This is a genomic window from Pseudomonas paracarnis, from assembly GCF_904063055.1.
Taxonomy (GTDB): domain Bacteria; phylum Pseudomonadota; class Gammaproteobacteria; order Pseudomonadales; family Pseudomonadaceae; genus Aquipseudomonas; species Aquipseudomonas paracarnis.
Genome location: NZ_CAJFCN010000003.1, coordinates 1 through 56,028 on the forward strand (window position 1 = coordinate 1; position 56,028 = coordinate 56,028).

Here is a 56,028-nt window from a genome sequence, read left to right on the forward strand (position 1 = left end):
CCAGCTCGGCGAGGCCTTCGGCGACGTCGAGTTTGTCCAGGGCGGCCTTGGCGCGCACGATGGCGGCGGAGTCGTTGGCGGTGACGGCGCGGGCTTCCACGGCGGCAGCGGCGCCGGCACCGTCGAGGCGGTCCATGTTGGCTTCGGTGGCGTGGCCGGCGTTGGCGCCTTTGATCACCGCTGCACCGGTGTCTTCGTTGTCGACTTCATCCCAACTCAGCATGGAAATACTCCTTCCTGGTACTCGAAAAATAAATGTTTTTGCAGGCTACAAGGCATTGAAATACTGCGCGTAGTGTGATCGGTAAAATACCGGCGCTGCACACTATGTAGTGGTCTGATCTGTTTGTAGGCACACTATATGGGGTGTAACAAAGTTGGTCAACGCACAAGATGTGCGGTCATAGGTCGCTGCTGGGCACGACACATAATTTTTCGATATATCCTTATCGAATAAATAAATAGGTATTTATTCCTTTTAATATTTTATCCGGCAGCGCATTTTGAGGGCCTGCGCATTCGTGCGGATTGACCCAACAGCCAAAAGGAAAGCCGACATGACCATCAAAGCGATCAACGTGCGCAACCAGTTCAAAGGCGTGATCAAGGAAATTCTGCTGGGGGAAGTGGTGTCGGAAATCGACGTGCAGACCGCGTCGGGCATTGTGACGTCGGTGATCACCACGCGCTCGGTGCGTGACCTGGAATTGAAGGTGGGCAGCGAAGTGATTGCCTTTGTGAAATCGACGGAAGTGTCCATCGCCAAGTTGTGAGTGGACAAAACAGCCCGGGAAGAGGCGCGTTCTCTTCCCGTGCAACTGCGACCGAAGTCAGCGGTTTTGCAAGCAGATCTCCATGCGTTCGACGCCTTCCTCCAGCATCAATCGTGGGCAACCGAAGTTCAGGCGCACGAACTGTTGGCTGTCATCACCAAATTCGATCCCCGCGCTCAGGCCGACCTTGGCCTGCTCAAGGAAAAACTGCTGTGGGTCATCCAGGCCAAGAGCGCTGCAATCGAGCCACGCCAGGAAGGTGCCCTGTGGTGCATGCATCTACACGCCGGGCAGGCGGGTTTTTACCGCGTCAAGCAGGTAGTCGCGGTTGGCTTGCAGGTACTGCACCAGCGCGCTGAGCCAGTCGGTGCATTCGCTGTAGGCGGCGCGGGTGGCTTCCAGGCCCAGAGGGCTGACGCTGTCGACCATGCCGCAGCGCGCCTGATTGAAACGCTCGCGCACCTCGGCGTTCTGGATCACGGCGAAGCAGGTCTTCAGGCCGGCCACGTTATACGCCTTGCTCGCCGACATCAGCGTGATGGTGCGCTGGGCAATCTCTGGGCTGAGGCTGGCGGTGGGGATGTGGCGGCGGCCGTCAAAGCACAGCTCGGCGTGGATTTCGTCGCTGATGATCAATGCGCCGGTTTCCAGGCAGGCATTGGCCACTGCCATCAGCTCTCCACGGGGAAACACTTTGCCGATGGGGTTGTGCGGGTTGCTCAGCAACAGGGCTCCGGCCCCGTTTAGGGCTTGGCGCATCGCGGGCAGGGGCGTGAAGAACTCGCCGTTGACTTGCTCGAACGGCACCTCGATGCGTGGCAGGTTCCAGTTGCCGGGCGCCAGGCGAATCGGCCGATAGTTGGGGGTTTGCAGCACCACCGCCTGGCCAGGCTGGACGAAGGCGTGCAGGGCCATATTGAAGCCAGGCTCGACGCCAGGCAGGAACAGCAGTTCTTCGGGCTGTACGCGCCAGGCGTACTTGGCCCACAGGTCAGCGACGATGGCGTCGCGCACGTCCGGGCCGGCCACGCTGTAGCCGAGAATCTGCTGGTCGAGCCGCGCGTGCAGGGCTTGCAAGATGGCGGGCGGCGCGGCGATGTCCATATCGGCGATCCACATCGGCAGAACATCTTTCGGGTAACGGCTCCACTTGGTACTGCCGGTATCGAAGCGTGAGTGGATGGTTTCGAAATCAAAGTTCATGGACAGGCTCGTATCAGGGCGGCGGTAAAAGAATGGCGCCGATTCTAGCGTCATTTGCTTTAATGCACGATGTTGCTCACGCCTTCAGAGATAGGTGCCTACCGGCAAATTAAGGCCGATCACATCCTCACTGCTGATTGGCCGGGTGCTTTTGATCAAGAAGTCGGTCTTGCGATCCCCGGTCAGATCAATACCCAGAAAGTACCTGTTAGTGGCAGGGTTTCGCACGAGGATAGTGTCGCCAGCCCGGCCGCTGTACTGGCTGACATAGTTAAGGGTGACACCTTCTTTTGCGCTCATTTCGCTCAGGTCGATTGTGTCTTTGCCTGTAGTGAAATCCACTAGCAGGTCGGCGCTATCACGGAGCGAGTCGGCGGCGGCGCGGTACTTGAACGTGTTGAAACCGCCGTTGCCCATCAATTTGTCGGCCCCGGCGGCACCCACCAGTACGTTGTCAGCGCTATTGCCGGTAATACGGTCAGCGCCATTACCGCCAATTGCATTCTCGATGACGGTGTCAGTTGCGATACTGATATTGCCCTTCAGGCCCCCGATATCCGAGCTTGCGCCGGGCGTGAGATCAATTCGCTGGTTTTGGCAGAAGGCAGAGAAGTCAAACGTGTCGTTGCCTGCTTTGTCTGCGACAGTAAAGTGCGGCTTATCGCAAGGTGACGTAAGAGACGTACCTGCTTTGCCGCTGTTGGAGTTGAATCCATAGACGGTATCGGTAGGGCTGCTTTCAGGCTGAGGCGCAGGCTTGGGACATGGTTGGGGCTTTGGCTCAGGTGTCGGGCGCGGGGTTGGCTGCGGCTCGGGTGCTGGGGTAGGGTCAGGCTTGGGCTGTGGCGTTGGCGCTGTATCGGCAGACGTAATAAGGTCTTCGGACTTTATGGGATGTTTACTCAAAATCTTAAACGCAGACGTGGTACCTCCGCTCACGTCCAGCGTTAACGTGTACATCTTGATAGTGTCATCGTACGCCAATACCAGTTCACCTTTACGGCCGGTCAATTTGCTGACTATGTCTGGCTGGCGAATGCCGGCCTCTTTAAGGACGTTAACTAGGTCAATTTTATCGACGCCGCTGGTGAAGTCAGTGATGGTGTCCGGTTTGCTGGCAGAGGTGTCGCTGGCTTTGTTGTATACAAATGTATCTTCACCACCACCTCCTGTGAGGTTGTCGGCCCCGGCTCCCCCGGTTATATGATTGTTGGCCTGATTGCCGATCAGTACGTCATTTCCTGAGCCGCCAATGGCATTTTCCATAACGACGCCTTTGGCAATGGACACATTACCGCGCCGGCCGCCCACGTCCGAGAGTGCCTGGGCATTAAGGTTAATTCTCTGGTTCTGTTTATATCCGGAGAAATCCAGTGTGTCATTGCCACTGCCATCCCAGATACAAAAAGCTACCATGTCATCGGAAGACTTTAAACTGTAGTAGTCGCGTTCTGAGTTTGAGTTGAATCCATAAGTTGTATCGCCTTTACGAGTTTCATAGTTGGGTTCGTAGAGACGCTGAATCGCTTCGATATCATGCATCATTGGCGTTGAGGTGGCGTCAGAGACGCTGACGCCATTGGTCGCCGGACGGTACCAAGGTGTGTTATAGCTCATGGCAGTATGGGTTTTGCTATTCTCCGGATAGTTACCTTCCGGATGTTGAAGCCCCAAACCATGGCCCAGTTCGTGAATCATTGAAGCGTTCAAGGGGAATCTGCTATCTCCTGTACCAATGCCTATGTTCTGAAGACTCCCTTGATCATTTGGGTAGACCGCATAGCCCCCTACACCGCTGTTGGCGTGAAGCACAAAGGAAGCATCCGTATTCTTGGCATGCTCGGTAAACTTGACTTTTACCACATCCTCCCAGGCCTGCATTGAACTTCTGAAGGCTTTTTTTCTGGCCTCGCTGAGCTCGAGGGCCCCCCCATTCTTGAGCCAATTCGTGTCGGGGTCATTCGAGTTGAAGAATTTGTAGGAAACGTCAATTTTGCCGTCGTTATTTTTGTCTTTGATTTTGTAATTATTTCGCGTCAGGTTTTTTGCGACTTTATCTGAAAGTGAAGAGGCAACTGAGTTGTTTGCAGTCGACTGAAGTTGCGCGGGTGGCGCTGAATATTCAGAGTGGTCGCGAAGAAAGTTAGGCCGAACGCGCGGGATCGCTGACATGATTGTTTCTCAATGTAATGTTAATAGTGGGAGTGTTTACATAGGGGTGGCAGACGCAAAGTACCTAATTCAATGGCTAGCTGAAAACTGACTCTGTATTGCAGTATGTTGGCGTGTTCAAGCTGCATGCCTGTGAAATAGCGGCCAATAGGGCGAGTGTGTCCCATGACCGACAAGTTCTGTGTCAAAAGCGCCATCGCGCTGGGGATTTAGTCAGGCGAGGGCTATTTTGGTGCATCTCAATAATCAGAGTAGCCATGGATGAAATACCAACCCTTGAGTCACACCTTGATTACTACCGCGCTGGTAGTAACGATTAACGGGGTGCATGCAGCTTCCCAGGCCCCGGTTGCGGGTGAAAATGGCATGGTGGTCACGGCCCAGCACCTGGCAACCCATGTGGGTGTCGATGTGCTCAAGGCCGGCGGCAACGCGGTCGATGCGGCGGTGGCGGTAGGTTATGCGCTGGCGGTGGTGTACCCGGCGGCGGGCAATCTGGGCGGCGGTGGCTTCATGACCGTGCAACTGGCGGACGGGCGCAAGACCTTCCTCGACTTCCGCGAAAAAGCCCCGTTGGCGGCGACGGCTGACATGTACCTCGACAAGGCCGGCAATGTGGTCGAAGGCCTCAGCGCCAAAGGCCATTTGGCGGTCGGCGTACCGGGCACGGTGTCCGGCATGGAACTGGCCCTGAGCAAATACGGCACACTCAAGCGCGCCCAAGTGATTGCCCCGGCGATCAAGCTGGCGGAAAACGGCTTTGACCTGGAGCAGGGCGATATCGACCTGTTGCACACCGCCACCGGTGAGTTCGAAAAAGACCAGGATATGCGTGGCATCTTCCTGCATAACGGCGAGCCGATGCAGGTAGGCCAGAAGCTGGTGCAGAAGGACCTGGCCAAGACCCTCAAGGAAATCTCGGCCAAGGGCACCGACGGTTTCTATAAAGGCTGGGTCGCCAAGGCGGTGGTGGATTCCAGCCAGGCCGGCAAAGGCATCATCACCCAGGCTGACCTCGACGCCTACAAAACCCGCGAACTGGCCCCCATCGAGTGCGACTACCGTGGCTACCATGTGGTCTCGGCGCCGCCACCCAGCTCGGGCGGTGTGGTGATCTGCCAGATCATGAATATCCTCGAAGGCTACCCGATGGCCGATCTGGGCTATCACTCGGCCCAGGGCCTGCACTACCAGATCGAAGCGATGCGCCACGCCTACGTGGACCGCAACAGCTATCTCGGCGACCCGGACTTCGTGAAGAACCCCATTGAGCACCTGCTGGACAAAAACTATGCGGCTAAGCTGCGCGCGGCGATCGAACCGCAGAAGGCCGGTGACTCCCAGGCGATCAAGCCAGGTGTATCGCCCCATGAAGGCAATAACACCACCCACTATTCCATCGTCGACCAATGGGGCAACGCGGTCTCGGTGACCTATACCCTCAACGACTGGTTTGGCGCCGGGGTGATGGCGAGCAAGACCGGGGTGATCCTCAACGATGAAATGGACGACTTCACCGTCAAGGTCGGCGTACCGAATATGTATGGGCTGGTGCAGGGCGAAGCCAACGCCATCGCACCGGGCAAGGCGCCGCTGTCATCGATGAGCCCGACCATCGTCACCAAGGACGGCAAGGCGGTGATGGTGGTCGGTACACCGGGGGGCAGTCGCATCATCACTGCGACTTTGCTGACCATCCTGAATGTCATCGACTACAAGATGAATATCCAGGAAGCCGTGGACGCGCCGCGTTTCCACCAGCAGTGGATGCCTGAGACCACCAACCTTGAGACGTTTGCCGTGAGCCCGGATACCCAGAAGATTCTCGAGAGCTGGGGCCATAAGTTTGCAGGTCCCCAAGATGCCAACCATTTGGCCGCGATCCTGGTCGGTGCGCCTTCTCTGGATGGCAAGCCGGTGGGTAACAACCGCTTCTATGGGGCCAATGACCCGCGACGCAATACGGGGTTGTCGTTGGGCTACTGAAGCCTGGTACGGTAAAAAATGTGGGAGCGGGCTTGCCCGCGAAAGCGGTGGGTCAGTCTATGCATGTGCTAGCTGATACAGAGCATTCGCGAGCAAGCCCGCTCCCACAGGGGGCAGTGTGTCAGGGCTTGAGCAGCTGGGTTACTGCGGCAAATGCCGCCTGGCGCCGTTGTTCCCAGTCTCCACCAATCACCACCCGTGGCTGTCGATGCTCCTGCATCCACTCCAGGCTGGCCTGAAAAAACGCCCGGCGATCCGCCAGTTCCGGCTGGCAGCGCTGGCCGTCGGCACTCCATTCCACGTCTTCGGGGGAGAGCAGCAGGTGCAGGTCGTAATGCCGCGCCAGGAGTTCGTCATCAAGCCAGCCGGGGTAATCGCCGAACAGGGTCTGGCTCCAGAGTTTGTTGGTCAGCAGGTGGGTGTCGAGGATCAGCAACGCGGGGCATTTGGCGCGGGCGGCATCCTCCCAAGCCAACTGGCCTTCGGCGATGGCCGGGATATCCGCCAGGGTGGTGTCGCGCTGATGCTGATCGATGAAGTACCGCACATATTCCCCCACCATCAACCCGCCGAAGTGCGCGTGCAACTGCGCCGCCAGCCAGCTCTTGCCGCTGGATTCGGGGCCCGCCAATACCACCACTTTCATGTGCGCAACGCCGGGTCGGCGCGCCACTCGCGCCAACCTTGCACGGCAATCACGGTAAACAGCGCGTAGAGCGCGGCGGTGAGGTAGAGGCCTTTGTAAAGGAACAGGCCGACGAAGATCACATCGACCACGATCCATAATGCCCAGCACTGCACGCGTTTTTGCGCCATCCACATCTGCGCCACCAGGCTGAAACCGGTGAGCGCGGCGTCCAGCCAGGGCTGGGCGGCGTCGGTCCAGTGGGCCATGGCGGCACCCAGCAACAGGCTGCCGACGGCGCCAACAGCCAGGCTGGCCATGATCGCCGGCACGCCCAGGCTAGTGACCTGGCGGCCCTGCTTGACCTCGCCGGCGCGGGTCCACTGCCACCAGCCGTAGACCTGCAAGGCCGCATAGACCAATTGCAGGAGCATGTCGGAGTAGAGCTTGACCTCAAAGAAAACCCAGGTGTAGAGCAACACCATCACCAGGCCGATGGGCCAGCACCAGGGGTTTTGTTTGACCGTTAGCCAAACGGCGATCACCCCCAGGGCGGCGGCAAACAGTTCAAGCCCGGACATGGCGGATCCTTGGGGGAGTGGGAGAGGGGCGGTGATTGTACCTAGAGCCCAGCGATCTTCAAACGTGCACCACCGACACTAAGGCAAGCCCCCGCCCATCGGGGTATACCGGCTTCAGTTATCCATTGCACTCAAGATCGCATAAGCCACTTTCACCCGTTCGGCATTCGGGTAGTTCTTGTTGGCGAGGATTACCACACCCATGTCCTTGCTGGGTACATACGCCACATAGGCGCCAAAGCCGCCGGTGGAGCCGGTTTTGTTGTAGAGCACGTTGGCGGGCTGCGGCTGGGCGGGTTTGAGCCAGTTAACCTTGTGCGGCTCCATCGCCATCGGTGTGGAGTTGCCGTCAAGCAACGCTTGCAGGGCGATGGGGTAGGGGTAGCGTTCCCAGCCCAGGCCCTGGGTCATGCCGTTGACGGTGTAGTAGCCGGCGTGAGTGGTGGCAAGGGCCTGCTGCACCGGTTGCTCCAGGGTTTGCGGGTGCATGTTCGCGATCACGTAGCGGGCCAGGTCCTGGCTGCTGCTCTTGAGGCCATAGGCTTCGAAGTCCAGGGCGCCGGGGTTGACACGTACCGGCTTCTGCTGGCTGTCATAGCCCTGGGCGTACTGGCCGGCCTTGTCGGCGGGGACGCGAGTGTAGGTATTGGTCAAGCCCAGCTTGGGCAGCAGGGTTTTTTCCATGGCGACGGTGAACGGCTGGCCCAGGCTTTTTGCGGTCACGTAACCGAACAGGCCAATGCTGGGGTTGGAATACAGGCGTTGTTCCCCCGGTGCGTAAGTGGGTTTCCACTGCCGGAAATAATCCATCATGGTGGTTGCACTGTCGGCGGCATCCGGAAACTGCAGCGTCAGGCCGCCGGCGGTATAGGTGGCCAGTTGCAGCAGGCTGATGCGATCGAACGCGCTGCCAGCCAAAACGGGCAGATGTTGGCTGGTCATGTCCGACAGCTTGAGCTTGCCGATGGCCTGGGCATACCCGCCGAGGGTGGCGTTGAAGGTTTTGCTCACTGAGCCGATTTCGAACAGGGTGTTTTCAGTGACGGGTGCCTGGGTGTCTTTGGCGGCGACGCCGTAGTTAAAGTATTGCACTTTGCCGTGCTGGACGACCGCGACCGTCAGGCCCGGGATGCCTTGCTGTTTCATCAGAGGGGTGACGTGGCTGTCCACGACCTGGCGCATGTCGGTGGCGGCCATGCAGCTGCCGGCGCCCAGCAACAGGGCTGAAACCGCATATTTTTTCAGGGTGTGTTTCATGGTTCGCTTCCATGTAAATAAGGCAGTGGCGATGGTGGCCTGCGCAGGCGTGGCAAATGTAGGTGGATTTCCCGACGTGGGCAAACGATGATATCTCGCACCAGCCATTAGAAAAATTTGGGTCATGTCATGCTGCGTTCCCACCTGCCGCTCAATGCCTTGCGCGCCTTCGAAGCGTCGGCGCGCCATTTGAGCTTTACCCGTGCGGCCATTGAGCTGTGCGTGACCCAAGCGGCAGTCAGTCATCAGGTCAAAAGTCTCGAAGCGCAACTCAACGTCACGCTGTTCAAGCGCCTGCCTCGGGGCTTGATGCTCACCAGCGAAGGCGAATCCCTGCTGCCCGTGCTGCGTGACGCCTTCGACCGTATCGCCCTGACCTTGGATCAGTTTGAAGGCGGCCATTACCGTGAAGTCCTGACGGTGGGGGCGGTCGGTACCTTTGCGGTGGGCTGGTTGCTGCCACGCCTGGCGGATTTTCATAGCCGCTACCCGTTGATCGACTTGCGCTTGTCCACCCACAACAACCGCGTGGATGTCGCCGCCGAGGGCCTGGATTATGCCATCCGCTTTGGCGCCGGCGCGTGGCACGGCACCGATGCGTGCCCTTTGCTTGAGGCACCGTTGACGGTGTTGTGCGTGCCGCAGATTGCCGAACAACTGCGCAGCCCGGCTGACGTGTTGAAGCATACCTTGCTGCGTTCCTACCGTGCCGATGAGTGGAACCTGTGGTTCCAGGCCGCCGGTTTGCCCAGCGATACCCGGGTGCCGCGCAGCGTGGTGTTCGACTCCTCGCTGGCAATGATGGAGGCCGCGCTGCAAGGTGCCGGCGTGGCACTGGCGCCAGCTCGTATGTTTTCGCGGCAATTGGAGAACGATGTGATCCGCCAGCCGTTCGAGATGGGGATCACCACCGGCAGCTATTGGTTGACGCGCTTGCAGTCGCGGGCTGAGACACCCGCGATGGTGGCGTTCAAAGGGTGGTTACAGGCGAGTGTTGCCTGAGCTGACGCCGATCAGTCTAGCGAACGCAATGCCCAAAGCAATGAAGATCAAAGGTGGCAGCTGGCTTGCCTGCGAAAGCGGTTGTGCAGTCACAGGTGCAGCGACTGACACACTGCCTTCGCGGGCAAGCCCGCTCCCACCGTCAGCGCTTGGCTAGGCGAGGTATTGGCGGAACCATCCCAGGGTGCGTTCCCAGGCAAGGTTTGCCGCTGCTTCGTCATAGCGCGGTGTCGAATCATTATGGAAACCGTGATTGGCGCCCTTGTAGATAAACGCCTCATACCTCGTCCCCGCGGCCTTCAATGCCTGTTCATACGCCGGCCAGCCTTCATTGATGCGCGTATCCAGTTCACCGAAATGCAACATGATCGGCGCCTTGATGCGCGGTACGTCCTTGGCGTCGGGTTGGCGCCCGTAGAAAGACACTGCCGCGCCCAGTTCCGGGTAGGCCACCGCCGCTGCATTGGTCACGCCACCGCCATAACAGAACCCGGTGATGCCGACTTTGCCCGTGCTGCTGTCGTGGTGCATCAGCCATTCGATGGCGGCGAAGAAGTCGTTCATCAGTTTGGTCGGGTCGACGGTCTGTTGCAGTGCCACGCCTTTTTCATCATTGCCAGGGTAGCCGCCCACCGAGGTCAGGCCGTCCGGGGCCAAGGCGATAAAGCCGGCCTTGGCCAGGCGTCGGGCGACGTCTTCGATATAAGGGTTCAGGCCCCGGTTTTCATGCACCACCACCACGGCTGGCAGTTTGCCTGCGGCCTTGGCTGGGCGTACCAAGTAGCCGCGCACGGTGCCGTTGCCTTTGGGCGAGGGGTAGGTGATGTAGTCGGCGACGATATCCGGGTCGGTGAATTTCACCTGTTCGGCCAGGGCGTAATTGGGGCTCAGGGCCGCGAGCAATGCCGAAGCGGTGAGGCCTCCGAGGGTGAACAGCGCGGCGCGGTCGAGAAATTCGCGGCGGTTGATCTTGCCGTGGGCATAGCCGTCGTAGAGTTCCAGCAGTTCGGGAGCAAAGTCTTTCGCGGTCAGACGAGTCATCGGTGCAGTCCTCGATTAGCGGTTGCCGTCACTGTAGACCAGGATCAAACCTCGCGGCCATGGGCAGCGGCGGCCAGTTGCCCGGTGTCGACGCGCACGAACACCGAGTCGCCGACGGCGGTGAGCACGCTGCCTGCATACACTTCGCAGACCACACGGCTTTTGCGGCCGATTTCGCCTTCGACCCGAGCCCGCAGGACTAGGGGCACCCCCATGGGCGTGGGTTTGATGAATTTGATCCCCAGATTACCGGTGACGCAGTCGATGCGCGGCAGGCTGCCGGGTTCACGCTGTTCGACGCGGTAGTGGTAGGCCATGGCGGTCCAGTTGGAATGGCAGTCCACCAGCATGGCGATCAGCCCACCGTAAACCAGATCCGGCCAGCCGCTGTATTTGGCCTCGGGTTGGTGCTCGGCAATGACGTGCACGCCATCGTCATCCCAGCGGCTCTTGATGTGCAGGCCATGTGGGTTGCTGCTGCCGCAGCCGTAACAGATGCCGTCCGGCGCCGTGGTGTCCTGGAGAGAAGCGCTGTGCATGCAGAGTCCTTGTTGTTGTTTGGCGACGCTTCTATTTAGCAGGCCAGGGGTCAGCGAGCAAACTTCTTCGCCCCGGCCACGCAGCCGATCACCGCCACCGTCACCAGCACCATGCCCAGGCTGACCTGTTCATGCAGCAAACCCGCCGCCAGCGCCAGGCCGAAGAACGGTTGCAGCAACTGCAACTGGCCAACCGCGGCAATCCCGCCTTGGGCCAGGCCGCGGTACCAGAATACAAAGCCGATCAACATGCTGAACAACGCCACATAGCCCAGGCTCAGCCATGCCGGCAAGCTGATACCGCTGAGGGTGGACGGCGCCAACAACAGGCTCAAGGGCGCCACCACCGGCAGCGACACCACCAGCGCCCAGCAGATCACCTGCCAGCCGCCCAGGTTGCGCGACAGCTTGGCGCCTTCGGCATACCCCAGGCCGCATGCCAGCACGGCCAACAGCATCAACACATCGCCCGCGGGTGCGGCGCTCAAGCCTTGAGCAATGGCATATCCCATCACCAACAGGCTGCCCAGGACCGAAAACAACCAGAACACCGGCCTCGGCCGTTCACCGCCGCGCAGCACACCGAACACCGCCGTAGCCAGTGGCAGCAGGCCGATAAAGACGATGGAGTGGGCCGAGGTCACGTACTGCAGGGCCAGGGCCGTCAGCAGTGGAAAGCCGATCACCACGCCAAGCGCGACGATAACCAGTGGTGCCCATTGCTGGCGTGTGGGGCGTTTTTCCTTGAATACCCCCAATAGGCACAACCCCAATAGTGCCGCGAGGGTGGCGCGGATCATGGTCAGGAACACCGGATCGAATTCCATCACCGCCAGGCGCGTGGCTGGCAGCGAGCCGCTGAAAATCACCACGCCGATAAAACCGTTGATCCAACCCTGGGTGCTGCTGTCCAGAGTGCCGAGAGGAGAAGTGCGTTCCATGGGGGACCTGTCCGAAAATGGCAGTTGCGTGCTGGGCATCCTAGGATTGAAGATTAAGACAATCAAAAAATTGTCATGGATACAACCCTATGCCCCGTGCTCGCTACAAGACGCTGGTCGATACCTTCGCCGAGGCCATCCGCAGCGGCCAATTGCAGCCCGGCACGCGGTTGCCTACCCATCGGCAATTGGCCGCCGAGCATGGCCTGGCACTGGTCACCGCCAGCCGGGTGTACAGCGAGTTGGAAGCCATGGGCCTGGTCAGCGGCGAAACCGGGCGCGGCACCTTCGTGCGTGAAATCGCGTTGCCGCCAGGGCAGGGCAGCGGGCAGATGACGGTTACGGCGGGTGTGCTCGATCTGAATTTCAACTACCCGTCCTTGCCGGGCCAGGCCGAGCTGTTGCGCACGGCGTTGCGCCAGCTCGCCCTGTCTGGTGATCTGGAGGCGTTGCTGCGCTACCAGCCCCATGCCGGGCGTGTGCACGAGCGCGCCGCCGTGGCCCGGCACTTGTTGAACCGCGGGCTGACGGTGCCAGCCGAGCAAGTGCTGGTGGTCAGCGGCGCCCAGCATGGCCTCGCCGTAAGCATGATGACCTTGCTCAAGCCTGGGGATGTGGTCGCGGTGGATGCATTGACCTATTCGGGGTTCAAGGTACTGGCCGAAACCCTGCATCTGGAACTGGTCGCCATCCCAGTCACCGCCAGCGGCCCGGACCTGGACCACCTGCACAGCCTGTGTCGCCAGCGCCCGGTGCGAGCGGTGTACAGCATGCCGACCCTGCATAACCCGCTGGGCTGGGTGATGAGCCTGGCGCAGCGCGAGCGTTTGGTGGCAATCGCCCGGCAGCACGACCTGATGATCATTGAGGATGGCGCCTATGCGTTTCTCGCCGAAGAAGCACCGCCACCTTTGGCAACTCTTGCACCGGAGCGCACGGTGTACATCGGCGGGTTGTCCAAGAGTGTCGCCACCGGTTTGCGTGTGGGCTTTATCGCTGCGCCTATGGCGTGGGTAAGCGGGTTGGAACGCACGATCATGGCCACTACCTGGAACGTGCCGGGGGTGATGAGCGCGATTGCGGTGGGCTGGCTCGAGGACGGCACGGTGGCGCAACTGGAGGCGCAAAAGCGTGCGGATGCCCAGGCTCGTCAAGCGTTGGCAGCACAGGTGCTGAGGGGCGTGAAGACCATCAGCCACCCGTCATCCTACTTTCTGTGGCTACCGTTGGCGGAAGACGCCCGCGCCGATCAGGTCGCCATGACCTTGCAGCGGGCGGGCATCTCGGTTTCAACCGCCGAACCGTTCGCGGTCTCGGCCCAGGTGCCCCACGCACTGCGCCTGGCCCTGGGTTCGGTGTCGATGGCGGCGTTGCGTGAGGCGCTGGTGAAGGTGCGCAAGGTGGTGGCGTGGTGAGCGATCTTCAGTACTTGTAAGCCTGGCGACCAATCAGCAGCCATTTGCCATGCTGTTTTTGCCAGACCTGGAAGTTATCGATATCGGTTGGTGTGTCCACACCGCTGTTCACTGCCAGGGCGTGGAAGTGGTTGCGCACCAGGGCGGTATCGCCATTGAGGGTGATGGTCTGGTTTTGCATCTCCAGGGTTTTGAACGCGCTGGTATGGGTTTCCAGGTCGGCAATGAATTGCGCCTTGTTCTGCACCTTGCCGCTGGAGTGGCCGTAGGTGAGCTTGTCGGACGTCAGTGCATGAAGCTGCTTGAGGTCCAGGTGCAGCATGGCTTGGGTCAATTGATCGACTGCCTGGGCTACATCCTTCTCGGCTGCGCCGGGCGCGGCGGCGACGTAGCCGCAGAACAGGCACAGAAATCCGATCAGCACTTTGAAGTTGGGCATGGGGGTTTTCCTTATTGTTGTTGGGAAATACGACGAGGTATGTCGTCGTACAACCATGCAATATTCTCAAGGGGGAAGGAAAGTGAAATTTGCAGGAGCTTGAGGTGAGGAGGCGCTAGAGTGTTCATCACCATCCGCGCAGCCGAGGTACATCATGGATTTTGACTGGCACAGCGACGTCATCACCCGTGCTACACCCGTCACCCCTAGCTACAAAAACACCCAGAACGTGCGCCGCTTTATGCTTGAGCAGTGCGGCCCGGCGTTCAAGTTCAACCGTCCATTCATGGCGTGGATTCGTAATGGCGCACCCAAGACCTTGGGGGAAGTGGTGGAGGAGTGGCAGCGTCGCAACGAGGTTCTTCGATCGTCGCACCACGGTGTTTGAACTGAAATATGAATAAAAAGTGTGGGAGCGGGCTTGCTCGCGAATGCGCCGTGTCAGTCACCTGATTTGTTGACTGACACACTTCATTCGCGAGCAAGCCCGCTCCCACACTTTGAGTGAGGAGCCCAGCTAGATAGCCGCCAGCGGTGGCGTACGCGGCGGGATCATCCGTTTGCTGCCGGTGGCTTCGAACGCCGAGGCAAAGCGCAACAGCGCCGAATCGTCATAGGCACGCCCGGCGAAGGTGAGCCCCACCGGCATGCCAATGTCCGCCATCACGCCCATCGGCACGGTGACGGTGGGTACGCCCAGGTGGCGGATGGCGAGGTTGCCGTTGGCGACCCATACGCCGTTGCTCCAGGCGATATCGGCAGACGCTTCGTTCACATCGGCATCGGCCGGTCCTACGTCGGCCACGGTGGGGAACAGCACGGCGTCAAGCCCCAGGGTGTCCATCCAGTCTTCCAGGTCCAGGCGCCGGGTTTGCTCCAGGCCGCGCAGGCCGTCGGGCACGGTGCTGATCTGATCCCATGGCGTGATGCCGCGTTGGGCCATGCGCACGTATTCGTCCATGCCGGCGGCCAGGTCGTCTTCACGGTTGGGCAGGGTGCCGGGGTCGTGGGGGAAGATGCTCGGCCCGTCCACATCGGCCAGGCGGTTCAGGTGCGGGTCGCCGTTGGCACGCAGGAAATCATCGAAGGCCCATGCAGACAGCTCCCACAGCTCGTCGTGGAGGAACTCTTTAGAGACCAGGCCACGGGTAAACACCGTCGGCGCGCCGGGGCGGTCGCCTTCGCAGTTGGACACCAGCGGGAAATCCACTTCGATCACTTCGGCCCCCGCCGCTTCCAATGCCTGGCGCGCGGCTTGCCACAGTTCAATCACCGTGGCGCGGGTGTGGATCTTTTGCCCGGTCGGGCCGCCGATACCAGGTTTTTCGCTGGTGCCAGCCTCCGGGTCGGCGTTGATGTACATGCGCGGCACGCCAAAGCGCTTGCCGGCCAGGCTTTCGCTGTTGACTGCCAGCGCCGCGTAGGACTCCGGGCGCACCGAGGTGACGCTGGGGATTGGCACCCAGGGTTGCAGGCGCCACAGGTCGCCTCGTGTGTCCGGGTCTTCGGCCACCACGACGTCGAGCACTTCCAGCAGGTCGGCCATGGTGCGAGCGTAGGGCACTACCACGTCCATGGTCGGGGTCAGCGGCCAGTTGCCGCGCACGGAAATCACCCCGCGTGAAGGCGTGTAGGCACACAGGCCATTGTTGGAGGCCGGGCCGCGACCGCTGGACCAGGTTTCTTCAGCCAGCCCGAACGCGGCAAAGCTGGCGGCGGTGGCGGTGCCGGCACCGTTGGAGGAACCCGACGCAAACGGCGCGGTGAGGTAGTCGGCGTTGTAGGGGCTTTCGGCGCGACCGTACACGCCACGCTGCATACCGCCATTGGCCATCGGCGGCATGTTGGTCTTGCCCAGGCAGATAGCGCCACCGGCACGCAGACGCTCAATGGTGAAGGCATCGCGCTGGGCCACCAGCTTGGCAAACGCCGGGCTGCCGGATGCAGCCGTCAACCCCTTGACCAGGTAACTGTCCTTGGCCGTGTAGGGGATACCATCCAGTGGCCCCAGGGTTTGCCCCTTGGCGCGGCGTGCATCAGACGCCTGGGCTTCTTTGAGCGCATCGGGGTTGCGTACCACCACGGCGTTCAGTGCAGTGGCCGTCTGCGGGCCATCGTAGGCATCGATCCGCGCCAGGTACGCCTGCACCAGTTCAACTGCCGTGGTCTGGCCGGCTTCAAGCGCAGCGCGCAATTGGGCAATGGAGACTTCAGTAACTTGCATCACGTTTTTTTCGCCGCCTTCAAGTGGGGGTATGGCGGCAGTCTACGTACAGATATTTCACAAAACCAGCGCGGCCTACTTCGCGTAGGCGGCGCGCAGGACATCTCGAGAAAGACGTCAGCAGGATTGCGAGCGGCAGTCTCTTGTCGCTAAGGTGGCCGCGTTGATTAACGTTGCACTTCAAGGAAGAGACCATGCAAAAACCTTATATCGCCCTGGCGGCCTTGCTGGGATTCACCGTCTATACCGTGGCGACCATGCTCACGGCCGAGCAGTCACTGTTGGCATTTGGATGGGAACTGATGTCCAGACCCGATACGGCACAGGTGGTGATTGACCTGTATCTGATGGCGGTGCTGGCGTGTGTGTGGATGTACCGGGATGCGCGTGGGCGAGGGCGGTCGATGGCCTCAGTGCTGCCGTATTTTTTACTGACGGCAGTGTTTGTGTCGGTAGGGCCGCTGCTCTATATCGTGGTTAATGGGTTTTCTCGCCGGGCCATGAAGTGAGGCTTGTTGCTCCCGTGACGACCTGCCAGCGACGCTGATCTGACTGACACACGACGATCCAAAGTGTGAGCTGGCTTGCCTGCGATGGCGGCCTGACAGTTGACGCTTCTATACCTGAAGCACCGCGATCCCACTGTGGGAGCGGGCTTGCTCGCGAAGGCGGCCTGGCAGTCAACACAGTTGGATTGTGGACATATCCATAGCAGATCAAGAGCGGCTCGCTTCGCATCGTGGTTACCGTTGAGCGCTAAGGAGTTGTGTCGATACCTATGGTCATCGCAGGCAAGCCACCCACATCTGGATCGTGGGGGTGTCAGGTAGATAGGCTTCGGCTAGCAGGCCGCCATCGCAGGCAAGCCAGCTCCCACATTTGGATCTAGTGGTGTCAGATAAATATGCGTCGGCTGGCAGGCCGTCACGGGAGCAAGCTCCCTCGCCACAGGTCCCGCGTCGCCCCAAAGTTGTAGATAACTACGGCTATGGGGCGACGTGATCGATCAAACGCCTTTGGTCGACGGCAACAGTACCGTGAGGATGCCCACCAGCGGCAGGAACGAGCACAGCTTGTACACGTATTCGATGCCGTGATGATCAGCGAGCATCCCGAGCAGCGCCGCGCCGATCCCGCTGAAGCCGAACATCAGGCCGAAGAATATCCCGGCGATCATGCCCACATTGCCCGGCACCAGTTCCTGGGCAAACACCACGATGGCCGAGAACGCCGAGGCGATGATAAAGCCGATGACCACGCTGAGTACGGCGGTCCAGAACAGGTCGACGTAGGGCAGGGCCAGGGTGAACGGTGCGGCGCCGAGGATCGAGAACCAGATGACTTTCTTGCGGCCGATCTTGTCGCCGATCGGGCCACCGGCAAAGGTGCCCACGGCCACTGCGCCGAGGAACAGGAACAGGTACATCTGCGAGCTGGCTACCGACAGCTGGAATTTCTCGATCAGGTAGAACGTGAAGTAACTGGTCAGGCTGGTCATGTACCAGTATTTGGAAAACACCAGCACAGCCAATACCACCAGGGCGAAGGTCACGCGGCCTTTGGACAAACCGTGGGTTGCCTGGCTGCCTTGCTTGAGCTTGAACAGGTTGAGGTGGTGGCGGTACCAGCGGCTCAAGCCGTACAGCACCAGGATGGCGAACACCGCAAACAGGCCGAACCAGGCAATGTGGCTTTGGCCGTAGGGAATGATGATCGCCGCCGCCAGCAGCGGGCCGAAAGCGCTGCCGGTGTTGCCGCCGACCTGGAAGGTCGATTGCGCCAGGCCGTAGCGCCCACCGGAAGCCAGGCGTGCGACGCGGGAGGTTTCCGGGTGGAAGGTCGATGAGCCCACACCCACCAGCGCCGCCGCGAGCAATATCGCCGGGAAGTTGCCGACAAAGGCCAGCATCAGGATGCCGATCAAGGTGCACACCATGCCCGCTGGTAATAACCAGGGTTTGGGGTGGCGGTCGGTGTGGTAGCCGATCCACGGTTGCAGCAGGGAGGCGGTCAACTGGAAGGTCAGGGTGATCAGGCCGACCTGGGTGAAGCTCAGGCCGTAGTTGGCCTTGAGCATCGGGTAGATCGATGGCAGCACAGCCTGGATCAAGTCATTGATCAGGTGCGCCAGGGCACAGGCGCCCAGGACGCGCATGACTAAGGGGCTTACTTGCGGGCTGGTCGAAGGTGCGGCGGGTGACGCTGTGACTGTGGACATGCGGGCATTCCGTACAAGGCAACTGACAGGCGTGGAGGCGGGCGGCGGTGATGTGAACCGCCACTCCATCTGGACTCGGCGTTTATGCTAGATTCGGCGCCAATGCCTGTCTCGCGCAATTCGGGCAGAAACCATCGCAAAAAGGGCGAAATGATCAAATCACTGGATAAATTTCTGCGAGAAATCGATGAGGGCGATTGGGCCGTCATCAGCTCGGCCACTGATTACCCCGAAAACTGGGTGATCCCCGAACACAGCCACAACAAGCACCAACTGCTGTACGCCATTGGCGGTGTGATGGTGGTGTACTCGGCCCTGAGGCAATGGACGGTGCCGCCCAATCGTGGCTTCTGGATGCCTTGCGGTCAAGTTCACTCACTGCGCTGCGTAGGTACGCTGAAGATGCGCAGCGTGTTCGTGCGCCCGGACAGCTTCCCCAACTTGCCGGCCGAGCCCAAGACGGTGACGGTCTCGCCGCTGCTGAGTGAACTGATCAAGGCCTCGGTGAGCTTGAAACCGCCGTATGCCGAGGATTCACGCGACGCGCGGATCATGCACCTGATTCTTGACGAACTGGCCATTCTCCCGGCCTTGCCGCTGTCGCTGCCCCAGCCTGCCGACCCGCGCCTGAGCCCGATCTGCCTGGCGTTGCAGGATGAACCGAGTGATGCCTCCACCGTCGCCGACTGGAGTGCGCGGTTGGGATTGGACCAGACCACCATCCAGCGCCTGTTTCGTAAGGAAACCGGCATGACCTTCGGCCAATGGCGCCAGCAGGCGCGGTTGCTGCTGGCGCTGGAGCGCATTGCGGTGGGGGAGAAGATCATTGATGTGGCGTTTGAATTGGGCTACGAAAGCCCCAGCGCTTTTACCAGCATGTTCAAGAAACAGTTTGGCAAAACGCCGAGTCATTTTTTCAAATAGCGTCGCTCGCCATGCGCGCGTGAGCAGGGCGCCGGGATGCCAGGTAAGCCAGCAGTGTGGCGACTACCAGCAAGGCGGCGCTCAACTCGAAGGTGGCCTGATAACCGCTCAAGTCGAATGCCACACCACCGACGGTGGCACCGGCGGCAATCGCCAACTGGATGATGGCGACCATCAACCCCCCGCCGGCCTCAGCGTCGTCGGGCAAGGTGCGCGCCAGCCATGTCCACCAGCCAACCGGTGCAGCTGTCGCTACCAGGCCCCAGCAGCCCAACAGCAGAGTGGTGACAATCGCTGAACCGCCGAACCCCACCAGCGCAAGGGCAATGCCGGCCATGATCAACGGAATGGCAATCAGCGTCGGGTACAGGTGACGCTTGAGCAAATGCTCAATCAACACCGTACCCGCCAGGCCGGCCAGGCCGAGCACCAGCAGCATCAGCGACAGGGTGGACACCTCGACCCGGGTCACGCCTTCCAGGAATGGCCGCAAGTAAGTGAACAGCATGAATTGGCCCATGAAGAACAGGCTGACGGCGCACATGCCCACGGCCACCTTGGAGTTTCTCAGCAGGCGCAGCGCATTGCCGGTGTTCGCTGCGCCGCTGTGCTTGAGCGCAGGCAAGCTCAGCCACAGCCAGGCCAGCGCAATCACGGCCACCGGCACCACGCAAAAAAATGCGCCGCGCCAGCCAATCAGGCCGCCAAGAAAGCTGCCCAGCGGCGCCGCGATCACCGTCGCCAGGGCGTTGCCACCGTTGACGATGGCCAAGGCCCTTGGCACTTGGGCGGGCTCGACCAGGCGCATTGCCGTGGCCGCCGACAGCGACCAGAAACCGCCAATCGCCACCCCAATCAATGCGCGCCCGAACATGAACACCGCGTAATTCGGTGCGAACGCCACCACGCTGCCAGAGACGATCATCAGCAGGGTCAGGGCCATCAGCAGGCGCTTGCGATCCATCCTCGCGGCAACCGCCGCGATCACCAGGCTGGTGAGCAAGGCAAACACCCCGGACACGGAAATGCCCTGGCCGGCCTGGCCTTCAGTGATGTGCAAGTCAGCGGCCAGCGGTGTGAGCAGGCTGACCGGCATGAACTCGGAGGCGACCAAGGCAAACGCCGCGAGCGACATCGCCAGCACCGCGCCCCAGCGTTGCGGTTGAGGGATAACGGAACTCACTGCAAGTGGCTCTGGAAGAAGGTGGTGAGCGTGTCAAACGGGATCAGTTCGACGCGGTCGTACAGGTCTACATGGCCGGCGTTGGGGATGACCAGCAATTGCTTGGGCTCGGCGGCGCGTTGGTAGGCGTCTTCACTGAACTCACGGGAGTGCGCGTCGGCCCCGGTAATCAGCAGCAGTGGGCGCGGCGAGATCGTCTCGATATCGTTGAAGGGGTAGAAGTTCATGAACTTGACGTTGCTGGTCAGCGTCGGGCGGGTGGTGGTCTGCGATGAGGCGCCTGCCGGGGTGACTTCGCCGCGCGGGGTGCGGTAGAAGTCGTAGAACTCGTCGCCGACCGGGTCGCCGGTAAGGCTGTGCGGCGTGCCACCGGTGTAGAGGGTCTCGCCGCCCTGGAACTCTACATAGCGCTGGTTGGCGGCCTGGCGCAGGATCTGCTGGCGCTGTTGCAAGGTCATGCCGTGCTTGAGGCCATTGCGGTTGGCCGCGCCCATGTCGTACATGCTGACGGTGGCGATTGCCTTGAGACGCGGATCGATCTTCGCAGCACTGATCACAAAACTGCCGCTGCCACAAATGCCGATGGCACCGATGCGTTCCCGGTCGACCTGTGGGCGAGTGCCGAGAAAGTCCACGGCGGCGCTGAAGTCTTCCACGTAGAGGTCGGGCAACACCGCGTTGCGCGGCGTACCGGCGCTTTGGCCCCAGAACGACAGGTCCAGGGACAGGGTCACGAAACCCTGTTCAGCCATTTTGGTGGCGTAGAGGTTGGCGCTTTGCTCTTTGACGGCGCCCATCGGGTGGCCGACGACCAGGGCTGCGTGCTTTGAGCCTGGGGCCAGGTGTTTGGGCACGAACAGCGTGCCTGCCACCTGCATGCCGTATTGATTGTTGAAGGTGACAGGTTCGGCCGTCACTGTGTCGCTGCTGTAAAAGTTATCCGCACCGTTAGACATATCGGCTCCAAATGAAGAAAGAGAAGTCACCAGCAAACCCAGGGCGAGCAAGAGGCGTTTCATAGGGATGTTCCTTGTGAAGTGTCCGCACATTTTCCGGGTGACGGCAGGGCTTCTGTAGTGCATTTGAGTGGATTACTTGCCTGATCCTCTGAGTTTCAGCGCCAGATGACGACGCCCGTGACTTGCGCGGGTAAAGTGCAATGAAGCATTGAAAGGGTCTGTTATGACGTCCACTCCCACCCCCCTGAACGCGCTGATCCAGTCGATTGGTTCGCGCACCCCGTCGCCCGGCGACTACGCGATGCCGATCCCCGGCCTGGGCTTTTATCGGCGTGAGCAACCCGCTGCGCCGGTGGTGTGCATGGTTGAGCCGTGCATCGTGCTGGTGGCTCAGGGCGAGAAGCAGTTGTGGGTCGGCGGCGAGGGCTACCCCTACGACACGTCCCGGTTCCTGGTGACGTCGCTGGACATTCCGGCCAATTCCGAGGTGCTGGCCGCCAGCCCCGAGCAGCCGTGCCTGGGGCTGACGTTCAAGCTGGACCTGCGCATGCTCGCCGAGCTGATCGCCCAGGGTGGCTTGCCGCCGGTGCGTGAGCGCGCAGTCATGAAGGGCGTGGGGATCGGCACGGTCACCGACGGCATGCTGGCCGCATTCGCGCGCCTGGTGGCGTTGCTGGACGAACCCGAGGCTATCCCGGTACTCGCGCCATTGATCCAGCGCGAGATTCATTACCGGCTATTGAAAAGCGACCAGGCCGGCCGACTGCGCCAGATCTGTTCGGTGGACGGGCAGGGCTATCGGATTGCCAAGGCCATCGACTGGCTGAAGTTGAATTTCGACGCGGCCCTGCGTGTGGAAGAGTTGGCAGCGCGGGTGCAAATGAGCGCGGCGACCTTTCACCATCACTTCCGGCAACTGACCGCGATGAGCCCGCTGCAATACCAGAAATGGCTGCGTCTGAATGAAGCACGACGATTGATGTTGAACGAGCACCAGGATGTGTCCAGTGCCGCGTTCAAAGTCGGGTATGAGAGCCCGTCGCAATTCAGCCGTGAGTACAGCCGGCTGTTCGGGGTGCCGCCCAAGCGTGATATGGCAGCACTGCGAGGCCGGGCGGGTGTCAGTGATCCGCCGGGGTCAGATTAGCGTAGAAGATGCAGCCGATAAGCCGTGCGAACAGGCTCAGGGTTTCCGGCAGGTTCGGGTCGTCGAACAGCATGGCCCGTGAGTCCAGCGCGCACAGCGCCCCGAACAGGCGGCCATCGGGCAGAAAGATCGGCGCACCGGCGTAGCTTTCGATGGCGTATTGCTTGACCACCGGGCGTGACGCGAAACGGCCGTTCTGGCTGATCTGGGGGACGAACAGGGTGTGTGGGTTGATGCAGAACTCACTGCACAGGGTGGTTTCCAGGTCGAGTACGTCGTCGACGTTGATGCCCATTTGTAGCGGGTCGTAGGCCGAACACACCACCCATTCCTGGTCGGTGAACTTGGCGATGCCGGCGAATCTCATCCCGGTCAGACGGGTGACCAGCTTGAGGATATTGGTGGTTGCTTCAATTTCGGCAATGGCGGCGCGCTCGTCTGCGCTGAGTAACCTGTGTGCGGCGGTGACGCTTGAAACCATGCTGAACGCTCCAATGGCGTGGTCGCAGGCCGCGACCACGCACAGTCAGGTTATTAGTTGATGCGCGGGTGTTGCTGTACCAGGTTTTCCCGCCTGGTTTGCAGCGCGGCAATCTCGGCATCGATGTCTTCGATTTTCTGCTCGATATTGTCGTGATGCTCCTGCAGCAGCTCCTTGGCTTCTTCCATGTCGGAAGCCGCCGGGGCCGCGCCACGCAGGGGCTTGTTGGCGGTTTCCTTCATGGTCAGGCCCGTGATCAGGCCAACCACCGCAAACACCATCAGGTAATAGGCGGGCATGTACAGGTCGTTGGTGCTCTCCACCAGCCAGGCCACGGCGGTCGGCGTAACACCGGCGATCAGTACCGAGACGTTGAAGGCGCTAGCCAGGGCGCTGTAGCGCAGGTGGGTGGGGAACATTGCCGGCAAGGTCGACGCCATCACACCGATAAAGAAGTTCAGCACCACCGCCAGAATCAACAGACCGCCGAAAATCAGGCCGGTCTTGCCACTGGTGATCAGCATGAAGGCCGGGATCGACAGGAACAGCAGGCCAATGCTGCCGGCGATGATGAACGGCTTGCGGCCGATCTTGTCGCTGACAAAACCAATGAACGGCTGCACGAACAACATGCCGACCATGATCGCAATGATGATCAGCACGCCGCTGTTTTCGGCATAGTGCAGGTTGTGGGACAGGTAGCTCGGCATGTAGGTGAGCAGCATGTAGTAGGTCACGTTGGTGGCCGCGACGATACCAATGCAGGTCAGCAGGCTGCGCCAGTGCTTGGTGGCGATTTCCTTGAACGAGACTTTAGGGCCGTGGCTCAGGCCTTCGCGGTCACCCTGTTCGAGTTTGTCGACATGCTGTTGAAACGCTGGGGTCTCTTCCAGTGCGTGGCGCAGGTACAGGCCGATGATGCCCAGGGGCAGGGCGAGGAAGAACGGCAAGCGCCAGCCCCAGGCCTCGAATTCTGCTTCACCGAGCACGGTGGAGATCAACACCACCACACCCGCGCCGAGCACGAAACCGGCGATGGAGCCGAAGTCCAGCCAACTGCCAAGGAAACCGCGCTTGCGGTCCGGAGCATATTCAGCCACGAAAATCGACGCGCCGGTGTACTCGCCGCCCACCGAGAAACCCTGGGCCATTTTGCACAGCAGCAACAGGATCGGGGCCCAGATGCCAATGGAGGCATAGCCGGGGATCAAGCCGATGGCGAACGTGCTCAGAGACATGATCACGATGGTGGCGGCCAGGACTTTTTGCCGCCCGTACTTATCGCCCAGTGCGCCGAAGAACAGGCCGCCCAACGGGCGAATCAGGAAAGGTACTGAGAAGGTGGCCAGCGCTGCGATCATCTGCACGCTGGGGGAAGCGTCAGGGAAGAACACCTTGCCCAGCACATAGGCGACAAAGCCATAGACGCCAAAGTCGAACCATTCCATGGCATTGCCAAGTGCGGCGGCGGTGATCGCCTTGCGCATCTTGTTGTCGTCGACAATGGTGATGTCTTTCAATCCGATGGGTTTGACGCGTTTTTTACGTAGTTTCATGCGGGCCACTCAAAAGCTGAACAGGGGAGGTGCCATCGCTACGATGGCACCGCTCTGTCAGTTCAGATACAAGTGGACACGAAATAATTCACCGCTTTCTGTATTTTTTCTCACGGGGGTAAAAATGCCGGGTTCTGGAGGCCGAAGCATGGCTATTGGCAAAACAGATCAAATGTGGGAGCTGGCTTGCCTGCGAAAACGGTGGTTCAGTCATAGATTCAGTGACTGACACACCGCCTTCGCGAGCAAGCCCGCTCCCACAGGGGATTTGTGTCAGGCGCTGATTCTGTGGGCAATACAGGGCCAATGTGGGAGCTGGCTTGCCTGCGAAAGCGGTGGTTCAGTCAAAGATTCAGTGACTGACACACCGCCTTCGCAGGCAAGCCCGCTCCCACAGGGGATCTGTGCCAGGCGCAGGTTTTGTGGGTAGTACATGACCCATGTGGGAGCTGGCTTGCCTGCGAAAGCGGTGGTTCAGTCAAAGATTCAGTGACTGGCACTCCGCTTTCGCGGGCAAGCCCGCACAGGGGATCTGGGCCAGGCGCAGATTTTGTGGGTAGTACATGACCCATGTGGGAGCTGGCTTGCCTGCGAAAGCGGTGGTTCAGTCGAAGATTCAGTGACTGGCACTCCGCTTTCGCGGGCAAGCCCGCTCCCACAGGGGATTTGTGCCAGGCGCATAACCGATGTGGGAGTTGTCGAGCCCCGGCGAGGCTACGAAGGCGGCGGTACTGTTGGCAGTTGTGTTGCCTGAACTGTCGCCATCGCGGCCTCGCTAAAGCTCGAGCGCTCCCACAGGGGAATTGTCATTGTTAGTCAGGCAAAGCAGGGAAGTCATTTAAATGCCAAGCAGTCATTCACGCCTTACCTACCGCCAACCACGGGCCGCAGACGTTCAGCGATTGTTCGCGATCTTCGGTGATCCACAGACCAACTTGTTCAATCCTGCCGGCCCGCTGCCCAACCTAAATGCGGCACAACGGCTATTGGATCACTGGCTGGAGCAATGGACCTCCCAGGGCTACGGCTGGTGGGCGATTGCCTGCAAAGAGAGCCCCGAGCACATCATCGGGTTTGGCGGCATTGCGCCACTTAACTACCTGACGCAGCAGCGCATCAACCTTGGCTATCGCCTGGCCGTCGAGGCCTGGGGGCAGGGGTATGCCACTGAACTGGGGCGGGATGCCCTGGCGCTGGCGTTTGACACGCTATCTCTACCGGAAGTCTTCGGGTTAGTGCGACCCGATCATGCTGCGTCGATCCGCGTATTGGAGAAGCTCGGCATGCAACGTTTTGGCCTGCTGGATGATGTACCCGGCCAAGCGCCCAGCCTGGTGCTCAGGGTTTGTCATCCTACAACTGCACAAGCCTGACATTTTCCTATTCCGCGTAAATCCTCGATAAGCGGCAATCTTTGCGATTGACACTGCGTGGGCGTCTCGCTATAAAACTCGCAGTTGTACGACGACATATGACGTTACATATGTCCTACCTAACAAAAATAAAAAGTGATGCCATGAATCTGAACGAGCCCATCAGTGCCCTTCGTGTCGGCCAGGCGGTCGGCAGCTATCGCTGGACGATCTGCGCGATGTTGTTTTTCGCGACCACGGTCAATTACCTCGACCGCCAGGTGCTGAGCCTGTTGGCACCGCAACTGTCGACGCAGTTTGGCTGGAGCAACACCGACTACGCCAACATCGCGGCGGTGTTCCAGTTCGTCTACGCCATTTCCATGCTGTTTGCCGGGCGCTTCGTCGACAGGATCGGCACCAAGGCCGCCTATGTGGTAGCCATTGGTATCTGGTCCACCGGCGCGATCATGCATGCGTTTGCGGTGCCGATGGGCGAGGGTATCGCAGCCGTCAGTGGTGCCATTGGCCTGGCGGTGATCCCGGTGTCCATTGCCGGTTTCATGCTCTCAAGGGCTGTGTTGGCGATTGGCGAAGCGGGTAACTTCCCGATCGCGATCAAGGCCACTGCCGAATATTTCCCCAAGAAAGAACGCTCCCTGGCCACCGGTATCTTCAATTCCGGCGCCAACGTCGGCGCGATCCTGGCGCCGATCTGTGTCCCTCTGATTGCCGGCCTGTGGGGTTGGGAGGCGGCGTTTATGGTCATCGGCATGCTGGGTTTTGTCTGGGTAGCCGTGTGGGCCGCCGTTTACGAAAAACCGGAACAGCAAAAACGCCTGTCACCTGAGGAACTGGCCTACATCCGCAGCGACCAGACCGTACAACCGTTTACCCCGGCACCGACGGGCACCGCAGGAAAGAAAGTCTCCTGGTTCAAACTGTTGACCTACCGCCAGACCTGGGCGTTTGCCTTCGGCAAGTTCATGACTGACGGCGTGTGGTGGTTTTTCCTGTTCTGGCTGCCCACCTACCTGTCTGCCCAATACGGCATGAAAGGCGCCGATATCGTGATGCCGCTGGCGGTGCTGTACAGCATGACCATGGTCGGCAGTATTGGCGGCGGCTGGTTCCCCAGCTACTTCATGGCGCGCGGCGATGCCCCCTATGACGGGCGCATGAAAGCCATGCTGGTGATTGCGCTGTTCCCGCTCGTGGTGTTGCTGGCGCAGCCGTTGGGTTACCTCAGCTTCTGGGTGCCGGTGTTGCTGATCGGTGTGGGCGCTTCGGCACACCAGGCGTGGTCATGCAACATTTTCACCACCGTGTCCGACATGTTCCCGCAGAAAATCGTGGCCTCGGTGGTCGGCATTGGCGGCATGGCCGGTGGCCTGGGCGGCGTGCTCATGACCAAGATCGGCGGCTGGGTGTTCGACTATTACAAGTCCATCAACGACATCCATACCGGCTACATGATCATGTTTGCCATCTGCGCCCTGGCTTATCTGGTGGCCTGGAGCGTGATGAAGACGCTGGTGCCGCGCCACAAGGAAATCACTGATCTGTGACGCTAGCTAGAAAGGTCATCAAGGCAGCGACGATGACCTCGGGCGCGTCCTCTTGCACCAGATGCCCCGCACGCGGGACGCGCAGGTAGCGTGCACCTAATCTACCTGCGAGCGCGTCGCCCTGTGCCACGTTGATCCATTGGTCTTCTTCGCCCCAGAGCAGTTGCACCGGGCAACGCAGCTCGGCGAGCCGCTCTTCAATCTGGTCGGTATAGCGCTGGTCCATCTGTGCAATCTGGCGATAGAAGGCGGGCTGGCCTACCTCGCCTGTCCAGGGCGTGACATAGGCGTGCAGCACCTCGGCAGGCAGCGGCGTGAAGGCGGCGCCCTGTAGATAGGCACGCACAATCGCCTCATGGATATAGGCCGGCGCGTCGCTGAAGGCCTGTTCATGGCGGCGCACATGCTGCACCAGCGGCGAACCCCAGGGCGCCATGGCGACGGGGTCGATCAAGGTCAGGCTGGCATAGTCGCAGCCATCAAGCAGATGCGTGCGCAGGGCCGTGGCGCCGCCAAAATCATGGGCGAGCACATGGGGGCGTTCCAGGCCCCAATGGTGTAGCAGGGCGTCGAGCAACAGGTTTTGCACGCCCAGAGACACGTCCTGGCCCGGCGCCTGATCAGACTGGCCATAGCCAAGCAGGTCGTAATAGAACACGCGGTACTGCTGGGTAAACAAGGGCGCGATACGCCGCCACACATGGGAAGAGAACGGCGTGCCATGCACCATCACCAGCGCCGGCCCCTGGGTACCCAGCTGGCCCCAGCGCACAGTTTGATTGCGAAAGTCAAAGGTGTGGGGCAGTGCCAGTGCGTCGTTTGAATGGGTCATGGTTGAATCTCCCCGAAGGTCTGATGGGTTGTGGCGGGTTTTGCCTGCGCCAGGAGGGTACGAACCGCCATGACCACACCGACGAGCACGGCAGCCAGGCCCACGGCTTCCATTGGCGTCGGCCAGCGCCGGTGAAAGCCTAGACCGAGCAGGCTGGCGAAGAGTGATTCCAGGGCAATCAATTGGCCACTCAGTACCATGGGCAGGCGCCGCGTTGCCGCGTTCCAGGCCCAGGCGCCGACCACCGTGGACATCACCGCGATGCCCAGGCTCCAGGCATACAGCGGCCATGCCTGGTTCCAGCCCGCGCCAAGGGTCGGCAACCGGAACAAGCCCAGCGTGTATAGCCACGGCAGCAGGCACAGCGCCGCGCCGCCTGCGCCTACCAGCATCAAGGCGGTCCACAGGTCGGTTGCGCGGGCAGGCAGGCGTGCCAGTTGCTGTTGATTGATGACGCTGAACCCCAGCCACACGGCCACTGCGCCCAAGGAGAAACACAACCCCGCCAGCCAGGAACCGGTGCCGGAGGCGGGCAGGTGGAGGCTGCTGACTGTCGCCAGCAACAGCCCCACAGTGAGGCAGGACAACGGCATCACCAACTGGCGCCATTGCAGGGTCTTGTGACTGGCGTTGCCTATCAACGCCAGTAGCACCGGGACCATGCCGACAAACGCTGGCGTCAGCACCGGGCCGCCGAACATCACACCGCCAGCAATGCACACGCCATAACCGAGGCAACCCAGTGCGCCCAGTGCTGCGGCGAGCAGGCACTGGCCGCAGCTGAGTGCACTCAATTGCGCCCTGCACACCATCATCCCGGCGATGCCCAGCCCACCGGCCATCAGGAACCGCACGGCCATCAAGTCGTAGAGGCTGTAGACGCCGGTGACGTAGGGCGCAATGAAGTTCAGCGCCCAGCCCAGGGTGGCGACAACGGCCAATATCACACCGGTAAAGAGTGAGGCGCGGGCGGTGGTCATCAGGCTGCTCCATGAAGTGAGGGAGTCATGGTGCCCAGCGCGGCGGGTGTGCTACAAACGAGTTTTCAGCCTTGGATGCATAACCACAGATTATGAATGCACTTGGCAAAACCTTACCGCCGCTGGCCAGTTTGTTGCCGTTTGAAGCGGCGGCGCGCCTGGAGAGTTTCTCCAAGGCGGCCGATGAATTGCACATTACTCAGGCGGCTGTCAGTCGGCAGATTCGCGGGCTGGAAGACAACCTGGGGGTCAAGCTGTTTTGTCGGCGCAACCGTGGGGTGTTCCTGACGCAAGAAGGGCGTGAGCTGGGGCGGGTGGTCAGCCAGGCCTTGCAGAGCATCAGTGAGGGCGCGGTCAGCCTGAGAACATCGCCCCAGCGCAATCGCGTGGTACTGCTATGCCAGCTATGCGAGGCGTTCTATTGGTTGATGCCGCGTCTGGCGACCTTCCACCAGCAATACCCGCAGATCGAGATCCAGGTGGTGACCTGTACGCGGCCGATCACCCAGTTCGACGGGCATTTCGATGTGGCCCTGCAAAGTACCCGGCGCGCCAGTGGCAGCCATACGTTGATGTTCACCGCCTCCGACGAGGTGTTCCCGGTGTGCAGCCCCGGCTACCTCTGCCCGGAAAAGCCGTTAGCGCTGACTGAATTACAGCCCTGTACATTTCTGCACCACAGCTCCGAGCCGCCGCACTTGATGGAATGGGATGAGTGGCTGCAGATGTTCGGCCACACGTTGCCCAGGGATGCGCGCAGTGCCACCTTCGACAGTTACCCGCTGATGTTGCAAGCTGCCGTGGAAGGGCACGGTATCGCCATGGGTTGGCGTCGTACCGCAAGCCGGCTGATAGAGAGTGGGGCGCTGGTGCGGCTCTGCGCAGAAAGCGTGTTTTTGCCCGAGGCTATTTCGGTCTACAGGCAGCAAGGGACGGGCAGTCGGGAGGAGATTACGGCGTTGTTGGCCTGGCTTGACGCACAATTGCAGAGTGACGGCTGACAGGGGCGTCGCAGCCCCTGTCATCTGCGGTTATTGGTTACGCGTGACGCGCCAAATCGTATTGGCCAAGTCGTCGGCAATGATCAGCGCGCCTTTGGGGTCCACCGTCACCCCCACTGGACGCCCACGGGTCTTGCCGTCGTCGCCGCGGAAGCCGGTGGCAAAGTCGATGGGCTCGCCCGCCGGTTTGCCGTTGCTGAACGGCACGAAGATCACCTTGTAGCCCACTGGGTTGTCACGGTTCCAACTACCGTGCTCGCCGACAAACGCGCCGTCAGCGAATTTTTCACCCATGGCAGGGATGGAGAAATCCACGCCCAACGCGGCCACATGGGAGCCCAGGCTGTAATCGGGTTTGATCGCCGCAGCCACCTTGGCCGGGTTTTGCGGTTGTGCGCGGGGGTCGACGTTCTGGCCCCAGTAGCTGTAGGGCCAGCCGTAGAAGGCACCTTCACGCACCGATGTCAGGTAGTCTGGCACCAGGTCGGGGCCGAGTTCATCGCGCTCGTTGACCACGGTCCACAGTTGCCCTGAGCCCGGTTGGATGGTCAGCGCCGTCGGATTGCGCAGGCCTGTAGCGTAGGGCTTATGCGCACCGGTGGCGGCATCGATCTGCCAGACCATTGCGCGGTCGATCTCCACTTCCATGCCGCGTTCGGTGATGTTGCTGTTGGAACCGATGCCCACATACAGCTGACGCCCGTCGTCACTCACGGCCAATGACTTGGTCCAGTGATGGTTGATCTGCGCCGGCAGGTCGGTGACTTTGACGGGCGGGGCGCTGGCCTTGGTCTGGCCGTCGGCGTGGTCAAAGCGCACCAGTGCGTCCTGGTTGGCCACATACAGTTTGCCGTCGGCGAATGCCAGCCCGTAGGGAGCGTTGAGGTTGTCGGCGAATACCGTCTTGAGTTCATAGGTGCCGTCACCGTCGGCGTCACGCAGCAGCGTAATGCGGTTGCCGCCCTTGACCTTGGTGTTGCCCTGGGCCTTGATCACACTGGCGATCACGTCCTTGGGCTTGAGCTTGGCCGCACTGCCGCCACGGCCTTCGGCCACCAGGATATCGCCGTTGGGCAGCACCAGGGTCTGGCGCGGGATCGCAAGGTCGGTGGCGATGGCGGTGACGCTGTAGCCTTCGGGTACCTTGGGCTTTTGATCGCCCCACGGCGTGGGCTCGGCAATCTTCATGCTCGGCAACAGGCTGCTTTGTTGTTCGGGCAGCTTGGGGTCAGGGCCGCGTGCCTGGGTCTTGTCACCTTCGCCGCCACAGGCACTCAGCAACAGGGCGGCGCTGAGCAGGGTCAGTGTGTTGAGTGGTTTCATCGGGCAGCTCCTGAGCGCAGGTTGGTCAAGCCGATCCAGGTGGCGACAATCGCCAGCACGGTGACGATCGCCGACAGCACCAAGCCGGTGGGCATCATGGCGTAGGCGTCCTTGGCATGCTGGAAGGCATTGACCAAGCCAAGCACCCAAGTGCCCAGCAACAACAGGAAGTACGCCACCGGGCGCCCGCCCTTGTGTTCGGCACGCACCAGGTTGACCAGCGCAAACAGCAGGGCAAAACCACAGAACACCAGCGCCCCGGCGATCAGCCAGGAGGCAAAATTGGCCCATTGGATCTGGTAGGTCTGGCCGTAGGCGATATCACTGAGCAAGGCCCCGAGAAACAACGGCACGGTGCCGGCAAGCAAAGTCCCGTGCAACGGCCCAGGCCTGACGACGGGGTAAGTGGAGAGGGTAGTCATGTTGGTGGCGGCTCCTTATCGTTCTGCACCCTGGGCTCAGGGCGCGCTGACTTCGCATAGGAAAGGAGCATGGCATTTGCAAGAAAGTTCACTGGGAGGGCGTGTCGAGGTGTGTTTCGATCCGGCGTTCCCCTGCATATGCATAGGTATCTACACAATTTTGGTGCGACGCTGAACCTGTGGCGAGGGAGCTTGCTCCCGTGACGGCCTGACAGCCGGCGTCGATCTAACTAACGCGCCGCGATTCAAATGTGGGAGCTGGCTTGCCTGCGAAGGCGGCCTAACAGTCAACACAGTTGGACCGGGTACATATCCGTTATTTAGGTAACGGCCACCTAGGGTTCCGCCCTGACGGCGGCTCACTTTTGAAAAGCGCAAAAGTAAGCAAAACGCTCTTGCCCCACCACTCGGCACCTCGCTTGGGCTCGGTGTGCCCGTAATCCGCCAGTGATTTGGGGGGCCGCCGCCACGCGCCATCCATGGCGCGTGGCGGCTAAACCGGCATCCCTGCCGGTTTACCCCCCAAATCCCTGTCGAATTCCGGCCAACGTGGTTTAACGGGGCGCCTGAGATCAAGATCACAAGCAGAGCAAGAGCGGCTCGCTTCGCATCGTGGTTACCGTCTGCTGCTACAGCCCACAACGTTATATAGATACCTATGCCTGCATATGTTTACCACAGCGGCTATATGACTCATTCTTCCTGGCCCGACATGAGGAATCGCGTTATGCCCACCCTGCATCTGCTCTGCGGCAAGATCGCCGCCGGCAAGTCCACACTCGCCAAGACCCTGGCCGCCGAGCATGGGGCCATTGTGCTCAGTGAAGACCAGTGGCTGGCCAATCTCTATCCCGGCGAGATCCAGAGCATTGCCGACTACCTGCGCTGTGCCCAACAGGTTCGTGGGGTACTTGAGCCGCTGGTGATCAATCTGTTGGCGTGCGGCGTCAATGTGGTGCTGGATTTTCCGGCCAATACCCTCGCCAATCGTCAATGGTTACTCGGCCTGGCCCAGGCAGCCAAGGTGCCGCACTGCCTGCATTACCTGGAGCTGGATGATGCCACCTGTCGTGCGCGCCTGCATGCGCGCAACGCTCGGGGTGAGCATGATTTTGCCGCCACCGATGCCGAGTTTGACCTGATCACTCGCCATTTCAGTGTGCCGAGTGAAGAGGAAGGGTTGGTGATTGAGGTGCATCGCCCGTGACTACCCAAAAATCTGCTGGCATCGATGCCGACGGCTATATCCTCACCGTCGTCGATGGGCCTATACAACCCCAGTTCCAGCCCCTGCTGACGGACATCTGCGCTACCTTGTCCCGGCCTGAGCTGGGGCTGCACGGGATTTACCTGTATGGCAGCATCGCACGGGGCGAAGGTGAGATCGGCATTTCTGATCTTGACCTTTCCCTGATACTGGTGGAGCCACCGGATGCGCCCGTGCTTGAACAGTTGGAGTCAGCCCGACTCGCCTTGGAGCAACGGCATCCGAGCGTCACCAAGATCGACTTCGACATCGGCCACTGCGCCCAAGTGTTGGCGCCTGAAAACCGAAACAGTTGGGGTTTCTGGCTCAACCATCATTGCCGCTGTCTCTGGGGCGAAGACCTGTCACTGCACGTCGAACCGTTTCACCCGTCCCGCGCCATCGCCCTGGCGGTCAACGGCGATTTTGAACAGGCGCTCACGACTTACCTGGTGCGCATTGAACAGGCCAGCCCTGAACACACGCGGCTTGGCCTGCAGCGGGAAGCATCACGGGCCTTGATCCGCGCCACCCACACCCTGCGAGCGGAAGATGCGCAAACCTGGCCGCAAACCCTGGAAGACTACGTCGGGCTGTTTGTTCAGCATTACCCGACCATGCGCGTGCAAATCGCCTACTTCCTGTTTGAGGCACGCAACCCGAGCGCCGAGGGCGAGGCATTTACGACACGCCTACGGACGTTTCTGAGCTGGATGGTTTCGGCTTTTATAGAAAGGAATCAATCAGATGCGTGAACGCAAAGCCGCACGATTACTGGTCATAAACCCTGCGCAGCAAGTGTTGCTGTTTCGCTTCGTGCATAAAGACGGCGCCCTGACCGGCCAGGATTACTGGGCCACGCCGGGCGGTGGCGTGGAGGCCGGGGAGAGCTTCCACAGCGCCGCGATTCGTGAGTTGCGCGAAGAGACTGGGATCACGGTGAGCAGCGTCGGGGAATGTGTAGCAGAGCGCGACGTGACCTTGATGCTGCCCTGCGGCGAAACGGTGCTGGCGGTTGAGCGGTACTTCGTTGTGCATGCGCCCAGCGAGGCGTTATCCAGGGCCGAGTGGACGCTACAGGAGACCCAAGTGATGGCGGATCATCGCTGGTGGTCGGCAGAAGCGTTGCGCGCCACGAGCGATACGGTATGGCCGCAGGCGTTACCGCAAATGCTGGAGGATGCCGGGGTGTTTTAACCGTCCAGGCCGGCAAGCGGTCGCCATCGTGCGTTTGCCCTGATGCATGTCTGCATTGCTCATTAATGACTGGCCAGGATTTCACTCGTTTGGAACACCCTTGCATAGTCCATCGCCAAGTTACTGAGCGACAGTGCATGCACATCCTCTGCGGCCCACAGCCGCCCCGACAAGTCGGTTTGATCGAAGGTAAAACACGCATCCGCCGCCACGATCACGTCGAACCCCAGGTTGCCGCCCGAGCGTGCGGTGGATTCCACTGAATTGTTGGTGATGACCCCGACGATTACCAACTGCTGGATCGAGCGCAGGTGCAGCCAGCGCTCCAGGCCCGTGGCGCTGAACGCATCTGGTACGTTTTTTTCAACCACATGCTCCTGGGCCAGGGGGTGCAGCGCATCCTGGAACTCACAGCCGGGCTGGCCTGGCCGGAACACTGAAGCGGCAGAGCGGGAGATATGCCGCACATGAATGATCGGGCGTTGCGCCTGGCGCCAGGCATTGAGCAATTGCTGTATGCGCAGCTCGGCGTCTGGGTTGTTGCGGCGGCCAAGGGTGGGATCGGCCATGCCTTTTTGCATATCGATGATCAACAATGCGGCGTTAGTCGCTATCGGTTCCATGGCCTGTCCTGGCAGAGGTGAACATTATCTAACTGGTTGGAAGTTAGCACCGATCGGCAGCCCATATGCAAATCCCTGAGACTTCCCGGCGAAACGCTTCATAATGGCGGCCAATTTGTTTAGCTCGTTATTCTGGTGTGCCCGCATGGAAATTAAGGTCAACTTTCTCGACAACCTTCGGCTTGAAGCCAAGTTCGATGACTTCACGGTCATTGCCGACCAGCCCATCCGCTACAAGGGCGACGGTTCGGCACCGGGGCCATTCGACTACTTCCTGGCTTCGTCGGCGTTGTGTGCGGCGTACTTTGTGAAGTTGTACTGCCAGACGCGCAATATTCCCACCGAGAACATTCGCCTGTCGCAGAACAACATCGTCGACCCGGAAAACCGCTACAACCAGATTTTCAAGATCCAGGTTGAATTGCCCGCAGATATCTCCGACAAGGACCGCCAAGGCATCCTGCGCTCCATCGACCGCTGCACCGTGAAGAAAGTGGTGCAGGCCGGGCCGGAATTCGTGATTGAGGAAGTCGAGAACCTCGACGCCGATGCCCAGGCGCTGTTGATGCCCAACTCCACGTCCGCAGCAGGCACCTACATTGCCGGCAAGGACCTGCCGCTGGAGCAGACCATCGCCAACATGTCGGCGATTCTCGCGGGCCTGGGCATGAAGGTCGAGATTGCCTCGTGGCGCAATATCGTGCCCAACGTGTGGTCGCTGCATATCCGCGACGCCCATTCGCCGATGTGCTTTACCAACGGCAAAGGCGCGACCAAAGAGGGCGCGCTGGCGTCGGCCTTGGGTGAGTTCATCGAGCGTCTGAACTGCAACTTCTTCTACAACGACCAGTTCTGGGGCGAGGACCTGGCCAACGCGCCGTTCGTGCATTACCCGGACGAGCGTTGGTTCCAGCCGGGCCCCAACGATGAGCTGCCGAGTGAAATCCTCGATGCCTACAGCCTGAAAGTCTACAACCGCGAGGGCGAGCTGCGTGGTTCACACCTGTTCGACACCAACTCCGGCAACGAAGCCCGTGGCATTGTCTCGCTGCCGTTCGTGCGTCAGTCCGATGGCGAGGTGGTGTATTTCCCGTCCAACCTGATCGAAAACCTCTACCTGAGCAACGGCATGAGCGCGGGTAACACCTTGGCCGAAGCCCAGGTGCAGTGCCTGTCGGAGATTTTCGAGCGGGCGGTGAAGCGCGAAATCATCGAAGGCGAATTTGCCCTGCCGGACGTACCGGCCGAAGTGCTGGCCAAGTACCCGGGCATCCTGGCGGGTATCGAAGGCCTGGAAGCCCAGGGCTTTCCGGTGCTGGTCAAGGATGCCTCCCTGGGCGGTGAATTCCCGGTGATGTGCGTGACCTTGATGAACCCGCGCACCGGCGGCGTGTTCGCCTCGTTCGGCGCGCACCCGAGCCTGGAAGTGGCACTGGAACGCAGCCTCACCGAGCTGCTGCAAGGCCGTAGCTTCGAAGGCTTGAACGATCTGCCGCAGCCGACCTTCGAAGGCCAGGCGGTCACCGAGCCGAACAACTTCGTCGAGCATTTTATCGATTCCAGCGGCGTAGTGTCGTGGCGCTTCTTCAGTGCCCAGTCGGATTATGAATTCGTCGAGTGGGACTTCTCCGGCCAGGGCGAAGACTCCAACGCCCAGGAAGCCGCCACGCTGTTCGGCATCCTCGAAGGCATGGGCAAAGAGTCGTACATGGCGGTGTATGAGCACCTGGGCGCTACTGCCTGCCGCATCCTGGTGCCGGACTACTCGGAAATCTACCCGGTGGATGACCTGATCTGGGACAACACCAACAAGGCGCTGTTTTTTCGCGAAGACATCCTCAACCTGCACCGCCTCAGCGAGGAGGAGCTGCAGGCGTTGGTCGAGCGCCTGATAGAAAGTGAGCTGGACGACTACACCGATATCACTACGTTGATTGGCATTGAGTTCGACGACAACACCGCGTGGGGCCAGTTGACCATCCTGGAGCTGAAACTGCTGATATTCCTGGCGCTGAAGCAGTATGAAGAGGCCAAGGAATGCGTAGAGATGTTCCTGCAGTACAACGACAACACCGTTGAGCGCGGCCTGTTTTACCAGGCGATGAACGCGGTGCTGGAGATGGAACTGGATGAGGACCTGGAACTGGCTGACTACGAGGCCAACTTCCGGCGCATGTTTGGCAACGAGCGCATGGACGCGGTGATCGGCTCGGTCGACGGCAGTGTGCGCTTTTATGGGCTAACGCCGACGAGCATGAAGCTGGAAGGCCTGGACCGGCATTTGCGCCTGATTGACAGCTACAAGAAGCTGCATGCGGCGCGGGCCAACATTACCCAAGCCTGATACACACTGATCGTTCCCACGCTCCGCGTGGGAATGCAGCCAGGGACGCTCTGCGTTCCCAAGCGTGACGCAGAGCGTCACCGAATGCGTTCCCACGCAGAGCGTGGGAACGATCATGGCGGTTAGATGTGGGCCAAGGCTTGCGCCAGATCGGCGCGCAAATCCTCCACATCTTCAACCCCCACCGACAAGCGCACCAGCCCATCGCCAATCCCCAATTGCGCCCGCGTCGCCGCCGGGATGCTGGCATGGGTCATGATCGCCGGGTGCTCGATCAGGCTTTCCACGCCCCCCAGGCTCTCGGCCAGGGCGAAGATCTTCACGTTTTCCAGAAAGCGCGTCGCGCCGGCCAGGTCGCTGTTCAAGTCCACTGAAATCATCCCGCCAAAGCCGCGCATTTGCTGCTTGGCCAGGTCGTGCTGTGGGTGGGATTGCAAGCCCGGGTAGTGAACCCGCGACACTTGTGGCTGTTGTTCCAGCCAGGTGGCCAGGTCCAGGGCATTGCTGCAATGGCGCTCCATGCGCAGCGCCAGGGTTTTTACCCCGCGCAGGGTCAGGAAGGCATCGAACGGCCCGGCGATGGCGCCGATGGAGTTTTGCAGGAAGCCCAGGCGTTCGGCCAATTCAGCGTTATCACCGACAACAGCGATACCACCGATCACATCAGAATGCCCATTGAGGTATTTGGTGGTGGAGTGCACCACGATGTCGAAGCCCAACTCCAGCGGGCGCTGGATCCAGGGGCTGGCAAAGGTATTGTCGGCCACGCAGATAATCCCGCGGGCACGGCAGATGCGGGCCACGGCGCGCAGGTCGGTCAGGCTCAGCAGCGGGTTGCTTGGGGTTTCGACCCAGACCATGCGCGTGTCGTCCTGCAATGACGCTTCAAACGCCGACAAGTCGCTGAGGTCGACATAGCTGAAGCGGTGCCCGGCACTGCGCTGGCGCACCTTGTCGAACAGCCGGAAAGTGCCGCCGTACAGGTCATTGCCCGAGACGATATGCGCGCCAGCATCCAGCAGTTCGAGCACGGTGGAGATCGCCGCCAGCCCCGAGGCAAATGCAAATGCCTGGCTGCCGCCTTCAAGGTCGGCCACGCAGCGTTCCAGGGCGAAACGCGTGGGGTTATGGGAGCGGCCATAGTCAAACCCCTTGTGCACGCCGGGGCTGTCTTGCAGGTAGGTGGAGTTGGCGTAGATCGGCGGCATCAGCGCGCCCGTGGTCGGGTCGGGTGACTGCCCGGCGTGGATCACTCGGGTGGCAAACGCGCTTTTATCGGGCTGGCTCATGCAAGGGATCTCCGTAGGTGGTTAAGCAGGTCGACGCGGGTGATCAGGCCATGAAAGCCTGCGGCGTCGGCAATGATGGCGACCAGGCCGCGATCCAGTTCAGCCTGCAGTTCGGCCAGGCTGGCGTTGGGGGCCAGGGTGTGCAGGGTGTTGGTCATGGCGCTGGCGACGGTCATGGAAAAATTTGCGGCGTCGTGGTGCAGGCCCAGCAGGATGTCGGACTCGTCGATCACGCCCACCAGGGTCTGGCCATCGACCAGCACCGGCAGTTGCGACACGTCCGCCAGGCGCATGCGCTGGAAGGCGGTGAGCAGGGTGTCGTCGGGGCTTACGCTGATCACGCGGCCGTCTTCGAAGCGGCGCGCGATCAGATCGCGCAGGTCGCCGTAGTGTTTGTACTGCAGCAGGCCCGCGTCGTTCATCCACTGGTCGTTGTAAACCTTCGACAGGTAGCGCGTACCGGTGTCGCAGACGAAGGTGACCACGCGCTTGGGCTCGGTTTGCTCGCGGCAGTAGCGCAAGGCCGCGGCGAGCAGGGTGCCGGTGGATGAGCCGCCGAGGATGCCTTCGGCCTTGAGCAATTGGCGGGCGTGGTCGAAGCTGTCGGCATCGCTGATGGAGTAGGCGTGGCGCACGCTGGACAGGTCGGCGATCGAGGGGATGAAGTCCTCGCCTATGCCTTCAACGGCCCAGGAACCGGGGGTTCCCAAGGTGCCGCTGCGGCTGTATTCGGCCATCACCGAACCGACCGGGTCGGCCAGCACCATGGCCAGTTCGGGTTGCACGCGCTTGAAGAAACGCGTGAGGCCGGTGAGGGTGCCGGCCGAGCCGACGCCCACCACAATCGCGTCCACATCGTGCTGGGTCTGCGCCCAGATCTCCGGTGCGGTACTGGTCTCGTGGGCCAAGGGGTTGGCCGGGTTATTGAACTGGTCGGCGAAGAACGAGCCCGGAATATCCTTGGCCAGCCGTGCCGCCACGTCCTGGTAATACTCAGGATGGCCCTTGCCCACGTCGGAGCGGGTGATATGCACCTCGGCGCCCATGGCCTTGAGGTGCAGCACCTTTTCCGTGGACATCTTGTCGGGCACCACCAACACCACCCGGTAGCCCTTGGCCCGGCCCACCAGCGCCAGGCCCAGGCCGGTATTGCCGGCGGTGGCTTCAATGATGGTACCGCCCGGGCGCAAGCGACCGTCGCGTTCAGCGGCGTCGATCATCGCCAGGCCGATGCGGTCCTTGATGGAACCACCGGGGTTTTGCGATTCAAGCTTGAGAAACAGCGTGCAGGGGCCGGTATCGAAGCGGCTGACCTTGACCAGCGGGGTGTTACCGATCAGTTCAAGTACGGCAGGGCGTGAAGGCGTGGGCATGTCGTCTCCTGGTTATGGGATGGACGTAGGGCGGGGGCAGCAAAAAAACAGCATGGCTTGGAACATAGGCCGGTATCGCCCGTGTCGCAACCGGGCGTCCGTTGTATGACTTTTTTTGCCGCATGGGGGAGGGCGCGCAATCCAGATGTGGGAGCTGGCTTGCCTGCGATGGCGGTGGTGCAGTTGGCATTTGTGCTGCCTGACCCACCGCCATCGCGGCCTCGCTAGGGCTCGAGCGCTCCCACCGTTCAGTTCCCGGCAATGGCGGCTTCGATGGCAGCGATGTCGATCTTGGTCATGGTCATCATCGCTTCAAATGCACGCTTGGCGACGGCAGGATCTTTACTGGTAACTGCTTCGACCAACACCCGCGGCGAGATCTGCCACGACAGCCCCCACTTGTCCTTGCACCAACCGCAAGCGCTCGCCTGCCCACCGTTGTCGATGATGGCGTGCCACAAGCGGTCTGTTTCCTCCTGATCCTCGGTAGACACCTGAAAGGAAAACGCCTCACTGTGCTTGAACAGGGGGCCGCCATTGAGGCCCACGCAGGGGATACCCAGTACGGTGAATTCCACAGTCAACTCATCACCCTGCTTGCCGGATGGGTAGTCGCCAGGCGCACGGTGTACGGCCTTTACTTCGCTGTTGGGGAAGGTCTGCGCGTAGAAGGTCGCTGCCTCCAGGGCATCGCCGTTGTACCAGAGGCAAATCGTATTCTTGTTGTTCATCGCAAGGCTCCTCGGGTTGAAAGGTGCATGAAGTCTAGACGAACAACCTGCACGCTACTCAGGCTTGCACCGTCTCCCGGCCAGCGCGTGCGTCGGCCCGCCGCGAACGCCAGCTCAGCCCCAATACCATCAGCAAGCCCAGGCCCGCCATCAGTGCGCCTGCCAGGGAAATGGCCGGGTAGCCCAGCCCGGCATTGATCACCGCGCCACCCAATGCCGCACCAATCGCATTGCCAAAATTGAACGCACCGATGTTCATCGCCGAAGCCAGGTTAGGCGCATCTTTGGCGGCCTCCATCACCCGCATCTGCAGCGGCGGCACCAGGGCAAAGCTGGCAGCGCCCCACAGCAGGATCGACAGCGCAGCGGGCAACGGCCATTGCATAAGCACCGAAAAGGCCAACAGCACGGCAATCAACACCACCAGCGAGATGATCAAGGTGCGGTCCACCGAGCGGTCCGCTGACTTGCCACCCCACACATTGCCCAGGGTGAGGCCGATTCCGAACAACACCAGCATCCCGGTGACGAAATTGGTCGAGGCATGGGTGACATCGCGCAGAATCGGCGCGATGTAGGTGAATACCGTAAACATCGCACTCGAGCCCACCACGGTCAGGGCCAGCGCCGCCAGCACCGGCCCGCGACCCAGCACACGGATTTCCGCCATCAGCCCGCCGCCTTTGGGCGCCGGCGCATTGGGCAAGGCCCACCACAGCGCGGCCATGACCACCGCGCCGAGCCCACTGATGCCCCAGAACGCAGTACGCCAACCAAAGTTTTCGCCAAACCAGGTCGCCAGGGGCACGCCGCCAATGGTTGCCAGGGTCAGCCCCATGAACATCGCCGCCACAGCGCCCGCGCGCTTCTCGGGCGCCACCAGGCTTGCGGCCACAATTGAGCCAATCCCGAAGAACGCTCCGTGATTGAGCGACGTCACCAGCCTGGCGATCATCAGCGTCTGGTAGTTGCTGGCCAACGCCGACAGCAAATTACCCAGGGTAAAAATCGCCATCAGCCCTATCAGCAGATAACGGCGGGGCACCCTGGCCGTCGCCAGGGTCATGATCGGCGCGCCAATCAACACGCCCATGGCGTAGGCGCTTACCAACAGCCCCGCAGCAGGAATGGAGACGTCAAGATCAGCGGCGATACCGGGCAACATGCCCATAGGGGCAAACTCTGTGACCCCGATGCCAAAGGCACCGACGGACAATGCTACAAGGGGGGGATTGATACGCATGGGTGACTCCTCATCTGTGAGCCAAATGCTACAATCCTGCCTTTTGCAGCAGTAGCCCTTGGTTGGGAACTACAGCTTTGCGCAGGAGGCACAAATGGACATCGGCGGGCGTTCGGGAGAGATGGAAGTGTTCACCATGGTCGCCGAGCACGGCAGCCTGTCGGGCGCGGCCAGGGCCTTGGGGCTGACCCCATCGGCCATCAGCCGCATCATTACCCGCACCGAACAGCGCATCGGCACCCGTCTGCTACTGCGCACCACCCGCGCCATCACCTTCACCGCCGAAGGCGAAGCCTACCTGCGCGGCGCCCGACGCATCCTCGCCGACATGGCCGAAGTCGAAGACGCCATCACCGACCAGGGCGCCCCACGCGGACGCTTGCGCGTCAGCGCCGCACTGGCCCACGGCCGCATGACCATCGTCCCCCTGATCGCCGCCTTCAGCGCCCGCTATCCCGCCATCGTCGTCGACCTGATGCTCGGCGACGAAGTCGTGGACATCCTCGGCGGCCAAGCCGACGTCGCCATCCGCTTCGGTCCCCTCGCCGACAGCCCTCTGACTGCTCGCCTTATCGGCTCTACCGGGCAGGTTATCGTTGCTTCACCGGACTACCTGGCACGGCATGGCACCCCCGTGACGCCGCAGGATTTACTGCAACACAACTGTCTGCGCTTCAACTTCCGTAGGGCGGCGCCGGATTGGCCGTTTCGGGTGGAGGGGCGGGAGTTTTCGTTGAAGGTGGCGGGGACGATTGAGGGGAATAGTGGTGAGGCATTGGCGCAGTTGGCGAAGCTGGGGGCGGGGGTGGCGAGGATTGGGGCGTTTAGTGTGGTGGAGGAAGTGAGACGGGGGGAGTTGGTGGTGTTGTTGGAGGAATTTAATCCTGGGGATGTGGAACCGATTCATGCGGTGTTTGTGGGGGGAGGGGCGATGCCGGCGCGGGTTAGGGCGTTTGTGGATTTTTTGGTTGAGAGGTGTGGGGGTTGAGGGGAGGGATTTTTGGGGAGGAGGGGGCTGACCGGCGGATTTCGGCCCAACGCTGCCCCTCACCACGGGCCACAATCGGCCAAAACGAAACGACCTTGAAAACTCCATGAGTCTTAAAATTTGAACAACTAATTTTTGGCTAGTCATTTTTTCTCCTACCGAAATAAGCGCTTGAGAAATTAGCCAGATACCAGTAAGTCAGCGCAAACCCATACCCCAAAAATATAGATATCCCAGTGGAATAGATCACTTGAATGAACGTTGACTCATAGATGCACATCCTCGTGCAATTGGGCTCGGTCGGAGGCGTAAAGGTAAAGAAAAATAGTCCAACGCAAATCATCACCACTCCTGGTAATGCTTTCAGATGACGCCTCCACCCGGTAAGTGAACCAACATACATTTCCTGGTAGGGCTTCCATCGCGCGATAAGAAAGGCGTAATAAAAGCTAAACATCCATGCCAGTAAAAATATTAATTGTGTGGCTTGAGGAAATGACGATTTTTCGGACCAAACGTTAATCGACGAAATAGTGGCTCCGGCGATCGTGGCAAGCTCCGCCACCCATTGAACCCCCATAACGTCCCCACTGTATCCTCCAAAAACTATTACAGACGTGAACAATAATGGAACCCAAACCATCCACCTTTGGTAAAAAGCATCTCGGGCAATTCCCCGTACAAGCTTCGATGTTGATGGATTATGCATACGCCCTCCTTGGCCGCCTTATCAATGTTCTCGGTCGTCGCGTAGGTGTTCGTTCATTTCGCTGCCAAAAGTGCAAGGGCAGAGAGGTTAATGCTAGCCTGTGCCTGGGCAACGAATGCGGACATTCTTATGAGAGGGTATTTCAGCAGACACTGTATTTGAAAATTCGACGAGCGCTGTAAACACGACAGTGGCAGAAAAACCCTTTTCATTTTCCAGCTCCATCACAAAGAAAAAAAGTATTTCTTCAGCGTAGTTTCCTCCCGAAGGTAGCGCCACTTCGTGACCCCTGTACGGCGGGTGGTTTGAGCGCGACGGGACTTTGAATACCCTCGTTGAGCAAGCACGAATCATGCAGGCTTTTTAGGGGCCACGATGGACCGCTTTTGGCCGATTCTGTTGAAAAAGTCGGCTATGGCTTCCACTGCAGAAAAGTACGCGCTTGAGATTGAAATCTTTACTTTGAGCAGAGGATTCCGGGCTCGGATTTCGCGTAGCTGCACGCAAAAAAAGCATTTTTAGCAGGCAGTGCGTGGGCAGTCTGGAAGAACCGACTTTTTCAACAGAATCGGCCGTTTGCAGCCAATGAGTCAACGCAAGGTTGTAACCGGCACGGATGGACCAAAGCTCATACACCGCCCACTCGCGTTTTCGTTCCAGCCTGCCCGCAAGCGCATTGCCTTGACCTCCTTACCTGTTCCACCTTGTTCATGACCTTTTCCCACACTGTCGCGTGTTTTAAGCTTGCTGAAACGTTTCATCGAGTTTATAAAGCGCAAACAACTCCAATAAAGGCCACCGCCATGATCCCGCTCAAACTCCTCGTCGCCCTCAGCGCATTCTCTGCCGCCTCCCAAGCCCTAGCCTGGGATTACGTGCTGCTCGATACCGACAAAGCCGCCCAGAACTGGCAGGTCACCAGCCAGCAGCTCGGCATCCAAACCGACAAGCCCTTCAGCGTTACCCTGCGCACCCTGCACGGTGGTCGGCAGGAGGGTGTGAGCATCGTGGATATCGACAACGGCACGATGAAGCTCTCGGTAGTGCCGACCCGTGGCATGAACGTGTTGCAGGCGTCGGTTGGCGATGTGCGGATGGGCTGGGATTCGCCGGTCAAGGAAGTGGTTAATCCTTCCTTCATCGAGCTCAATGGCCGCGGTGGTCTGGGATGGTTGGAAGGTTTCAATGAGCTGGTCACCCGCTGCGGCTACGAATGGGTCGGGCACCCTGGTATCGACAACGGCGAGCTGTTGACCCTGCACGGGCGGGCGGCCAATATCCCTGCGAACAAAGTCACCCTGCATATCGATGAAAAACCGCCGTACGCCATCACCCTGCGCGGCGAGCTGAAAGAGCAGGCGTTCAAGAAGGTCGATTTTTCTGTTGCGACCGAACTGGTCACCGAGCCCGGCAGTGTGGTGTTCGCTCTCAACGACACGCTGACCAACAATGGCGATTATCCGAAGGAATATCAGGCGCTGTATCACAGTAACTTCAGCACCCCGTTCCTGGAGCAGGGCGCGCGTTTCGTTGCGCCGGTGAAGCAGGTGTCGCCGTTCAATGACAAGGCCAAGGGCGAACTGGCCGACTGGCAAACCTATCGCGCACCGACCAAGGACTATGACGAAACGGTTTACAACGTGGTGCCGTATGCCGATGCCAAGGGCGATACCTTGACCGTGCTGCATAACAAGGCCGGCAGCCTGGGGGTTTCGGTGGGTTTCAATACGCAGACACTGCCGGTGTTTTCGCTGTGGAAGAACACTGATACCCAAGGGCAGGGCTATGTCACGGGGTTGGAGCCGGGGACGAGTTTTTCCTATAACCGTCGTTATCAGCGGCCACTGAACCTGGTGCCTACGATCGGGGCGAAGGAACACAAGCAGTTCCGTATCAGCTACAGCTTGTTGGCGGATCAGGCGGCTGTTGAAAAGGCCTTGAAGCAGGTCAGCGAGATTCAGGGTGGGCGGGAGACTGAGGTGCGGCAGACGCCTTTGGTGGATCTGACCAAGGGGTGACATGGGCTGGAGCCTTCGCGCGGGCCCCGGCGTTCTTCATCGACGCCGGAACCCGCGCCCTGCAACTGTCATCGATGGGCATGCATACTGAAATAACCGTATTTCAGGAGCCTATCCGTGATTCGCAGAGCATTACCCGCCGACGCGAAGGCCATTGCCCAGGTGCATATCAGCAGTTGGCAAGACGCCTACCGTGACCTGATGCCCGCCCAGTTCTTGAGCGGATTGCAAGTAACGCTTGCTCGGCGCGAAGCCCATTGGGCTCGCTCGCTTGCCTCGGGTGAGTCGACGGTATGGGTTGCCGAGGTGGGCCAGCAGATTGTCGGCTGGATATCCGTTGGCGCCAGCCGTGACGAAGACGCCGTGCAGGCCAATGCAGGTGAGGTCATGGCCATCTACGTGCTCGCCGAGCATTGGTACTCCGGCGTCGGGCTGGCCTTGTGGAATGCCGGCCTGCAAGACCTGTTGGCGCAAGGCTATGAGCGTTTAACGCTGTGGGTCTTGGCCGGTAATGAACGGGCTATTCGATTTTATCGCCGGGCGGGGTGTGTCGAGGAGGCCGGGACTGAGCACCATCTTGAGAGGGGCGGTGTGGCGCTGGTGGAGGTGAGGTATGGTTTGCGGTTGAGATAGCATAGGTATCTACGCAACTTGGGCATCAGTTGAATCGTCGTCGGCTGCCCGGCCGCCTTCGCGAGCAAGCCCGCTCCCACATTGGTCATGCATTGCCGTCAAAATCAGTGCCTGGCACAGATCCCCTGTGGGAGCGGGCTTGCCCGCGAAGGCGGTGTGTCAGTCACTGAATTTTCAACTGAACCACCGCCATCGCAGGCAAGCCAGCTCCCACATTTGGATCGCGGGGCACAGCTCGATCGGCGTCGGCTGCCAGGGGCGCTCCCACCGCGGTTACGCCCTGCGCGCAGTCAACAATACCGCCGCGGCCGCTGACAACAAACCTGCGCAGCAGCGATTGAACAGGCGCTTGCCCTTCGGCTCGGCAAACCAGCGACGCATATGCAGGCCCATATAGGCGTAGGCACTGATGGCGACCCATTCCAGGGCCAGGAACATCACACCCAGCAGGGCAAATTGCGCGGTGATGGGTTGGCCGGGCACCACGAATTGCGGCAGGAAGGCGGTGAAGATCAGGATCGCTTTGGGGTTGCCCGCCGCCACCAGGAACTCCTGCCGCGCCAAGGCCCACAGGCCCACCTTCCTCGTTGCGGTGTTCACCGGCTGCTGCGGGTCTGCGCGCCATAGCTGATACGCCAGGTAAAACAGATACGCCGCGCCGAGAATCTTGATCCCGTAGAACAACAACTCCGAGGTTTGCAGTACCACCGCCAAGCCAGCGGATGCGAGGGCGATCATGCCGGCGAAGGCCAGCAGGCGGCCGAGACCGGCGAGGCAGGAGGTGCGGTAGCCATAGCGGGTAGCGTTGCTCACGGATAGCAGGTTATTGGGGCCGGGGGCCATGTTCAGGGCGAAGCAGGCGGGGAGGAAGAGGGCGAGGGTGGCGAGGTCCATGGCGGCTCCGGGTTGGCAGGTCGGGGAGTCTTGAGGATAAACGGATGAAGCGCGGTTTAACACTCCGTGGCCGGGCTTCTGGCCCCGCGAGCGCTTCAGGTGTCCGGATTGGATGAACGCTTGGCCTCAGGGGTTGCGGCAAATAACCGATCGGCGATTTGCCGGCCCCGTTCCAAGCCTTCCTGCGTCAGCCAAATGGACTTGTTTTTGTTCACCGGATTACTGATAAAACCTTGCTCGTGAAGCCGGTTCATTATTTGAAAGTCGTGGCCTTTCCATGAGTTGCCGTTATCAAAGCTGAAGGTGGTCAGCAGGGCAAGTACGACTTCCTCAATCAGTTTTTCGTCGTATTCCATAATGGGTACTCCGTTTGGATTACACAGACCCTGTCGAGCTTAGCGCAGCATCTCGCTTGAAGCGTTATGATGCAAATCCCTGTTTTGGTCATGGACGGAAAAACCTTGGCGACTAACTCTGTCAGTCACACGTTGGGTGCACCGTCTGAACTCGATTATTACGATTGCAGGTCGGTGCTATTGCCGACTGAGATCAGCGCGCTGGAAGCCTGGAACATCATGACCGCTGAACCGGGGCCGCTGTTGCGATTGGCCTTTCGGATCAGGGATGGGATTTCTTCAAGATTTGGCGTAAAGCGCATCGGCGGGTTCTCCGGCAATCGGCGCGTGACGGTGCAAGCGGGTGAGCGGCTGGATTTTTTCCTGGTAGAGGACTGCGCGCCGGATAGGCTGGTGCTGACTGAGCGTGACCGGCACCTGGATGTGATGATTTGCCTTTCAATTGCTGATCGTGTGCTGACGATCACTTCATCGGTGATCACCCACAACACCTTCGGGCGCCTTTACATGCTGCCGGTGCGGCCGGCGCACAAACTGATCGTCAATCGGTACATGGCCCGCTTGCAGCGCAAGCTGCAACAGCTTTGAAACCCAGAACAGGCTCACACAACGCAACCTGTTCTCGGTTGGAGATGTCGAGCTTCAGCGATACAGCGAAAGCGCTGGATCACGGCGCAACGCTCCACACCGCCAGTTCATACCCATCCGGGTCGGTAAAGTGGAATCTGCGGCCTCCTGGAAACGCAAACGTCTGGCGTGTAATCACCGCACCCAGTTGTTGAAGCCGCTGCTGCACACTGTCCAAGTCATCGGCATACAAGATAACCAAGGGCCCGCCCGGCCGCACAGTCTCACCGGTGGTGAAACCACCCGTGAGCCGGCCATCGCTGAACTCGCTGTAGGTGGGGCCGTAGTCGACGAATGTCCAGCCGAATGCAGCGCCGTAGAAGGCTTTGCTGCGGGCAATGTCGCTTACGTTGAATTCGATATTGTCGATCTGTCGGTCTCTGCCACGAGTACTCATGGGGGCTTCCTTGGCCGGTGTGCAAGGCCGGAGTGTAGCGTACCTCACATCCTTTTCATTCACCGATAGGGCCTTTGTGATTAGGCAATATCTCTGGACACTGCATCCAGCCAAGGTGTGCTTATCTTTGTCGAGGGTCACTCTAGAATGGCGGCGTACTTCTCCCAATTAAAGGAATGTTGTCATGCCTAATCATTCAATCAACGGCAAGGTTGCACTGATCGCGGGTGGTGCGAAGAACCTCGGAGGGTTGATCGCCCGCGATCTGGCCAAGCATGGCGCCAAGGCTGTGGTCGTGCACTACAACAGCGCCTCCAGCCAGGCTGACGCGAACACAACCGTTGCCGCAATCGAGGCGCTAGGCGCGAAGGCTGTCGCTTTGCAAGCGGACTTGACCACGGCGGGGGCGATGGAAAAACTCTTCAATGATGCCGTCGCGGCAGTTGGCAGGCCGGACATCGCGATCAATACCGTGGGCAAGGTGCTGAAAAAGCCAATGGCTGAAATCACGGAGGCGGAGTACGACGAGATGATGGCCGTCAATTCCAAGACTGCGTTCTTTTTTATCAAGGAAGCCGGCAAGCACCTCAATGACAATGGCAAGATCTGCACTATCGTCACTTCATTGCTGGGCGCTTTCACCCCCTTCTACGCGGCGTATGCCGGCAGCAAGGCTCCGGTAGAGCAATTCACGCGGGCGGCGGCGAAGGAGCTGGGCGTTCGGGGGATTTCGGTCACGGCAGTAGGGCCGGGGCCGATGGACACGCCGTTCTTCTACCCGGCCGAAGGTGAGGATGCGGTCAGTTACCACAAGACGGCTGCCGCGCTGTCGCCGTTCTCGCGCACGGGCCTGACAGATATCGAGGATGTGGTCCCGTTCATCCGTAACCTGGTCAGTGACGGGTGGTGGGTGACGGGCCAGACAATTTTGATCAATGGCGGCTACACCACCAAGTAAACGGTTAACGCGCTGGCGCAGACGTGGTGAGCGCCGATCGATCCGTGCCCCCCGAGCATTGAGAGTCCATGGATAGAATCGAACAGTACCGCGTCTTCGTTCAGGTCGCAGAGCTTGGCAGTTTTATACAAGCGGCACGGCTGATGAGGCTGCCACGCGCGAGCGTGTCGGCCGCCATTCAACAGCTGGAGGCCAATGCCGGCACTCGACTGCTGCACCGGACAACCCGCAAGGTCTCCCTGACCGCCGATGGCACCCAGTTACTGCTGAAGGCGCGCCAGGTCTTGCTGGACATCGATGATATCGACCAACTGTTTAACAGCCATCAGGAACAGGTCATGGGCCGTCTGGAAGTGGACGTGCCCAGCCGCATAGCGCGGCGCCTGGTGATGCCTGCGTTGGCCGAGTTTCTCCACCGCTACCCTGGACTCCAACTCGGCCTGGGCTCCACCGATCGCGCCATTGATTTGGTACAGGAAGGCGTTGACTGTGTCATTCGTTTTGGCACCCCGCAGAACAGCAGCCTGGTGGTGAAACCTTTGGGTAAGGTGTTGCTGGTCAATTGCGCGAGCCCCGCCTACTTGGCGGAATTCGGGGTGCCCACACAGCCTGGCGATTTGCAAAATCGGCATGTCTGTATCGGCTACAGCACGAGCGCAGGCGGTCAGGAAACGGCGTGGGAATATTGCGTCGATGGCACCGCGCAGGCTGTCATGATGCCGAGCCGCGTGGTGGTCAACAATGCCGAAAGCTATATTGCAGGATGCTGTGCAGGGCTTGGCTTGATTCAGGTGCCGTTGTTCGATGTTCAGCATTTATTGGACAGCGGCGAATTGGTTGAGGTGATGACGGCCTATCGGCCGGCCCCCATGTGCGTTTCAGCCCTGTACCCGACTCGCCGCCAACGCTCTCGTCGCCTTGGCGCGTTCATCGATTGGTTTGCCGCTTTGATGGCTCCGCATCTGGAACCTTGATGCACTCCAGCGGTATATCCACCTATTCTCTTTGACTCGCCGTGTTTCGGATTGGGTTCAAGGATGAAACCTGCGCCCCAACGCATCCAGCCGCACCGCGATCGGTGGCAGGCGTTCGCTGCTGCGGGCGAGTGTCTCGACGTCGTCGGCGGTGTTCTGGGCGATGCTTTGCACCGACTGCAAGCGCTCGACGATCTCCAGGTTGGCCGAGGTCTGCTCGCGGGTGGTGGTGACGATGTGGCCGTTGAGTTGGTCGATGTGCGCGATGTCCTCGCCCACCGCCCGTAGCATGTCCACCGCCTCTTGGCTGTCTGCCACGCAGCGCTCTACGCCTTCGCGGCTGGCGTGCATGGCTTCGACGGCTTGGCGGCTGCCGTGTTGCAGGCCCTCGATGATGCTCTTGATTTCCTGGGTGGAGAGGGCGGTGCGCTGGGCCAGGCTGCGCACTTCATCGGCAACCACGGCAAAGCCACGACCTTGCTCGCCGGCGCGGGCGGCCTCGATGGCGGCGTTGAGGGCCAGCAGGTTGGTCTGGTTGGCGATGCTGCTGATCACGTCCAGCACCGAGCCGATTTGCTCTGCCTGCACCGCCAGGGATTCCACGGTCGACTCCGTGCCGTTGATACGCGAAGCCAGTTGGCTGATTTCATGCTGGGCGCGGCCGACGCTTTCCTGGCCGCGCACAATCTGCTGGCTGGCCTGGCCTGCATGCTCCACCGCCTGTTCGACCTGCACCGTAATGTGGCCCATGGCGTCTTCCATGCGCTGCATCGAGCCGGTCATTTCGCCGATCTGCGCCAGTTGATGCCGTGCGCCTTTTTCCAGGGTGCCGCTGGCGCTGGCCAGTTCTTGGCCGAGCTGGCCCAGGCCATGGGAGTCGCGAGCGACGCCGTCGATCAGGTGGGTGAGTTGCTGCAGGAAGTGGTCGAACCGCTTGGCGAGGGATACGTGGGCCTTGCCTTCACCTTGGGCGGTTTCCACGGTGAACTGCGAGGTGACGGCGAGCATTTTCTCAAGCATTTCCTGGCTCTCCACCGCTTCGGCCTGGCTATGGACGGCCAGGTAGAGCAGGGCAACGGTCTCCATCACCACATAGAAGGCGTGAACGAACACCATGGTCCAGCCGCCGTGATGCTCCATCACAAACACCGGGAAGCCCTGGTGTTGCAAGGCATGGAACACCACGTGATGCACCGCGATGGTCAGTGCCGCCACCAGGATCGGCAGCCAGTCACGGTAGAAGGTCAGCACCGCCAACAGCGCGAAAATACCGAAGTGGGATTCGATCACCCCGTGCGCCTGGTTGATGTGCAACGCCGCCATCACCATCAAGCCGGCGCCCAGTGCACAGCGCATCACCCGGGTGCCGCCAATGACGCGATACAGCGCCGTGAGCACCACGCCGGTGCCGCCACCGACGATCACGGCCTGCATGAGGGTGTCGTGCCAGAACGCCAGGCCGAGGGAGAACAGGAACATCAGCCAGATCAATGCCAGCATGATGCGGTCGGCCTTGCGATAGTGCTCTAGAAAACGGACGGGCATTCACTCTTACTCCATGAGAGGGGGGCGTCGAGGTCAAGCAAGCACGCGGTGTGCCATACAGGCGCGCCGCTGTGGAGTGAAGCAGATGTTCAGGATTGTTGCCGGTTACCCACGCGTTATCGGCACGCGGGCGCGGGACTTTAAGAACGGCTGCCCGAGCGGGCAGCCGAGGTGGGCATGAGGCTCAGAAACTGTACTTGGCAGTCAACATCATGTTGCGGGGGCTGCCATAGGAGTCGCCGCCATAAGTCACTGAGTTGGAGATGGACTGGTAGTAGTGGCGATCAAAGATGTTGTTGGCGTTGAGTTGCAAATCCAGGTGCTGATTGACCCGGTAGCCTGCCATCAAGTCAGTGACGGCGTAGCCGCCTTGCTGGAGCCGGTAGTTGCTGCCATCCGCTAGCTTGATGTCGTTGTACATGCGGCTCTGCCAGGAGATATTGCCGCCGACGCGGAGTTTTTCCAGCGGGCCCTGGAAGTTATAGCGGGTGGTCACTTTGAACAGATGTTCCGGGATGTCGGTATCGAACTGCTTGTTGACCTTCTGCGGGTTGGCGTCGTCCTTGATGGTGTGGGTGCGCGCATAGGTATAGCCGCCGCCGACCTGCCAGTTTTCGGTCAAGGCGCCTTGCAGTTCGAGGTCGATACCCTGGCTGCGGATTTCGCCCGAGGCCTCGGCACAGGACGCCTGCGGGCAGTTGGGCACCACCACGGCCACGGCGCGGTTTTCCTGGTCGACACGGAACAGCGCTACGCTGGCATTCAACGTGCCACCGAAGTATTCGCCTTTGACGCCCACCTCATAATTTTTACCGACGATGGGTTTGAGCGGAGTGCCGGCTGTGCTCTTGTCTTTTTGCGGCGTGAAGATGTCGCTGTAACTCACATAAACCGAATGCTGGTCGTCCAGATCGTAGATCAGGCCGGCGTAGCGGGTGAGGTTGCGGGTGACCTTGTAGTCGCCAGCGGCATCACGGTTGTCGTAGTCGTACCAGTCCAGGCGAGCGCCGAGGATCAGCTTCAGCGGGTCGGCCAGGCTCAGGCGGCTGGTCAGGTAGAAACCGTCCTGGGTGGTGACTTCGCGAACGTTGTTGGTGCGGGTGAAGTTCGGTTTGCCCGCATTGATCGGCCAGTTGAGGTCGTACGGGCTGTAGTTGTGGGTGGTCATGTCGTAGATGCGCTTGCTGGCGCCCACCACCAGTTCATGGGTGCGGCCGAACGCCTCGAACGGGCCGCTGGCAAAGGCGTCGAGCACGGCCTGGTTTTCATCGTAGGTGGCCTGGTACACCGTGCGGGCCAGGGTGTCGTTGGTCCAGCGCGATTGGTAGGAGCCGGAGAACAAGGCGTTCTGTTCGGCGTAGTTGGCGTTGACCTGCAGGCTCCAGTCGTTGGCCAGGCGCTGGCGCAGCTCTGCGAACACGGTGTTGATTTCCTGGTCCTTGTTTTCCCAGTCGGTGCCTGGGTTGTAAGAGCGCGACAGGCCTAGGTGGCGTCCATCCAGGCCGACCATCGAAGCGCCCCAGAAGTAGTTGGTCTTGTCCTTCTGGTTCGAGTAACCGAGGGTCAGGGTGGTGTCTTCGCTCAGGTCGGCTTCGGTGACGGCATAGAAAAGGCCATGATCCTGCTCGGCCTTGTCGATAAAACTGTTGGCATCGCGGTAAGAGGTGACGACACGGCCGCGCCAGGTGCCACTGTCATTGAGTGGGCTGGAGGCGTCGAGCTCGCCACGGTAGTCGTCCCAGCTGCCGACGGCGCCGGTGAGCGTGACTTTCTGCTCATCCAGTGGCCGCTTGCGGATCAGGTTGATGGCGGCCGAAGGGTTGCCTGCGCCGGTCACCAGGCCGGTAGCGCCGCGTACCACTTCGACGCGATCGAACATCGCCAGGTTCGGCTGGGCGCCTACCGACGCACCGTTGTAGCCGCTGGGGATACCGTCATACATGAGGTTGTCGATATCGAAACCGCGTGCGGTAAAGCCTTGTCGCCCAGGGCCGTTGGAGTAATTGAGGAACAGCCCCGGCGTGGCGTTGACCACGTCGTTGATGCTGGTCATGGCCTGGTCATCCATGCGCTGGCGCGTGATCACGGTGACGGCCTGCGGGGTTTCGCGCAGGGTCAGCGGCAGTTTGGTTGCGGTCTTCATCGAGCCGGTGGTGTACGACTCGCTGCCTTCGGTGGTTGCGCCAAGCTGTTGGCCCGAAACCTCGGTAGCGCCCAGCTCGATGGTGGCCGGTGCGTCGGCGGCAATGGCCGCATTGGAGGTTGCTAAAGCGATAGTGATTGCCATCAGACTGGGTGTAAAAACGTTGCCGCCGCGTTGTTGCACAAACATGAAAGTAGGGCTCCCCAAGTGCCTTCCGTGGCGAATAGTAAATCTGTTGATAATTATTCGCATCAGTTTGGCAGATTGAGTCTGTAGGGAAAAGCCCAACGTTTGTAGGAGCGCGATTGCTCGTGAAAGACGCGCAGGCGCCGCGTTAATTCAGTAAGCCCGCGTTATCGTTGAGGTTTTTCGCGAGCAAGCTCGCTCCTACAGGGTAGTGTTCAGGTGAACAGGATTTCGTAGGGCTCGCGCATGCGCTCCAGCAATATCTGCGCGAGCATCGGTGGTAAGCCGATCTGCGGGTCACCCACCAATTGGCTGGCGTAGGCGTGGGCGGCGTGCAGCTTGCGCGCGACGGTCCAGGTATCCAGGCGGACCTTGCGTGCACGCTGCCAGGGCATTACCGCGCTTTCCCGGGCCGGCCAATGCCAAGCCCAGATCGGCAGTTCATACAGTTGGGCACCTACCAGGCTGCACGCCCTGGCACTCGCGCGGCCGACGGCATCGTGGTCGTCATTGCCGTCGTTGCGCCAGGTGGTAAACACCACGTCGCCGGGTTGCAGGTAGCGCGCGATGAATTGGCTCATCGGCGATTCACGGGCGGCCAGGGCGTCGTCACAAAATCCGCCACGAATCCATTTCAGGCTGTGCAAGGGCATGCCCAGTCGGCGCAGGGCCTCGGCGCTTTCCTGGGGGCGCACCACGCTCAAACGGCTGGCCGGCCATACTTGAGAGCCGGGATGGCTGGCGCTGCCGTCGGTGATGGAGATCAATTGCAGCGGATGCTCGTGGGTGCTGAGCAGTTGCAGCAAACCGCCGCACGCCAGCACTTCATCGCCAGGATGGGGTGCGATTACCACGACGCGAGCGCCGGGCGGTACCAGGGTGTTCAGGGAGATGATGGGGGTTTGCGCCAACTGCGGCGCAGTGTTCCAGATTTGCGCGGGGCCGCGACGGCCTTCGCTTAAGGAGGCAGGCTTCATGGGGTGTCACATCCTTGTCGGTTGATACCGGGTCGTGCTCCGTTGACGGAACGACGCTCTTATCTTCACCGCAGGCTCCGCTGAGGTGAGTGCGTGGCATGCCAATACTGGAATGCTGTGCGAGGCGTTAGGAGCATAGACAGGCATGGGTATCTGCACAACTTTGATGCGATGTTTGCTGGGCTGACGTCATCGCAGGCAAGCCAGCTCCCACAGAGGGTCTATGTTGCCCACAAAATCTGCGCCTGGCATGGGTCCCTGTGGGAGCTGGCTTGCCTGCGATTTTGTTTTTACCCAGCCCGCATCAAGCTCTTCAAGTAATCACCGAACCCACCCTCAGCCCGGCAATCCAGTCGCGCACTGGTCACCACTTGCGGTGCATGGCTCCAGGCAATGGAGGCACCGCAACGCTCCAATTCACGTACCAGTTGTA

Annotated in this window: 51 protein-coding genes and 2 pseudogenes (1 of these 53 only partly in view); 21 read left to right on the forward strand and 32 right to left on the reverse strand. The window is 60.5% G+C overall.

Features of this window, described 5'->3' with window-relative positions; translation table 11 throughout:
• Positions 1-223 (reverse strand): annotated as a pseudogene (locus tag JMV15_RS07315) (ribonucleotide-diphosphate reductase subunit beta); the annotation flags it as partial.
• A gap of 334 nt (positions 224-557) precedes the next feature.
• Here JMV15_RS07315 and JMV15_RS07320 point away from each other — a divergent pair.
• On the forward strand, positions 558-773 hold the full coding sequence (locus tag JMV15_RS07320; protein ID WP_003173733.1) for a TOBE domain-containing protein: 216 nt from the start codon (positions 558-560) through the stop codon (positions 771-773).
• 57 nt (positions 774-830) lie between these two features.
• Here JMV15_RS07320 and JMV15_RS07325 read toward each other — a convergent pair.
• Both JMV15_RS07325 and JMV15_RS07330 read right to left on the reverse strand, forming a co-directional pair.
• Positions 831-1,976 (reverse strand): annotated as a pseudogene (locus tag JMV15_RS07325) (MalY/PatB family protein).
• Positions 1,977-2,060: 84 nt separating this feature from the next.
• Positions 2,061-4,148: a M10 family metallopeptidase C-terminal domain-containing protein gene (locus JMV15_RS07330; RefSeq protein ID WP_038450330.1), complete on the reverse strand. Its 2,088-nt coding sequence runs from the start codon at positions 4,146-4,148 to the stop codon at positions 2,061-2,063.
• Positions 4,149-4,409: 261 nt separating this feature from the next.
• Between JMV15_RS07330 and ggt the strand changes: the two genes are divergently transcribed.
• Positions 4,410-6,134 (forward strand): gamma-glutamyltransferase, encoded by a 1,725-nt coding sequence (gene ggt / locus JMV15_RS07335; RefSeq protein WP_038450328.1) that lies wholly within the window; start codon positions 4,410-4,412, stop codon positions 6,132-6,134.
• A gap of 121 nt (positions 6,135-6,255) precedes the next feature.
• Here ggt and JMV15_RS07340 read toward each other — a convergent pair whose 3' ends face one another.
• The 3 genes from JMV15_RS07340 to ampC all read right to left on the reverse strand — a co-directional run bounded on the left by JMV15_RS07340 (position 6,256) and on the right by ampC (position 8,597).
• Positions 6,256-6,780 carry an AAA family ATPase gene (locus JMV15_RS07340; protein ID WP_014718660.1) on the reverse strand — a complete coding sequence of 175 codons (525 nt, stop codon included), beginning with the start codon at positions 6,778-6,780 and terminating at the stop codon, positions 6,256-6,258.
• On the reverse strand, positions 6,777-7,340 hold the full coding sequence (gene pnuC / locus JMV15_RS07345; RefSeq protein WP_014718659.1) for a nicotinamide riboside transporter PnuC: 564 nt from the start codon (positions 7,338-7,340) through the stop codon (positions 6,777-6,779). The genes JMV15_RS07340 and pnuC overlap by 4 nt, the downstream gene beginning before the upstream one ends.
• Positions 7,341-7,454: 114 nt before the next feature.
• Complete coding sequence (gene ampC / locus JMV15_RS07350; RefSeq protein WP_014718658.1) at positions 7,455-8,597, reverse strand: class C beta-lactamase; 1,143 nt, start codon at positions 8,595-8,597, stop codon at positions 7,455-7,457.
• Between the two features lie 129 nt (positions 8,598-8,726).
• Between ampC and JMV15_RS07355 the strand changes: the two genes are divergently transcribed.
• Positions 8,727-9,599 (forward strand): LysR family transcriptional regulator, encoded by an 873-nt coding sequence (locus JMV15_RS07355; RefSeq protein ID WP_014718657.1) that lies wholly within the window; start codon positions 8,727-8,729, stop codon positions 9,597-9,599.
• 153 nt (positions 9,600-9,752) lie between these two features.
• Here the strand turns inward: JMV15_RS07355 and yghX are convergent, their stop codons facing one another.
• The 3 genes from yghX to JMV15_RS07370 are packed head-to-tail and all read right to left on the reverse strand — an operon-like array spanning position 9,753 to position 12,120.
• The gene (yghX, locus tag JMV15_RS07360; protein WP_014718656.1) at positions 9,753-10,640 is read right to left on the reverse strand and encodes a YghX family hydrolase; all 888 of its coding nucleotides are present in this window, start codon (positions 10,638-10,640) and stop codon (positions 9,753-9,755) included.
• A gap of 44 nt (positions 10,641-10,684) precedes the next feature.
• Complete coding sequence (locus JMV15_RS07365) at positions 10,685-11,179, reverse strand: PaaI family thioesterase (protein ID WP_014718655.1); 495 nt, start codon at positions 11,177-11,179, stop codon at positions 10,685-10,687.
• Between the two features lie 50 nt (positions 11,180-11,229).
• Positions 11,230-12,120, reverse strand: a complete 891-nt coding sequence (locus tag JMV15_RS07370; protein WP_003190848.1) for a DMT family transporter — start codon at positions 12,118-12,120, stop codon at positions 11,230-11,232.
• 89 nt (positions 12,121-12,209) lie between these two features.
• Here JMV15_RS07370 and JMV15_RS07375 point away from each other — a divergent pair, with 89 nt between their 5' ends.
• Positions 12,210-13,535, forward strand: a complete 1,326-nt coding sequence (locus JMV15_RS07375) for an aminotransferase-like domain-containing protein (RefSeq protein WP_014718654.1) — start codon at positions 12,210-12,212, stop codon at positions 13,533-13,535.
• 7 nt (positions 13,536-13,542) lie between these two features.
• Here the strand turns inward: JMV15_RS07375 and JMV15_RS07380 are convergent, their stop codons facing one another.
• Positions 13,543-13,974: a nuclear transport factor 2 family protein gene (locus JMV15_RS07380; protein ID WP_014718653.1), complete on the reverse strand. Its 432-nt coding sequence runs from the start codon at positions 13,972-13,974 to the stop codon at positions 13,543-13,545.
• Positions 13,975-14,128: 154 nt separating this feature from the next.
• On the opposite strand from JMV15_RS07380, the gene JMV15_RS07385 reads away from it, so the two are divergent.
• A complete protein-coding gene (locus JMV15_RS07385; protein ID WP_014718652.1) occupies positions 14,129-14,362 on the forward strand; it encodes a DUF6434 domain-containing protein in 234 nt (77 codons plus the stop codon).
• 129 nt (positions 14,363-14,491) lie between these two features.
• Here the strand turns inward: JMV15_RS07385 and JMV15_RS07390 are convergent, their stop codons facing one another.
• Entirely contained in the window at positions 14,492-16,201 is a 1,710-nt protein-coding gene (locus tag JMV15_RS07390; protein WP_038450326.1) for an amidase, read from the reverse strand.
• A gap of 191 nt (positions 16,202-16,392) precedes the next feature.
• On the opposite strand from JMV15_RS07390, the gene JMV15_RS07395 reads away from it, so the two are divergent.
• Complete coding sequence (locus JMV15_RS07395; RefSeq protein ID WP_014718650.1) at positions 16,393-16,707, forward strand: DUF2834 domain-containing protein; 315 nt, start codon at positions 16,393-16,395, stop codon at positions 16,705-16,707.
• A gap of 497 nt (positions 16,708-17,204) precedes the next feature.
• Here the strand turns inward: JMV15_RS07395 and JMV15_RS07400 are convergent, their stop codons facing one another.
• Positions 17,205-18,416, reverse strand: a complete 1,212-nt coding sequence (locus JMV15_RS07400; RefSeq protein WP_003190861.1) for an MFS transporter — start codon at positions 18,414-18,416, stop codon at positions 17,205-17,207.
• Positions 18,417-18,518: 102 nt separating this feature from the next.
• Here JMV15_RS07400 and JMV15_RS07405 point away from each other — a divergent pair, with 102 nt between their 5' ends.
• On the forward strand, positions 18,519-19,340 hold the full coding sequence (locus JMV15_RS07405; RefSeq protein ID WP_014718649.1) for an AraC family transcriptional regulator: 822 nt from the start codon (positions 18,519-18,521) through the stop codon (positions 19,338-19,340).
• Here the strand turns inward: JMV15_RS07405 and JMV15_RS07410 are convergent.
• Positions 19,333-20,523: an MFS transporter gene (locus JMV15_RS07410; protein ID WP_014718648.1), complete on the reverse strand. Its 1,191-nt coding sequence runs from the start codon at positions 20,521-20,523 to the stop codon at positions 19,333-19,335. The two genes, JMV15_RS07405 and JMV15_RS07410, sit on opposite strands and share 8 nt — an antisense overlap.
• Positions 20,520-21,542 carry an alpha/beta hydrolase gene (locus tag JMV15_RS07415; RefSeq protein ID WP_019817171.1) on the reverse strand — a complete coding sequence of 341 codons (1,023 nt, stop codon included), beginning with the start codon at positions 21,540-21,542 and terminating at the stop codon, positions 20,520-20,522. The genes JMV15_RS07410 and JMV15_RS07415 overlap by 4 nt, the downstream gene beginning before the upstream one ends.
• Before the next feature lie 163 nt (positions 21,543-21,705).
• Between JMV15_RS07415 and JMV15_RS07420 the strand changes: the two genes are divergently transcribed.
• Entirely contained in the window at positions 21,706-22,629 is a 924-nt protein-coding gene (locus JMV15_RS07420; protein ID WP_019817170.1) for an AraC family transcriptional regulator, read from the forward strand.
• On the opposite strand, the gene JMV15_RS07425 is transcribed toward JMV15_RS07420, so the two are convergent.
• A complete protein-coding gene (locus JMV15_RS07425; RefSeq protein ID WP_014718645.1) occupies positions 22,604-23,110 on the reverse strand; it encodes a GAF domain-containing protein in 507 nt (168 codons plus the stop codon). The two genes, JMV15_RS07420 and JMV15_RS07425, sit on opposite strands and share 26 nt — an antisense overlap.
• A 53-nt stretch (positions 23,111-23,163) precedes the next feature.
• Positions 23,164-24,666, reverse strand: a complete 1,503-nt coding sequence (proP, locus tag JMV15_RS07430) for a glycine betaine/L-proline transporter ProP (protein WP_038450323.1) — start codon at positions 24,664-24,666, stop codon at positions 23,164-23,166.
• An 842-nt stretch (positions 24,667-25,508) separates the two neighbouring features.
• Between proP and JMV15_RS07435 the strand changes: the two genes are divergently transcribed.
• Together JMV15_RS07435 and JMV15_RS07440 are read left to right on the forward strand one after the other, a co-directional pair.
• A complete protein-coding gene (locus tag JMV15_RS07435) occupies positions 25,509-26,039 on the forward strand; it encodes a GNAT family N-acetyltransferase (protein WP_014718643.1) in 531 nt (176 codons plus the stop codon).
• Positions 26,040-26,182: 143 nt separating this feature from the next.
• Complete coding sequence (locus tag JMV15_RS07440) at positions 26,183-27,586, forward strand: MFS transporter (RefSeq protein WP_038450321.1); 1,404 nt, start codon at positions 26,183-26,185, stop codon at positions 27,584-27,586.
• Here the strand turns inward: JMV15_RS07440 and JMV15_RS07445 are convergent.
• Entirely contained in the window at positions 27,573-28,418 is an 846-nt protein-coding gene (locus JMV15_RS07445) for an alpha/beta fold hydrolase (RefSeq protein ID WP_014718641.1), read from the reverse strand. The genes JMV15_RS07440 and JMV15_RS07445 overlap by 14 nt on opposite strands.
• Complete coding sequence (locus tag JMV15_RS07450; protein ID WP_014718640.1) at positions 28,415-29,398, reverse strand: DMT family transporter; 984 nt, start codon at positions 29,396-29,398, stop codon at positions 28,415-28,417. Before JMV15_RS07450 ends, JMV15_RS07445 begins: the two co-directional genes overlap by 4 nt.
• 92 nt (positions 29,399-29,490) lie before the next feature.
• On the opposite strand from JMV15_RS07450, the gene JMV15_RS07455 reads away from it, so the two are divergent.
• Positions 29,491-30,399, forward strand: coding sequence for a LysR substrate-binding domain-containing protein (locus JMV15_RS07455; RefSeq protein WP_014718639.1), 909 nt, complete (start codon positions 29,491-29,493; stop codon positions 30,397-30,399).
• A 30-nt stretch (positions 30,400-30,429) separates the two neighbouring features.
• On the opposite strand, the gene JMV15_RS07460 is transcribed toward JMV15_RS07455, so the two are convergent.
• On the reverse strand, positions 30,430-31,722 hold the full coding sequence (locus JMV15_RS07460) for a PQQ-dependent sugar dehydrogenase (protein WP_201491326.1): 1,293 nt from the start codon (positions 31,720-31,722) through the stop codon (positions 30,430-30,432).
• Positions 31,719-32,144, reverse strand: coding sequence for a DUF2231 domain-containing protein (locus tag JMV15_RS07465; protein ID WP_014718637.1), 426 nt, complete (start codon positions 32,142-32,144; stop codon positions 31,719-31,721). The genes JMV15_RS07460 and JMV15_RS07465 overlap by 4 nt, the downstream gene beginning before the upstream one ends.
• 727 nt (positions 32,145-32,871) lie before the next feature.
• Between JMV15_RS07465 and JMV15_RS07470 the strand changes: the two genes are divergently transcribed.
• From JMV15_RS07470 to JMV15_RS07480, 3 genes are read left to right on the forward strand one after another with little or no spacing between them, the layout of a single operon-like run.
• On the forward strand, positions 32,872-33,351 hold the full coding sequence (locus tag JMV15_RS07470; RefSeq protein ID WP_014718636.1) for an AAA family ATPase: 480 nt from the start codon (positions 32,872-32,874) through the stop codon (positions 33,349-33,351).
• Complete coding sequence (locus JMV15_RS07475; protein WP_014718635.1) at positions 33,348-34,145, forward strand: nucleotidyltransferase domain-containing protein; 798 nt, start codon at positions 33,348-33,350, stop codon at positions 34,143-34,145. Before JMV15_RS07470 ends, JMV15_RS07475 begins: the two co-directional genes overlap by 4 nt.
• A complete protein-coding gene (locus tag JMV15_RS07480; RefSeq protein ID WP_038450317.1) occupies positions 34,138-34,587 on the forward strand; it encodes an NUDIX hydrolase in 450 nt (149 codons plus the stop codon). The genes JMV15_RS07475 and JMV15_RS07480 overlap by 8 nt, the downstream gene beginning before the upstream one ends.
• Before the next feature lie 62 nt (positions 34,588-34,649).
• On the opposite strand, the gene JMV15_RS07485 is transcribed toward JMV15_RS07480, so the two are convergent.
• On the reverse strand, positions 34,650-35,210 hold the full coding sequence (locus tag JMV15_RS07485; protein ID WP_014718633.1) for a cysteine hydrolase family protein: 561 nt from the start codon (positions 35,208-35,210) through the stop codon (positions 34,650-34,652).
• A gap of 145 nt (positions 35,211-35,355) precedes the next feature.
• Between JMV15_RS07485 and JMV15_RS07490 the strand changes: the two genes are divergently transcribed.
• Entirely contained in the window at positions 35,356-37,554 is a 2,199-nt protein-coding gene (locus JMV15_RS07490; protein WP_014718632.1) for an OsmC domain/YcaO domain-containing protein, read from the forward strand.
• Positions 37,555-37,676: 122 nt separating this feature from the next.
• On the opposite strand, the gene JMV15_RS07495 is transcribed toward JMV15_RS07490, so the two are convergent.
• The 4 genes from JMV15_RS07495 to JMV15_RS07510 all read right to left on the reverse strand — a co-directional run bounded on the left by JMV15_RS07495 (position 37,677) and on the right by JMV15_RS07510 (position 42,190).
• Positions 37,677-38,843 (reverse strand): cystathionine gamma-synthase, encoded by a 1,167-nt coding sequence (locus tag JMV15_RS07495; RefSeq protein ID WP_014718631.1) that lies wholly within the window; start codon positions 38,841-38,843, stop codon positions 37,677-37,679.
• Entirely contained in the window at positions 38,840-40,216 is a 1,377-nt protein-coding gene (locus tag JMV15_RS07500) for a pyridoxal-phosphate dependent enzyme (RefSeq protein ID WP_038450313.1), read from the reverse strand. Before JMV15_RS07500 ends, JMV15_RS07495 begins: the two co-directional genes overlap by 4 nt.
• Before the next feature lie 248 nt (positions 40,217-40,464).
• A complete protein-coding gene (locus tag JMV15_RS07505; protein WP_038450311.1) occupies positions 40,465-40,947 on the reverse strand; it encodes a VOC family protein in 483 nt (160 codons plus the stop codon).
• A gap of 58 nt (positions 40,948-41,005) precedes the next feature.
• Positions 41,006-42,190 carry an MFS transporter gene (locus JMV15_RS07510; protein ID WP_020302295.1) on the reverse strand — a complete coding sequence of 395 codons (1,185 nt, stop codon included), beginning with the start codon at positions 42,188-42,190 and terminating at the stop codon, positions 41,006-41,008.
• A 94-nt stretch (positions 42,191-42,284) separates the two neighbouring features.
• Here JMV15_RS07510 and JMV15_RS07515 point away from each other — a divergent pair, with 94 nt between their 5' ends.
• The 3 genes from JMV15_RS07515 to JMV15_RS07525 all read left to right on the forward strand — a co-directional run bounded on the left by JMV15_RS07515 (position 42,285) and on the right by JMV15_RS07525 (position 46,538).
• A complete protein-coding gene (locus JMV15_RS07515) occupies positions 42,285-43,178 on the forward strand; it encodes a LysR family transcriptional regulator (RefSeq protein ID WP_038450309.1) in 894 nt (297 codons plus the stop codon).
• 1,512 nt (positions 43,179-44,690) lie between these two features.
• Positions 44,691-45,905, forward strand: coding sequence for an aldose 1-epimerase family protein (locus JMV15_RS07520; protein ID WP_038450305.1), 1,215 nt, complete (start codon positions 44,691-44,693; stop codon positions 45,903-45,905).
• Positions 45,906-46,022: 117 nt separating this feature from the next.
• A complete protein-coding gene (locus tag JMV15_RS07525; protein ID WP_038450303.1) occupies positions 46,023-46,538 on the forward strand; it encodes a GNAT family N-acetyltransferase in 516 nt (171 codons plus the stop codon).
• Between the two features lie 273 nt (positions 46,539-46,811).
• On the opposite strand, the gene JMV15_RS07530 is transcribed toward JMV15_RS07525, so the two are convergent.
• Both JMV15_RS07530 and JMV15_RS07535 read right to left on the reverse strand, forming a co-directional pair.
• The gene (locus JMV15_RS07530) at positions 46,812-47,432 is read right to left on the reverse strand and encodes a LysE family translocator (protein WP_069868536.1); all 621 of its coding nucleotides are present in this window, start codon (positions 47,430-47,432) and stop codon (positions 46,812-46,814) included.
• A 95-nt stretch (positions 47,433-47,527) separates the two neighbouring features.
• A complete protein-coding gene (locus JMV15_RS07535; RefSeq protein ID WP_014718621.1) occupies positions 47,528-47,788 on the reverse strand; it encodes a DUF6429 family protein in 261 nt (86 codons plus the stop codon).
• Between the two features lie 66 nt (positions 47,789-47,854).
• Between JMV15_RS07535 and JMV15_RS07540 the strand changes: the two genes are divergently transcribed.
• Positions 47,855-48,376 (forward strand): DUF2867 domain-containing protein, encoded by a 522-nt coding sequence (locus JMV15_RS07540; protein WP_051661089.1) that lies wholly within the window; start codon positions 47,855-47,857, stop codon positions 48,374-48,376.
• Positions 48,377-48,455: 79 nt separating this feature from the next.
• Here JMV15_RS07540 and JMV15_RS07545 read toward each other — a convergent pair whose 3' ends face one another.
• The gene (locus JMV15_RS07545) at positions 48,456-48,812 is read right to left on the reverse strand and encodes a VOC family protein (RefSeq protein WP_003191611.1); all 357 of its coding nucleotides are present in this window, start codon (positions 48,810-48,812) and stop codon (positions 48,456-48,458) included.
• Between the two features lie 184 nt (positions 48,813-48,996).
• Between JMV15_RS07545 and JMV15_RS07550 the strand changes: the two genes are divergently transcribed.
• Together JMV15_RS07550 and JMV15_RS07555 are read left to right on the forward strand one after the other, a co-directional pair.
• Positions 48,997-49,770 (forward strand): SDR family oxidoreductase, encoded by a 774-nt coding sequence (locus JMV15_RS07550; RefSeq protein ID WP_038450297.1) that lies wholly within the window; start codon positions 48,997-48,999, stop codon positions 49,768-49,770.
• Between the two features lie 68 nt (positions 49,771-49,838).
• Positions 49,839-50,744: a LysR family transcriptional regulator gene (locus tag JMV15_RS07555; RefSeq protein WP_038450296.1), complete on the forward strand. Its 906-nt coding sequence runs from the start codon at positions 49,839-49,841 to the stop codon at positions 50,742-50,744.
• Positions 50,745-50,801: 57 nt separating this feature from the next.
• On the opposite strand, the gene JMV15_RS28620 is transcribed toward JMV15_RS07555, so the two are convergent.
• The 4 genes from JMV15_RS28620 to JMV15_RS07575 form a co-directional block, all read right to left on the reverse strand.
• On the reverse strand, positions 50,802-52,289 hold the full coding sequence (locus JMV15_RS28620; RefSeq protein WP_038450293.1) for a methyl-accepting chemotaxis protein: 1,488 nt from the start codon (positions 52,287-52,289) through the stop codon (positions 50,802-50,804).
• Positions 52,290-52,473: 184 nt separating this feature from the next.
• Positions 52,474-54,621 carry a TonB-dependent siderophore receptor gene (locus JMV15_RS07565; protein WP_201491327.1) on the reverse strand — a complete coding sequence of 716 codons (2,148 nt, stop codon included), beginning with the start codon at positions 54,619-54,621 and terminating at the stop codon, positions 52,474-52,476.
• 212 nt (positions 54,622-54,833) lie between these two features.
• Complete coding sequence (locus tag JMV15_RS07570) at positions 54,834-55,595, reverse strand: PIG-L deacetylase family protein (RefSeq protein WP_014718615.1); 762 nt, start codon at positions 55,593-55,595, stop codon at positions 54,834-54,836.
• Positions 55,596-55,885: 290 nt separating this feature from the next.
• Positions 55,886-56,028: the end of a glycosyltransferase gene (locus tag JMV15_RS07575; RefSeq protein WP_020302308.1), read on the reverse strand. The gene runs 517 nt beyond the window's last position; only the last 143 of its 660 coding nucleotides appear in the window; the start codon falls outside the window, past its right edge; the stop codon is at positions 55,886-55,888.

What these genes read in the sequence shown, in the direction of transcription:
- JMV15_RS07320 (WP_003173733.1), top strand. Translation starts at nt 558, where the DNA reads ATGACCATCAAAGCGATCAACGTGCGCAACCAGTTCAAAGGCGTGATC.
- JMV15_RS07330 (WP_038450330.1), bottom strand. Translation starts at nt 4,148, where the DNA reads ATGTCAGCGATCCCGCGCGTTCGGCCTAACTTTCTTCGCGACCACTCT.
- ggt (WP_038450328.1), top strand. Translation starts at nt 4,410, where the DNA reads ATGAAATACCAACCCTTGAGTCACACCTTGATTACTACCGCGCTGGTA.
- JMV15_RS07340 (WP_014718660.1), bottom strand. Translation starts at nt 6,780, where the DNA reads ATGAAAGTGGTGGTATTGGCGGGCCCCGAATCCAGCGGCAAGAGCTGG.
- pnuC (WP_014718659.1), bottom strand. Translation starts at nt 7,340, where the DNA reads ATGTCCGGGCTTGAACTGTTTGCCGCCGCCCTGGGGGTGATCGCCGTT.
- ampC (WP_014718658.1), bottom strand. Translation starts at nt 8,597, where the DNA reads ATGAAACACACCCTGAAAAAATATGCGGTTTCAGCCCTGTTGCTGGGC.
- JMV15_RS07355 (WP_014718657.1), top strand. Translation starts at nt 8,727, where the DNA reads ATGCTGCGTTCCCACCTGCCGCTCAATGCCTTGCGCGCCTTCGAAGCG.
- yghX (WP_014718656.1), bottom strand. Translation starts at nt 10,640, where the DNA reads ATGACTCGTCTGACCGCGAAAGACTTTGCTCCCGAACTGCTGGAACTC.
- JMV15_RS07365 (WP_014718655.1), bottom strand. Translation starts at nt 11,179, where the DNA reads ATGCACAGCGCTTCTCTCCAGGACACCACGGCGCCGGACGGCATCTGT.
- JMV15_RS07370 (WP_003190848.1), bottom strand. Translation starts at nt 12,120, where the DNA reads ATGGAACGCACTTCTCCTCTCGGCACTCTGGACAGCAGCACCCAGGGT.
- JMV15_RS07375 (WP_014718654.1), top strand. Translation starts at nt 12,210, where the DNA reads ATGCCCCGTGCTCGCTACAAGACGCTGGTCGATACCTTCGCCGAGGCC.
- JMV15_RS07380 (WP_014718653.1), bottom strand. Translation starts at nt 13,974, where the DNA reads ATGCCCAACTTCAAAGTGCTGATCGGATTTCTGTGCCTGTTCTGCGGC.
- JMV15_RS07385 (WP_014718652.1), top strand. Translation starts at nt 14,129, where the DNA reads ATGGATTTTGACTGGCACAGCGACGTCATCACCCGTGCTACACCCGTC.
- JMV15_RS07395 (WP_014718650.1), top strand. Translation starts at nt 16,393, where the DNA reads ATGCAAAAACCTTATATCGCCCTGGCGGCCTTGCTGGGATTCACCGTC.
- JMV15_RS07400 (WP_003190861.1), bottom strand. Translation starts at nt 18,416, where the DNA reads ATGTCCACAGTCACAGCGTCACCCGCCGCACCTTCGACCAGCCCGCAA.
- JMV15_RS07405 (WP_014718649.1), top strand. Translation starts at nt 18,519, where the DNA reads ATGCCTGTCTCGCGCAATTCGGGCAGAAACCATCGCAAAAAGGGCGAA.
- JMV15_RS07415 (WP_019817171.1), bottom strand. Translation starts at nt 21,542, where the DNA reads ATGAAACGCCTCTTGCTCGCCCTGGGTTTGCTGGTGACTTCTCTTTCT.
- JMV15_RS07420 (WP_019817170.1), top strand. Translation starts at nt 21,706, where the DNA reads ATGACGTCCACTCCCACCCCCCTGAACGCGCTGATCCAGTCGATTGGT.
- JMV15_RS07425 (WP_014718645.1), bottom strand. Translation starts at nt 23,110, where the DNA reads ATGGTTTCAAGCGTCACCGCCGCACACAGGTTACTCAGCGCAGACGAG.
- proP (WP_038450323.1), bottom strand. Translation starts at nt 24,666, where the DNA reads ATGAAACTACGTAAAAAACGCGTCAAACCCATCGGATTGAAAGACATC.
- JMV15_RS07435 (WP_014718643.1), top strand. Translation starts at nt 25,509, where the DNA reads ATGCCAAGCAGTCATTCACGCCTTACCTACCGCCAACCACGGGCCGCA.
- JMV15_RS07440 (WP_038450321.1), top strand. Translation starts at nt 26,183, where the DNA reads ATGAATCTGAACGAGCCCATCAGTGCCCTTCGTGTCGGCCAGGCGGTC.
- JMV15_RS07445 (WP_014718641.1), bottom strand. Translation starts at nt 28,418, where the DNA reads ATGACCCATTCAAACGACGCACTGGCACTGCCCCACACCTTTGACTTT.
- JMV15_RS07450 (WP_014718640.1), bottom strand. Translation starts at nt 29,398, where the DNA reads ATGACCACCGCCCGCGCCTCACTCTTTACCGGTGTGATATTGGCCGTT.
- JMV15_RS07455 (WP_014718639.1), top strand. Translation starts at nt 29,491, where the DNA reads ATGAATGCACTTGGCAAAACCTTACCGCCGCTGGCCAGTTTGTTGCCG.
- JMV15_RS07460 (WP_201491326.1), bottom strand. Translation starts at nt 31,722, where the DNA reads ATGAAACCACTCAACACACTGACCCTGCTCAGCGCCGCCCTGTTGCTG.
- JMV15_RS07465 (WP_014718637.1), bottom strand. Translation starts at nt 32,144, where the DNA reads ATGACTACCCTCTCCACTTACCCCGTCGTCAGGCCTGGGCCGTTGCAC.
- JMV15_RS07470 (WP_014718636.1), top strand. Translation starts at nt 32,872, where the DNA reads ATGCCCACCCTGCATCTGCTCTGCGGCAAGATCGCCGCCGGCAAGTCC.
- JMV15_RS07480 (WP_038450317.1), top strand. Translation starts at nt 34,138, where the DNA reads ATGCGTGAACGCAAAGCCGCACGATTACTGGTCATAAACCCTGCGCAG.
- JMV15_RS07485 (WP_014718633.1), bottom strand. Translation starts at nt 35,210, where the DNA reads ATGGAACCGATAGCGACTAACGCCGCATTGTTGATCATCGATATGCAA.
- JMV15_RS07490 (WP_014718632.1), top strand. Translation starts at nt 35,356, where the DNA reads ATGGAAATTAAGGTCAACTTTCTCGACAACCTTCGGCTTGAAGCCAAG.
- JMV15_RS07495 (WP_014718631.1), bottom strand. Translation starts at nt 38,843, where the DNA reads ATGAGCCAGCCCGATAAAAGCGCGTTTGCCACCCGAGTGATCCACGCC.
- JMV15_RS07500 (WP_038450313.1), bottom strand. Translation starts at nt 40,216, where the DNA reads ATGCCCACGCCTTCACGCCCTGCCGTACTTGAACTGATCGGTAACACC.
- JMV15_RS07505 (WP_038450311.1), bottom strand. Translation starts at nt 40,947, where the DNA reads ATGAACAACAAGAATACGATTTGCCTCTGGTACAACGGCGATGCCCTG.
- JMV15_RS07510 (WP_020302295.1), bottom strand. Translation starts at nt 42,190, where the DNA reads ATGCGTATCAATCCCCCCCTTGTAGCATTGTCCGTCGGTGCCTTTGGC.
- JMV15_RS07515 (WP_038450309.1), top strand. Translation starts at nt 42,285, where the DNA reads ATGGACATCGGCGGGCGTTCGGGAGAGATGGAAGTGTTCACCATGGTC.
- JMV15_RS07520 (WP_038450305.1), top strand. Translation starts at nt 44,691, where the DNA reads ATGATCCCGCTCAAACTCCTCGTCGCCCTCAGCGCATTCTCTGCCGCC.
- JMV15_RS07530 (WP_069868536.1), bottom strand. Translation starts at nt 47,432, where the DNA reads ATGGACCTCGCCACCCTCGCCCTCTTCCTCCCCGCCTGCTTCGCCCTG.
- JMV15_RS07535 (WP_014718621.1), bottom strand. Translation starts at nt 47,788, where the DNA reads ATGGAATACGACGAAAAACTGATTGAGGAAGTCGTACTTGCCCTGCTG.
- JMV15_RS07540 (WP_051661089.1), top strand. Translation starts at nt 47,855, where the DNA reads ATGATGCAAATCCCTGTTTTGGTCATGGACGGAAAAACCTTGGCGACT.
- JMV15_RS07545 (WP_003191611.1), bottom strand. Translation starts at nt 48,812, where the DNA reads ATGAGTACTCGTGGCAGAGACCGACAGATCGACAATATCGAATTCAAC.
- JMV15_RS07550 (WP_038450297.1), top strand. Translation starts at nt 48,997, where the DNA reads ATGCCTAATCATTCAATCAACGGCAAGGTTGCACTGATCGCGGGTGGT.
- JMV15_RS07555 (WP_038450296.1), top strand. Translation starts at nt 49,839, where the DNA reads ATGGATAGAATCGAACAGTACCGCGTCTTCGTTCAGGTCGCAGAGCTT.
- JMV15_RS28620 (WP_038450293.1), bottom strand. Translation starts at nt 52,289, where the DNA reads ATGCCCGTCCGTTTTCTAGAGCACTATCGCAAGGCCGACCGCATCATG.
- JMV15_RS07565 (WP_201491327.1), bottom strand. Translation starts at nt 54,621, where the DNA reads ATGTTTGTGCAACAACGCGGCGGCAACGTTTTTACACCCAGTCTGATG.
- JMV15_RS07570 (WP_014718615.1), bottom strand. Translation starts at nt 55,595, where the DNA reads ATGAAGCCTGCCTCCTTAAGCGAAGGCCGTCGCGGCCCCGCGCAAATC.